This is a genomic window from Oerskovia enterophila (genome assembly GCF_001692445.1).
Taxonomy (GTDB): Bacteria; Actinomycetota; Actinomycetes; order Actinomycetales; family Cellulomonadaceae; genus Oerskovia; species Oerskovia enterophila.
Genome location: NZ_MAQA01000038.1, coordinates 1 through 47,291 on the forward strand (window position 1 = coordinate 1; position 47,291 = coordinate 47,291).

Sequence of the window (47,291 nt, forward strand, 5' to 3'; positions counted from 1 at the left end):
CACCCGCCCCGACCCGTTCGGCGTCGAGCTCCGGGACGTGACGCTGAGCTTCGGCAAGGGCGAGAAGCACCCGGCGCTCGACGGACTGAGCCTCCAGATCCGTCCCGGCACCATCACGGGACTTCTCGGCCGCAACGGCGCGGGCAAGACGACAGCCCTCTCGCTGATCGCCGCCATGCGCCGCCCCGACGCCGGGACCGTGCTGGTCGACGGCGAGGACCCGTTCGAGAACGCCTGGGCCATGGCCGGCACGCAGCTCGTCCGCGAGAGCGGCGACACGATCTCGGCGACCAAGGTCGCCGACAGCCTGGGGTACTACGCCGAGATGCGCGAGCACTGGGACGCGGACCTCGCGGCCCGTCTGGTCGACCTGTTCGAGGTCGACCTGCGCAAGAACCCCGAGGACCTCTCGCGCGGCAAGCGGTCGGCGCTCGGGGCGGTCATCGGGCTCGCGTCCCGCGCGCCGCTGACGATCTTCGACGAGGTGTACCTCGGCATGGACGCGCCCAGCCGGTACGCGTTCTACGACGCGCTCGTCGAGGACTACACCGAGCACCCGCGCACGATCGTCCTGTCGAGCCACCTGATCGACGAGGTCGAGCGGATCTTCGAGGACGTCGTGATCGTCGACCGGGGGCGCGTGCTCCTCGCGGAGAGCGTCGAGTCCGTCCGCAGCAGGGGAGTGAGCCTCACGGGCTCGGCGGCCGTGGTCGAGTCGTTCGTCGACGGCCGGCGCGTCCTGGCCCGGCAACGCCTGGGTGGCACGGCCCAGGTCACGCTGTTCGGCACGCTCGACGACGCCGAGCGCACCGCGGCGACCGAGGCGGGCCTCGAGCTCGGCGCGGTGCCGTTGCAGGACCTGTTCGTGCACCTGACGCGAGAGGAGCGGTCATGACCGAGAACCTGGTGGGCCCGGCAGCCCTCACCGACCGGGCCGTGCAACGTGCCGAGGTGCGCCGCACGGCCGAGAAGCGGTCGCTGCGCACCGCGACCTGGAACATGACCGCCGGATCCTGGACGGTCGGCGTCTGGTACTGGGCGATCGTCGTGGTCGTCGCCGCGGTCATCGGCTACCTCGGGGGCCAGACGAACACCTTCGAGGGCGAGCCGATCGAAGGCGTCGTCAACGGGTCGGTCAAGTTCTTCCTGTTCGTCCTGGGGATCATCTTCCCGATCGGGAGCATCGCCGTGCACGTCGCGGCGGGCGGCACGCGACGGTCGCTGATCCGCGCGGCGTGGCTCACGGCGGGCGTCGTCGGGGTCACGTTCGGTCTCGCGGCGGCTCTTCTCGGCTACGCCGAGTGGGCGGTCTTCCGTTCGCTCGGGTGGCTCCCGACCCTCGAGAGCAGCCAGCTCGACGTCGACGCCAGGGTCCTCGGGACAGTGTTCCTGTCGCAGGTCTTCTTCTGCGCCGTCTACTGGCTCGTGGGCGCGGCGATCGGCATGGGGTACTACCGGCTCCGCTTCCTGCGCGGGACGTTCGCGCTCCCTCTGCTCCTGGTTCCCGTGGCGCTCGTCGAGCTCGCGTTCCAGAGCGGCTACTTCGGCAAGCCGTTCGCCCAGGCGGTCGGCCTCGACGACCTCGAGGTCCTGATCGCGGCGGTCGGTGGGCTGGTCGCCCTGGCCGCAGCGGCGTTCGCGTTCCGCCTGGTCACGCGGTCGGTGGCCATCGCTCCCGTCACGACCTGACGGCCCTGGCGTCCCCGACGCCTTTCGCGCGGCGTGCCTCCGAACCGGGGACCGGCGCACCCACCACAGCGTTCATCCCGTCCGACGGACGGCGTCCGGTCCACCGGTGCGCCGCCCGGCGGGCGAGCACACCCTCAGGGAGGGCACCATGACCACCGCACATCCTGTCCCGTCCGTCCCGCCCGCGTCGTCGACCGCCCGGTCGCGCTCGGCGCGCACGCTGCCCGACGGCGCCGCACCGGCCATCGAGGTCATCGCCCTCCGCAAGGCGTACGGGAGCAACGTCGCCGTGCGCGACGTGAGCCTCGCCGTCGGGCCGGGGGAGATCTTCGGGATCCTCGGCCCCAACGGGGCCGGCAAGACCACGACCGTCGAGTGCCTCGCCGGGCTCCGGCAGGCCGACTCCGGGACCGTCCGGATCCTCGGCAGGGACCCGCAGAAGGACCCGGCCTCGGTGCGCGAGCTCCTGGGCGTCCAGCTCCAGGAGGCCGAGCTCAACGACCGCATGACCGTGGCCGAGGCGCTGCGGCTGTACGCGTCGTTCTACGAGTCGCCCGCCGACACGAGCGAGCTCCTGGACCTGCTCGACCTCACGCCGCACCGCGACCAGCAGTTCGCCAGGTTGTCGGGCGGCCAGAAGCAGCGGCTGTCGATCGCGCTCGCTCTCGTGGGGAACCCGCAGGTCGCGATCCTCGACGAGCTGACCACGGGCCTGGACCCGCAGGCCCGTCGCGCCACGTGGGAGCTCGTCGAGCGGGTGCGCGACCGCGGCGTGACGATCCTGCTCGTGACCCACTTCATGGACGAGGCCGAGCGCCTGTGCGACCGGCTCGTCATCATCGACCAGGGGGTCGTGGTGGCGGCCGGTTCGCCTGCCGAGCTCATCGAGTCGGTCGATGCCACGCGCGTGCTGCGCCTGCGGGTCGAGCCCCACGAGGAGGCCGACGTGCTCGAGATCCTCGCCGGGCTCGCGGACGTCCAGGACGTGGCGCGCGAGGGCCACGAGATCGAGGTGACCGGGACGCGGCGGGTGCTGCCCGCCGTCGTGCTGGCCCTCGCCGAGGTGGACGTGGTGCCCGACGTCCGGACCGTGACGCGCTCGCTCGAGGACGTGTTCGTGCACGTCACGGGCAGGACCTACGACCACACGGGGGCGACGGGCCTCACCCCGACCGACGACCGGTCCGACACCGAGGGAGCAGCGCGATGACCACGCAGACGGCAACACGCACGCAGGTGGCAGGACCCCGCCGCCGCAAGGTCGCTGGCACGGGCTGGCACGGCCTGCGGACACTGACACTGACCGAGGCCCGGCTGCTGCTCCGCGACCCGGGGACGGTCTTCTTCGCGCTCCTCTTCCCGACCGTGCTCCTCGTGGGCGTGGGCTTCGCGATCCCCGGCATGCGGGAGGTCATCACCGACGCCCCGCCGCCCTGGGGAGGGCTGACCGCCGTGGCGGTCTACGTGCCCGTGGCGCTCGCGACCGCGGTCGCGACGGTCGCGCTCACGACCATGCCCGTGTACTTCGCGACGTTCCGCGAGAAGGGCGTGCTGCGCAGGCTCTCGACCACGCCCATGAGGCCGCAGGGGCTCGTCGGCGCCCACCTGTTCATCAACCTGGTGACGGTCTGCGTCGCGGCGCTGCTCGCGGTGCTCGTCGGGAGCCTGGTGTTCGACCTCGCGGCGCCCGCGAACCCGGCCGTCGTCGGGGGGAGCTTCCTGCTGGGGATCCTGTCGATGTTCTCGCTCGGGATGCTCATCGCGTCGCGCGCCGGGAAGGCGAGCACCGCGTCGGCGATCGGGATGACGCTCTACTTCCCGATGCTCTTCCTCGCGGGCATGTGGACGCCCGGGCCGATCATGCCCGAGGTGCTCCGCACGATCGGTGGGTACACGCCGCTCGGCGCCGCGACGCAGGCCATGACGACGGGCTGGTTCGAGGATGGCGTGCCCCTCTCGCAGCTCGTGGTCATGGCCGTGTGGACCGTGGTGCTGCTGCCGCTCGCGGTGAAGCTGTTCCGCTGGTCGTGACGCGACCGCGACCCTCGCGCACACCGCGGGGCGCCCGGTGCGTGGGTCCTGCCGGGCGGCCCCGCACACCGGGCTACCGGACGAAGAACGGTCCCGCGGTCGGGTCCGCGAGGTAGCCCAGGGTGTGGCCGAGCCGCTCGCTCGTCGAGGCGGCGAGGTCGGCCGGCAGGTCGTCGGGGGCGAACCACGCGACCGCGAGGGACTCGTCGTCGGCCACGTGGGCCGCTGCCGCAGCGGCGGGGGAGACCGGGCGGCACAGGAAGCACAGGTCGAGGGACTGCGAGCGGTCACCGTTGGGGTACTCGACGGCCGGGGTCACCGTGACCCCGGTCAGGGCGTCGACCCGGACGGTCACGCCGGTCTCCTCGAGGACCTCGCGCGCGAGACCGACCGCGGGGTCCTCGCCCGGCTCGAGGATCCCGCTCACGATCGCCCACTGCCCGGTGTCGGCGCGCTGCCCCAGCAGGAGACGTCCGTCGTCGTCGATCACGACGCCCGAGACCCCCGGCATCCACAGGAGGTCGGTTCCGACGTGGGAGCGGAGCGCGGCGACGAACTCGGGGATCGGCATGGACCGAGCGTAGACGGCGCGTACCGACGGCGGGCTGACGGCGTACCGATGGCGCACTGACCGCGTGCCGGGCGCCTGCGGGGCCGGAGCGGTGCTTGGCCGGTGCGCGACACCGAGAAGTGAGCTGTTCCGGCGAGCACTCCCGACCGGAGTCTGAGACGGCCCTGCCGGTCCCCGAAACGGCTGTGCTACGGTCGTCGGGTGAACACGGTTCGTTGGTATTGGCGCTTTACGCTGGCTCCTGGAGGGGCCGAGCGGGCGTTCGCCTGACCAACCTTCCCCGGAGCCAGCACAGGGCCTTGGACGCAGACCGCGTCCGGGCCCTTCGTCATTCAGACGGGCCGACTCCGGACACAGAGCAGGCCGCACGGCTCCGTCTGAGTCACCTTCAGATCAGGAGCCCTCGCATGACCGCCACGACCTCGACCGCCGTCTCCGCGGAGACCGTCGACGAACGTCACCCCGAGACGGTCACCTCCGCCACCGGCGCAGGTGACACCATGGAACGCGTGACCTCTCACCCCGAGTACGAGCTGCAGGCGCCCACGAGCGACCTGCGCATCCGCGCCCTCGACCCGCTGCCCGCACCCGTCGACATGCTCGCCGAGCTTCCCCTCGGCACGGCCCGCGGTGACCTGGTCACCCAGTCGCGCCGCGAGATCCGCGACGTCCTGGCGGGGGACGACGACCGCCTGCTCGTGATCGTCGGCCCGTGCTCGGTCCACGACCCCGAGGCAGCGCTCGACTACGCGCACCGCCTGGCGGTCGTGGCCAAGGATCTGTCGGAGGACCTCGCGATCGTCATGCGCGTGTACTTCGAGAAGCCGCGCACGACGGTCGGCTGGAAGGGCCTCATCAACGACCCCGACCTCGACGGCACGCACGACGTCAACCGCGGCCTGCACCTGGCCCGCGAGGTCCTGCTCGGTGTCCTCGACGCGGGTGTCCCCGCGGCGACCGAGTTCCTCGAGCCCACGAGCCCGCAGTACATCGCCGACGCCGTCTCGTGGGGTGCGATCGGTGCGCGCAACGTCGAGAGCCAGGTGCACCGCCAGCTCGCGTCGGGCCTGTCGATGCCGGTCGGCTTCAAGAACGCGACCGACGGTGACATCCAGATCGCGGTCGACGGCTGCATCACCGCGGCGAGCGAGCACACGTTCTTCGGTACGGACGGGGCGGGCCGCGCGGCCGCGGTCGAGACCGCGGGCAACCCGGACTGCCACATCATCCTGCGCGGTGGCCGCAGCGGCCCCAACTACGGGCCCGACGACGTCGCGTCCGCCCTGCGCGTGGCCGCGTCCTCGGGTCTGGGCGGGGCCGTCGAGCACGGCCTGGTCATCGACGCGAGCCACGGCAACTCGGGCAAGGACCACGTGCGTCAGGCCGAGGTCGTGCGCGAGGTCGCGACGCGCATCGCCGAGGGCGAGGCCGGGATCACGGGCCTCATGATGGAGAGCTTCATCGTGGCCGGGGCGCAGGCGCCGGCTCCGCGCGGGCTCGTCTACGGCCAGTCCGTGACGGACAAGTGCATCGACTGGGACACCACGGCCGAGCTGCTCGGCGAGCTGGCCGAGTCGGTGCGGGCACGCCGGGCGCTCTGAGCCACAGGGCTCCTTGGCACGACCCGACGGCCGCTCTCCCCACGGGGAGGGCGGCCGTCGTGCGTGCTGAGTCGGTGCGACCGTGCGGTGGTGCGACCGAGCGGTGGTGCGACCGAGCCCGGGCGCGAGCGCGCCCCGACATCGCGGGTCAGGACGAGGAGCGGACCCAGTCGCCGACCACGATGCGCGCGCCCTCGAGGATGTCGACCCCGGACTCGGCGCCCGGGACGTCCGCCACGCGAAGGCGCGCCTCGTCGGCGCCCGGCACGGTCGTGACGAGGACGCTCGTCGTCTGGTCGGGGTCGTTGGCCGTCGACATGGCGCCCCACCGGAGCTGCGAGGTCGCGACACCTCCGGGCGGCACGACGATCCGGACCGGGCTCTGCCCGGGGATCTCCGGTTCGGACAGGACGTCCGGGACCGTCCCCGAGGCGCGCAGGAAGCTCAGCCCGGGGCGCCCGTCGAGCGCGCACGGTGCGTCGGTGACGTTCTCCGCGGTGACGGTGAGGAAGCGCGACCCGGCGGCGGCGTCGAACCCGGTCACCCCTGCTCGGAGGTCCTGCCCGGTGCAGGGCGGGACCCCGTCGGCTGCCGCGGCCGCGGCGTCGGCCTCGTCGTTCGCGGGGTCGGTGCTCACGAGCTCTCGGTCCGAGACGAAGCCGGACTCGGACGTCTGGCTGCCGTAGACCGTGAAGGCGATCGCGCTGCCCAGGAGGTCCGCCTGGCCCGAGGCGCGCAACCAGTCCGCGACGGGTGCCGGCGGGCCGTCGACGTAGACGGTGAGCAGCGGGACGGGGTTGCCCGTGGGGGACCTGACCTCGTAGACGGTCTGGGTCGTCTCGTCGCGCGACCCGGCCTCGGCGAGGAGCTGGACGGCGGGCAGCGGTGGCGGTACGGGGTCGACGCTCGAGGTGTACATCGCGCCGTAGCCGTCGGTCGAGAGGGAGTTCAGCGGCCGTGCGAGGGTGCCCGCGACCTCGGCCAGCCCGGGGAGCGCGGCCGGGTCGCGGCCGCTGACCGCCGCGTTGTCGGCCGTGAGGTGGACCGAGGTGGCTCCTGCGTCGAGGAACGCCACGGCGTCGTGGACGGCGGGGTCTCCCGGGCCTGCGGGTTCGAGCGTCAGCGTCGCCTTGGTGCCGGGCAGCGTGTCGACCACGGTGACCGTGGGCGGCCCGCTGAGCCCCGAGCCGGCGAGGATGCCGTAGACGGCGTCGACGGTCGCCTGGGTGTCCTCGGGGGTCCGGAAGCTCTCGAGGTCGATCGTCACCGCAGGGGAGGGCGGGGGCGCGTTCTCGAGCATCCCCTCCTCGAAGACCTGGATCGTGGCGGACTCGACACCCTCGATCGTCCCGAGATCCCGTTCGACGTCCGCGCGGATCCGGGCGTCCTCGGACGGGGCGGGATCGGCAGCAGCTTCGCGCTCGTCCCCCTGCTCACCGGCCCGGACGTCGCCCCGGGCCGTGGCCCAGAGCGCGAGCGCGACGAGCACCACGAAGAGCACTGTCACGGCGACGTAGAGGGGATGGAGCCGGGTGGGCTGCGGCGTCTCGGTCACCCCGTGAGGGTAGCGGCAGCCCCCGACCGACCGGCGACCCATCCGCAGGCCCGAGCGCGACGAACCTTGGGTGCCTCAGCCGTCGCGGATGCAGTGCACCTGCGGACGTCCCGCCCGTGCGCCGCGGCGGGGAGCCTGGGGCAGACTGGTCGGGTGCCACCCGTGAGGACGAGCGAGCCCGACGCTCTCGATGCCGCGCTCGCCGCGTGCGCCGAGGGTGATCCGGCTGCGTTCGCGCCGGTGTACGACGCCCTGGCGCCGGCCGTGTTCGGCACGGCGCTCGGCGTGCTGCGAGACCACGACCACGCGGCCGAGGTGACCCAGGAGGTGATGATCGAGGTGTGGCAGACGGCGGTGCGTTTCGACGCCTCCCGGGGTTCGGCCCGGACGTGGGTCGTCACGATGGCCCGACGGCGAGCGGTGGACCGGGTGCGGTCCGAGCAGTCCCGCCGGGTCCGGGACCAGAAGGACGTCGACGGCAGGTTCGCCGGGGGAGGGCACGACGTCGTGGCCGAGGAGGTCGAGCAGCTGCTCGAGTCGGCCGCGGTGCGCCGGTGCCTCGGGAGCCTCACCGAGACCCAGCGCGAGTCGGTCGTCCGGGCCTACTTCGGTGGGCTGACGTACCGCGAGGTCGCGCTCGAGCTGGGCGCGGCAGTGCCGACCGTGAAGTCACGGATCCGTGACGGGCTCGTGCGCCTGCGTGACTGCCTGGGGGTGAACCGTGGTTGACGACGACACCCGCGACACCGGCCAGACCGGCGACAGCCGCGACACCGGGTCGGGGCCCGGAGGACCGGACGCGGACGACCCGCGCGACCTCCTCGCGGCCTACGCGCTCGACGCGGTCGACGACCTGGACCGCCGTGTGGTCGACCGGCTGCTGACCACGGACCCCGACGCGCGCCGCGAGCTCGACGAGCACCGCGCGGTGGTCGCGGCGTTCACGGTCGACACGCCCCCGCCTGCTGGGCTCCGCGACCAGGTGCTCGAGCGCGTCGCGTCGACACCTCAGGTCGCGGCCGTCCAGGCTGGTCGGGCTGACCCACGCCCGGGCCGTTCGGCTCGGCCTCCCCGCCGGTGGGCCGTCGTCGCAGCGGTCGCCGCCGCGGTCGTGGCGGTCGCGGTCCCGACGACGCTCGCGGTCCAGGCCCGGCAGGAGCAGGTCCGGCTCCAGACGCAGGCCGACGCCGTCGCCTCGATGCTCGCCGACCCCGCTGCGGAGATCGTCCGTGGCGAGATGGTCGGGGGCGGGGACGCGAGCGCGCTCGTCTCGGGCGACCGCGTGCTGTTCTCCGTCTCGGACCTGCCGCAGGCGGGGGCAGCCGAGGACTACCAGCTCTGGCTCGTCGAAGGGGACCGCATGGTCTCGGCCGGGGTCTTCGACGCACGGGACGGCTCGGCCGCCCTGCTCGTCGAGGCCGCCGGGAGCGCGGGAGTCGCGGTGACGCTCGAGCCTGCCGGCGGGTCGCCGCAGCCGACGAGCGACCCCTTGGTCGTCCTCGAGACCTGATGCTCGATCTCGGATAATTCTCGACCCGAATTCCGGCCGCAATGCCCGCTCTCGGGTAATTCCTTGGTCCGATTCCGGATATATGCCGGGGTTTGTCAAAGCCTGGGTATTGGTGATGCAATACGACACGTTCCCACCCTGTGTCGTGCGTGCGACGCCGCATCTCGGCATCACCCCGGAAGGAATCCACCACCCGTGAAGAAGCTCCTGGCGAGCACGGCAGCCTCGCTGCTCGCCCTCGGCGGACTGGTCGCCACCGCGGCCCCCGCCTCCGCCCACACCCCGCAGGTCTCCGCGACCTGCACGGGCCTCGACGTCTCGCTCAAGGCCTACTCCGCCAAGGACAACTCCGTCACCGTGAAGGTCGACGGAAAGGTCGTCAAGAACGAGACCTTCCAGCGCTCGTACTCGACCTCCTACACCTTCCCCGACTCGTCGGTCGCCCACTCGTGGGAGATCGACGTGCGCGCCGCGGACGGCAAGAAGTACGACCACGCGCAGCAGGGCAAGACCACGCCATGTGCCTCCTCGCCCACGCCGGGCAACGAGGTGGGCATCTACGTCTACAAGAAGACCGATCCCGCGAAGCCCGCCGCGTGGGAGAACTCCGGCCCCCAGACGCTCGTCGACCACAAGCCGGGGACCGACTGGTACACCACCTTCCCGTCCGACCTGCCCCGGGAGGTCTGCGGCGACGGGTGGGCCGTCCAGCAGGACAGGATCCGCCAGGACGGGACGTTCGTCTGGCCAGAGATGATCACCCCGCCGAAGTCCGCGCTGGGCAAGGTGCTGACCGGGTCCAAGCACCACGACCTCGACGACCTCGTCGAGGTCCCAGAGTGCGCCGAGGAGACCCGGCCCCCGGTCGAGCCCGAGACACCTGCGGTCCCGGAGCCCGAGGAGCCGGCCCTGACGATCGTGCCCCCGGTCGCACCGACCATCCGCGAGGTCTGCGGCACCGACGACGAGCGCTTCGTCCTGCCCGAGAGCACCGACCAGATCAGCTACACGCGGACCGAGGGCGCGATCGTCGCGCACCCGGCCGACGGCTTCGCTCTCGGTGAGTCCGCGGGGTACGTGCTGGCCGAGGACGGTGCGAGCGCGTCCTTCGCGCTCGACCTGGAGGCCGCTGTCGAGGACTGCGCCCTGACCCCCGGTGACATCGGCGCGGTCTGCGAGGCCGACACGCCCTACCTCGGCTACGAGGTCTTCCTGCCCGAGGGGTACCAGGCCGACAGCGACCGCCCGCTGAGCATCACGTTCCTGAACCCCGGCGAGGGCGAGGACTACACGGTCGAGGGGCTGCCGCTCGACGGCAGGATCCTGTGGCCCGGCGCGTCCGCGGACGAGCCCCGCGCGTGGCCCGGCTGGGAGCGGCAGTCCGACGGCACCTACGTCGAGACCGACGGCAACTACGCCTGGACGCGGTCGGACGTCGAGGTCCTGTTCCAGGTCAACCCGGACTACTCCACGACGGTCCGCTACCCGGAGGGCACGGCGTCGTGCGCCAACCCGCCGGCCGCAGCAGCTCCTGGGCCCGTGAGTGCTGCCGCGCCGAGCGGTCCGTCGCTCGCCGCGACGGGCGCCACGGCCGGGGCTGCGGGCTTCCTCGCGCTGCTGCTCGTCGGTGGCGGCGCCGCGCTCGTGTGGGCGCGCCGCCGGGCGAACGGCTGATCGCCGACCCGCTGAGCCGCAGCACGCCTGCCCGCCCCTGAGGGGTCGGGCAGACGAGAGGAGCCGGTCGCTCGGGGCATCCCGTCCGGAGCGACCGGCTCCTCGTCCGTGTCCCCGTGCATCTCCTGGTGGGCCGGCCGCCGCGGCACGGGGACAACCGCGGCGGTCGGCGTCGGGGGTCACATGGTCGGCATGAGGACCGTGTCGATCAGGTAGACCGTGGCGTTCTGCGTCATGACGCCGCCACAGATCACGCTCGCGTCGTCGACCTTGAGGTCGTCCCCCGAGCCCGTGACGGTCACGGTCCCGCCCTCGACGGTCTCGTGCTCGCCGACGACCTGGTCCGGGGTCAGCTGTCCGGGGACCACGTGGTAGGTGAGGATCGAGGTGAGCGTGTCGGAGTCGGTCTTGAGGCTCTCGATGGTGGCCGGGTCGATCTTCGCGAAGGCGTCGTCGACCGGCGCGAACACCGTGAACTCGCCGCCGTTGAGGGTGTCGACCAGGTTCACGTCGGGGTTGAGCTGCCCGCTCACCGCGGCCGTGAGGGTCGTGAGCAGGGGGTTGTTGGACGCCGCGACCGCGACGGGGTCGGTGGACATGCCCGTGACGGAGCCGGCACCGTCCGGGACCTGCTCGGCGTAGGCGGCACAGCCGGGACCCACGAGGTTGGCTGCCGGGTCCACCTCGGGGGTCATGGCGTCCTCGGACATGTCGTCGCTGGGCATCGTCGTCTCGGCCGCGCTCGAGGTGTCGTCGCTCCCCGAGCCGGAGTCCGAGCTGCAGGCCGACAGGCCCAGGACCGCCAGGGTCGCGACGCCGACCACGGCGTACGAGGTACGGGTTCGAACGTTCATCGGTCTCTCCTCGTTGTCGTCGCCCCGTCAGGTGCGGGGCGTCTCGGAGGAGGTTCGGAGCCCGGGCGAGGGTGGATGGGTCCGGTCTTCTCGCCGTCGCCGCGCGGTGGTCCGACGGCCCCTCGACCCATCCCGCGGGGACGCGGCGCCGAACCCCGGCCATGGAAACCCTCGTCCTCATCGGTCTGCTCGGTGGCCTCATCACCGGCATCTCGCCGTGCATCCTCCCCATGCTGCCCGTGATCTTCTTCGCGGGCGGGGTGCAGGGTGCCCGCGGCGCCGCACCCGCAGCTTCCGCCGTGCCCGACGACGGAGCCACCACCGAGGTCCGGTCGCCCTCGGCGGAGGACGGGTCGGCAGCGCCGTCGGCCGCGCTCTTCGCGGGTGCTCCGGGCGCCGTGACGGTGGGTGCGCGCGGGCAGGTCGTCACGGCGGCCCCGCCGACCAGCGACCGTGGCGCCCCACGCGCCGAGGGCGAGCGGCACCGTCGGGCCGGGGGCGGCGCGGACGCCCGCGACGACGCCCACGCGGCCGCTCGTCGCTCGTGGCGCCCGTACCTCGTGATCGCAGGGCTCGTCGTGAGCTTCAGCGTCTTCACTCTGCTCGGCTCGTTGCTCCTCGGGGCGCTCGGCCTGCCGCAGGACCTCCTGCGCTGGGTGGGCCTGACGCTGCTCGCGGTGATCGGCGTGGGCATGATCGTGCCGCGGTTCGAGGAGGTGCTCGAACGACCGTTCCAGAGGATCGCGGCGCTCGGTGCGCGACGAGGGACGCGCAGCCAGGACCGCGGGGCGTTCGTGCTGGGTCTGGGGCTGGGGGTCCTGTACGTCCCGTGCGCGGGACCGGTCCTCGCGGCCATCACGGTCGCGGGCGCGACGGGGAACATCGGGCCGGAGACCATCGCGCTCACCGTGTCGTTCGCGGTGGGCGCGGCGATCCCGCTGCTGGTCTTCGCGCTCGCGGGCCGTCGGGTCGCGGAACGGGTCAAGGCCTTCCAGCGCCACGCACGGGGGATCCGCGTGGCGGGCGGCGTGGTCATGATCGCGCTCGCGGTCGGGCTCGCGTTCAACCTGCCCGCGTACCTCCAGCGCGCGCTGCCCGACTACACGGGCAGCCTCCAGGAGCGCGTCGACGCGTCCGGGACGGTGCGCGAGGCGCTCGACCTCGGTGGGATCGTCACGGACGAGAACCGCGAACTGTCGAACTGCTCGAACGGTGCGCCCGAGCTCGAGGACTGCGGTCCGGCTCCCGCGCTGCGCGGGATCGACACGTGGTTCAACACACCCGGCGACCAGCCGCTCGTGCTCGACGACCTGCGCGGCAAGGTGGTCCTGGTCGACTTCTGGGCCTACTCCTGCATCAACTGCCAGCGCGCGATCCCGCACGTGAACGCCTGGTACGAGCAGTACAAGGACGTGGGCGAGGGGTTCGAGGTGATCGGGGTGCACACGCCCGAGTTCGCGTTCGAGCGCGAGACGCGCAACGTCGTGGCGGGGGCCGACGACCTGGGCGTCACGTACCCGGTCGCGCAGGACAACTCCTACGCGACCTGGACCGCGTACCGGAACCGCTACTGGCCGGCGCAGTACCTGATCGACGCCGACGGGACCGTACGTCACATCCGGTTCGGAGAGGGCGGGTACGAGGACACCGAAGGGCTGATCCGCGAGCTCCTCGCGGACGCGAACCCGGGCGTCACGTTGCCGGCCGCGACCTCGGTCGAGGACGGGACACCCGACGGCGCGACGACCCCGGAGACGTACCTCTCGGTCGGCAAGGTCGGCAACTACGCGGGCGAGCCGCGCTACGCCGCGGGGGAGCAGGCGTTCACGCTCACCCAGGACCAGGCTTCCGACACGTTCTCGCTGGGCGGGACGTGGGACGTCGACTTCCAGGGGGCGACCGCGGTGTCCGACGACGCGCGCGTGCGCCTCGCGTATCGGGGCACCGACGTCTTCACCGTCCTGGGCGGTCAGGGAACCGTCGTGGCGATCGTCCGCGACACGGACGGGGAGGTCGTCGAGCGGCGGGACGTCGAGGTCTCGGGGAACCCGACGCTCTACCCGGTGATCGAGGGGGACGCGCCGAGCGAGGGGACGGTCGAGCTCGAGGTCCCGGCGGGGATGCAGGTCTTCACGTTCACGTTCGGGTAGGAAGCGTCCGGACTGAGACCGCCCGTTCCAACTGACGACCCTCCGGGGGCGCATAGATGGAACGGGCGCATCATCGAAGGGTGCTGACCCTCACCGAGAACCTGTCCGAGCAGTCCCGTGCAGCTCGCACCAAGGTCGAGGGCACCCGGCACCCCTGGCGCTACCTGGTGGCCGCGATGCTCGCGGGGGCCTACATCGGCGTGGGGGTGGTCCTCATGGTCGCCACGGCCGGGCCGTTCCTCGCGGCGGGGGCGCCGGCCGAGCGGCTCGTGGCCGGCGGAGTCTTCTCGGTCGCGCTGACCCTGGTCGTCTTCGCGGGGGCCGAGCTCAGCACGTCGGCCATGATGATCCTGACCCAGGGAGCGGTGACGCGGACGATCCCGGTGCGCTCCGCCGTCGGGACGCTGCTGTTCTGCTTCGGCGGGAACCTGCTCGGGTCCATGCTCTTCGGGTGGATGGTCGTGCAGTCGGGGATCCTGCACACCAACGCCGCCGCGGGCGAGATGATCGCGTCGATGCTCGCGGGCAAGTCGCACGAGACCGGCGGTCAGCTCTTCTTCCGCGGCGTCCTGTGCAACGTCCTGGTGTGCGCGGCGATCTGGGCGTGCGGTCGCCTCCGGTCGGAGGCCGGCAAGGCGATCGTCATCTTCTGGGCGATCTTCGCGTTCATCTCCTCGGGGTTCGAGCACGTGGTCGCCAACATGACCACGTTCAGCATCGGTCTCTTCAACCCCGAGGTGATGACGACGTGGGGCCAGTTCGGGCGGAACCTGCTGTTCGTCGGGCTCGGCAACCTGGTCGGGGGCGCGGTCGTCGTGGGCCTCGGCTACGCGGCCGTGGCCGGACGGCGCCAGGTCGCGACGCCGGACGCCGGTGCGGTCCCAGGACCGCTCCACGGGGTGGACGAGGCCGCGGAGACCGTGCCCGTGCCGATGGCCGAGGGGTCTGTCCGTCTCACGGAGCGGACACCCCGCGGGGTCTAGTTGCCCCGGAATTCCGGGGATCGCACCTCCTTGAGCACGGAGAAGATGCGCAGATGGGGAGAATCCGGTAGCGGATCCTCCGCGACGTGTCGGAATTCACTGCCGGACGTGGCATGATCCCCGGTCATGGGCATCAGGACGGTCTCGGATCTGACGCAGGTCGACGATCCTGCGTGGCCCACGCTCGCCCGGATGTTCCAGCGGCCCGGCGTCGAGGTCCTCGCGCCGCCGGAGTGGGCGCCCGAGGTCCTGTACCGCCTCCAGATCACGACGCGCTCGACGCTCGGGGCGCTGGCCCTCTACACCGGCGGCGTCCTGGTGGACCACGGCTGGCTCCGGCTCCTCGGCGGAGGCGCGTACGGACTCCCCGACCTCGCGACGATCAACGGCCTGGGCACCCCGGAGGAGGGGGCCGTCGCGCCCCAGAGGCTCGTCGTCGCGTTCGACGTGCTCGGCGGGACGTTCGCGGTCAACGGCGGCGGCCTGCCCGGCCCGCTCGGGGACGTGCACTACTTCGCCCCGGACACGCTCGAGTGGCACGTCCTGGGCTTCGGCCTCGGTGCCTTCGCGGAGTGGGCCGTGAGCGGCGGGCTCGCCGAGTACGTGGCCGACCTGCGCTGGCCGGGCTGGGTCGACGACCTGGAAGCGCTCCCGCCGAGCCAGGGACTCAGTGTCTATCCGCCGTTGTGGTCGGGCCAGGGGAACGGATCGACCAAGCGCAGCCCGGTCCCGCTCGACGGCCTCGCCGCATGGCACCAGGAGCTGGGAGAACGGATGACCCCGTTCGCCGACGCGGCAGCCGAGGGAGAGACGGGCCCGGGCGTCCGCTGACGGCGGCGGACGTCACGAGTGCGGAGGCACGTTGCACGGCCTGGCCCCGGAGGGGTGAGCGGTCCTCACAGCGGACCTCCGGACTCCGGCCTGCGAGAGCGCCGCGGTGGGATCTGGTCAGACGACGTCGACGTAGACGACCTCGATGGCGTTGTTGCCGTAGCCGAGCCGGTTCCACGGCGGCACGTCCGGTTGCACGTTCCCCGCTGCATCGGTCGCCCTCACGCGGAGCGTGTGGCGCCCGACCGCAGCATCCTCCCAGTCGAACGACCACTCCTGCCAGTGGTACGGGCCCGTCGGCGGAGCGAGGTGGGCCTCGCGCCACTCGCCGGCACCCGTGAGGCTCACCTCGACCCGTGCGATGGGGCCGGTCCCCGACCAGGCCTTTCCGCGCACCTCGACGGCGCCCGCGGGCACGGTCGATCCAGCAGCGGGAGCAGTGACGCGCGCCCTGACGCGCATGACGTCGACGGGCTCCGGGGCCCGGTCGGCCCACTCGTAGATGTAGTGCCCCGTCTGGAACTCGCCGACGTACGGCTCGGTCAAGACGTCGATGCGCTGGAGCCACTTGACCGACGCCACGGCATACCAGTGCGGCACGATGATCCGGAACGGCGCACCGTGGTCCTGGCCGAGGGGCTTGCCGTTCATCTCGTACGCGATGAGGATCTCGGAGGTCGGATCGGCGACGTGCTCCAGCGGCAGGGAGCGGACGAAGTGCATGTCCTCGGTGTCGGTCTCGGCGAGGACCGCGGCCAGGTGGTACGCGCCGTGGTCAGCGCCCTCGAACCGCACGTCGACGCCGTCGACGCGCGGCCGCGCCTGTGCCAGCACCTCGTGCAGCAGAGCGCCCTTCCAGCGGGCGGTCGAGACGGCGTAGTCGCCCCATGGCTCACCGGTGGGCAGTGGACGCATCTCGAGGCGCCCGTTGCCGGCGCACTCGAGCGTGACCGCGCGTTCGTGCGCAGGGAAGGCCCGGAGGTCCTCGAGCGTGAGGGTCAGCGGGTGCTCCACCGCGCCGCCGATCTCGAGCCTGCCGTCGTGCTCGGGCAGCGAGAAGTTGCTGCGCACGTAGTGGAGCTCGGTCGGGGTGATCTCCTCGGTGAGCGCCGCGGGCGGCGCCTCCGCGTTGTACGGCGCTGGGTTGATCATCTGCAGCGCGGCGCGCGCACGGATGACTTCCTCGGGAATCGTCATGGCTCTGCCTCCTCGTAGGCCGGGTTCAGTAGTCGGCGTCTCGGAAGACCGGGTCTCGGCCCTCGTTGAAGGCTCCGATGCCCTCGATGCGGTCGGGGTGCACGGCCGAGCGCCAGTGCGCGTCCATCATGATGGCGATCGCCTGCTCCACGGGCTGCCCCTCACCGAGCTGTACGGCCCGCTTGACGGCTTGGACCGCCGTCGGGGAGTTGCTGGCGATCTTCTCCGCGATCCGAGCGGACGCGGCCGCCAGGTCGTCCTGGTCGTGGACCTCGTTGACCATGCCGAGCCGGTGTGCTTCGGCCGCGGAGATCGGGTCGCCGGTCATGAGCATCTGCAGTGCCCTGCCCGGCCCGAGCAGGCGTGGCAGGAACACCGGGGAACCGCCACCGGCCGAGAGGCCGAGCATCGCCTCCGGCTGCCCGAACGTGGCGTTCTCGGAGGCGATGATGAAGTCGCAGCTCTGGGCGAGCTCGCACCCGCCGCCATAGGCGATGCCGTTCACGGCGGCGAAGAGCGGCTTGCGCAGCTGCCGCACGGTGTACAGCGTTCGATCGAAGGCCTGGCGCTGGCGAAGCCAGTCCTCCTTCGTCATGCTCCTGCGCTGTCGGAGGTCGCTGCCGACGGAGAACGCGCGCTCGCCGGCGCCCGTGAGCACGACGACGCGCACGGCGGTGCGCACGGCGATCGTCTCGACGATCTCGGTCAGTCGAGCACCCATCTCGGTCGTGATCGCGTTGTCGGCGTGCGGCCGGTTGAGCGTGACCACGGCGATCTGGTCGTCGTGCTGGTACTCGACGAGGACGGAGGACTCGGGTTCGGGGGCGTCTGCGGCCGGCGGGGCGAAATCGAGAGCCTCCCAGCGGTCGGTACCCTCGGGGGTCGTGCTCATGGCGTGCTCTCCTCGGTCGAGACGGAATGCGGCAGCTCAGCCAGCCAACGCATGGCCGAGAGGCTCGGGGCGAAGCAGTACTCGCCCCCACGCGTGATCACGAACGGCGGAAGGTCCTGCAGGCGGCGTCGGATCGGTCGCCGGGGGATCGTGAAGGTGCTCGCGTGGTGCGAGGAGCCGACGATCGGGTCCGCTTCGCCAGGGGCACCGATGAAGATCCCGTCGTTGAGCCACTGGGTCTTGACGAACTCGAACTGCCGCTTGATGTGGGCGCCGGCGAACACGAAGATGATGCCGCGGTCTGCTCCGTCGTCCTCCAGCTCGCCGTCGGGGAGCATCGGGCCGTAGCTCGTGCCGCGCCGGATCATGCGGTGCAGGCGCACGTCCGTGCTGCCGTCGTCGGCGAGCGCGTCGCGCGGGTTGGCGCGTCGTGCGTGGGCGCCGACCGGGCACTTGAAGCCACGAGGGTCGTCGCCGTAGAGAAAGACGTTGTTCCGCTGCGGATCGCTGCCGAGCTCGGGGTCGTCGACGTCGGGCGTCAGGGCCAGCGGGGCTCCGCTCTGCCAGCGTCCGACCATCTTCGCGCCGAGCAGCGCCTCCTCTTCACGGTTCGTCGCCCGCGCGCGGAGGTACTGCCGGTAGGCCGCCACCTTGGTGTGCAGCTTCCGGAAGACGACGTAGGTGCCGTTGCGGCCCAGGATGTCGGGGCTCGGCATCGGCGGCAGCCCGCCGGTCTCGTCGGGATAGCCGAGGATGATCTCGCCGGCCTTGAGCGGCGGTTCGTGCGGGTTCGACGGCGCCCTGCCGCTGCCCTCGACGGCCGGCTGGCCGATCCCGTCCTTGAAGCCGAACGAGGTGCGCCCGGTCGGGAGCTGGTAGCAGTCCTGCCGCCAGACGACCGAGATGCCCGCCAGCTCCTGGTGGGCGAGGCGAGCCTTCTCGGTGACGGCCTCGAGGCGGGCGACGTCGGGGGAGATCACCGCGATGGCGATGTGGACGTCGGGAGTGCCGAGCGGCTTCTCCCAGTTCTCAGGACTGCTCTCGCCGACGTCTCCCAGGTGCTCCGCCCGCGCGGCCATCCCTTCACGGAACTCCGGCGCGAAGCTGTCGAGGGAATCCTGAGGAACTCCGAGCGCCTTCAGCCCGTGGTAGGTGAACGCGACGGTGAACCAGGCGTCGTTGGCGGGATCGAGCGACTGCGTCCCCGAGCTCACGAGGGCTGTCAGCCGCCGGACGAGCTCACGGCCGTCGGCGCGGTCGTCGATGCGCAGCATCAGGTAGGCGCCGACATAGGGGGAGGGGCGCTCGTGCAGGGCGCCACTCTGGATGTCATCGAGCTCGAGCGTGACGCTCCCCGTCTCAGCCATGCTCAGTGGTGCTCCGGCTTCTCTGGCGGACGGGGGTTGGGAGCCGAGAGGTACGGGAAGGTCTGCGAGGCCGGCCGGGACGAGCCGTCCACCCCGTCGCGGATGATCGGTCCGTTGCCGGCGTTGATCAGCGTCGTGAAGAACACGTCCATCACGTCGTCGTTGATCGTGCGCCCCCCGCAGGTCGCGTGGGCTCGTCCCCTGCGAGAGGCGAGCTCGATCTCGAGGAACGAACCCTTCTCCTGGTAGGGCTTGGAGAGATCGATGACCAGGTAGTCGGCGAGCACGAGCTCGGTGAGCGGATGGACGCCGTCGTTCGTCGGCCAGTCGGTCTTGCCGTCGAGGCTGTCCCAGAACGCGAGGTTGGCGTCGAGCCGTGCCCGGTAGGCGCCTTCGTAGCCGTGCTGGATGTGGAACGCGTCCTCCATGTTGTAGAGGTCGCGGATCTCGAGGTCCTGGTTGATCCGGTCGAACTGCATCGGCCCGAGCATCAGGTTCTTCACCTCGGGTCGCCCGACGCGCTCGATCCGGACGTTGAACACGCCGCGCGTCAGTGTCTCGGCGACGACGCCGACCAACGTGGCGCCGCCCAGCAGCGCAGGGTCGATCTCGACGACCAGTCCCAGGACGTTCTTGCCGTCCATGTAGATCGAGCCGCGTTCCGCGAAGGCGAGCTCGCCGATCGCGACGGTCTTCAGGGCCGCGGGGGCATCGAGGATGAACGGGTCCCAGCGCGCACCGGCGAAGACCCGCACGCCGTGCGCGGAACCGCCGTCCTCGTCGTTGACGCGGAACGACACGGTCTCGCCGGAGGGGGTGGTGCAGGTGCCCTCCTGCTCGAACGGCTGGCCGTCGACGCTGGTCGGGGGAGAGAAGACGCAGTCGAACACGAACTCCTCGGCGCCGTGCTCCGGGCCGGCGGAGAACGGGGCGTGGTCGCCGGGCACGGCTGCCGTGAGGGGCCGCACCCGGAACCGGTAGATCAGGCCTTCCGAGAGGGCGTCGGAGATCTTGGCGAACGGCAGGGTGTTCATCACGAGAACGAGGTGCTGCGGCCGGTCGGGGCTCGGGAACGCGAAGACGTCGGTGATGTCGGCGATCGAGTTGGCCAACGCCCGCGGGCCCGAGATGTGATCCGACACCGGTGTCAGTCTCCGGCCTCGTCGAGGAGCGGCTGGAGTGCCGGATGCTGCAGCGCGGCCGCGGCGTCGGGGTGATCGAGCACCTTCTGGAAGGCCGCGTTCACGCGCTGCGCCTTCAGGATCTCCTTCACCGTGCCGGGGTAGTTGCGTGCGTAGGCGGCGGCACGCTCCTGCGCTCCGAGGATGAACGCCTTCTCGGTGGCGAGGTCCGGCAGGCCGTTGTAACCCTCGGTGTGCCTGAAGATGAGGTCGAAGAGCGCGAGCGTCGGGCCGGAGTTGAAGAAGTCGTCCATGTAGGCGTCCCAGGGACCGTCGAAGCTGGTGATGAAGGCGAGTCGCGTGTCGTCGTCGAAGAGCACGAATCGTGCCTCGTGAATCGTCTTGATCGCCATGCCGTAGTCGCCGGGAAGATACCCCGGGGTCTGTTGCAGGTCGTCGAGCGCTGCCCGGAGCGGCTCGCTCTGGCCGGGCTTGATGTGGAAGAACAGGCTGAACTCACTCGTGGGTCCGACGCTGCGGCCAGTAGCTGTACTCACCTTGAGCTCCTCCTTCGCTGAGACCTCTTCAGCGTTCCACGACTTCCTGGTGTCCACATCACGCAGATGGGGTGAGGCGACCTGAGGCCAGCGGGCGCCAGTGTTGTATACAAGTACGCAGGCGCTGTGGCACGATGGCCGCATGCCCAGCGCCCCGACGACGTCGTCCCCACCGCGCGACGAGCCCCTCGCCGCCGTCCGCCGACAGTCCGGCGCGCGCGCGGTCTACGACCTCCTGAGGGCCCGGATCATCGACGGCACCCTCGCTGCAGATGCACGTCTCACCGAGCCCGTGCTCTCCTCTCAGCTCGGGGTCAGCCGGACCCCCGTCCGCGAGGCCCTGCGTCTCCTCCAGGCCGAGGCGCTCGTCGTCGAGCAGCCCACGGGGGGAGTGCGCGTGGCACCGCTCGCGGTCACCGACCTCCACCGCGTCTACGACGTCCGCGCCCGTCTCGAAGGGCTGCTCGCGCGGGACGCGTGCGAACGCGCACGGCCTGCCGACGTCCAGCACCTCGCTCGCCTCGTCGACCTCATGGACGCCGTGCGCGACCACGAGGACGAGGTGCTGCGCATCGGCGCCCAGTTCCACGGCGAGATCGAGTCGCTCGCCGACAACCGCTGGTGCTCCGAGCTGCTGCGCCAGATCCGTGGGCACGTCGACCGCTACCGCTCGCTGTCCGCGCGCGAACGCGTCGGGACGACCGACCATGTCGACGAGCACCGCGCGGTCGCCCGCGCCATCGCGAGCGGTGACCCGGACGCGGCCGAGCGCTCCATGCGCGAGCACATCGAGCGCAGCGCGGCCATGGCCGCCAAGGCCCTGGGCGAGGCGCCGCCACCGCCACCCGGCTGACGACGCCGCGAGCCTCACCGGCCCCCGCCGACCGCACCCGCACCCTCAGCCCGCGCGGCGCCGTCGGGCAGGACACCCGCCCGACGCACCCCGACGCACCGCACCCGACCACCGGAGGCACCGATGCCCACGACCCACCACCTGCGGACCCACCGCTCCGCGGAGAACCTCGCCCGCACCGACCAGCTCGCGTGGAAGCTCGCCGAGCTCGCGACCGACCCGGTCGAGGTGCCGGACGAGGTCGTCGAGATGATCGTCAACCGCGTGATCGACAACGCGGCCGTCGCGGCCGCGAGCCTCACGCGCGCCCCCGCCGTCGCGGCCCGCGGGCAGGCCCTCGCGCACCCGTACGAGCCCGGTGCGACGGTCTTCGGGACCTCCCTCGCGACCCGCACGAGCCCTGAGTGGGCCGCCTGGGCCAACGGCGTCGCGGTCCGCGAGCTCGACTACCACGACACGTTCCTCGCGGCCGAGTACTCGCACCCGGGTGACAACATCCCGCCGATCCTCGCGGTCGCCCAGCACGCGGGCTGCGACGGGGCGGCGCTCGTGCGCGGCATCGCGACGGGCTACGAGATCCAGGTGGACCTGGTGCGGGCCGTCAGCCTGCACGCGCACAAGATCGACCACGTCGCGCACCTGGGCCCGTCGGCAGCGGCCGGGATCGGGACCATGCTCGGGCTCGACACCACGACGATCTTCCAGGCGATCGGTCAGGCCCTGCACACCACGACCGCGACGCGGCAGTCCCGGAAGGGGCAGATCTCGACGTGGAAGGCGTACGCGCCCGCCCTCGCGGGCAAGGTCGCGGTCGAGGCCGTGGACCGGGCGATGCGCGGGCAGACGTCGCCCGAGCCGATCTACGAGGGCGAGGACGGCGTCGTCGCGTGGCTGCTCGACGGCCCCGAGGGGCGCTACGACGTCGTGCTGCCGTCGCCCGGCGAGCCCAAGACCGCGATCCTCGACACGTACACCAAGGAGCACTCGGCGGAGTACCAGTCGCAGGCGCTCATCGACCTGGCGCGCGCGCTGCACGCCGAGCACCCGTGGCTCGCCGACCCGGACAACATCGCGCGCATCGTGATCCACACGAGCCACCACACGCACTACGTGATCGGGTCGGGCGCGAACGACCCGCAGAAGTACGACCCGACCGCCTCGCGCGAGACCCTCGACCACTCCATCCCGTACATCTTCGCGGTCGCGCTCCAGGACGGCGGGTGGCACCACGTCGACTCGTACACGCCCGAGCGCGCCGGCCGCGCCGACACGGTCGCGCTGTGGGGCAAGGTCACCACGGCCGAGGACCCCGAGTGGACGCGCCGCTACCACTCGGTCGACCCGGCCGAGAAGGCGTTCGGCGGTCGCGTCGAGATCGAGCTGGCCGACGGCGGGCGGATCGTCCGCGAGATCGCCGTCGCCGACGCGCACCCGCTCGGCGCGCGCCCGTTCGCCCGCGCGCAGTACGTCGCCAAGTTCCGGCTGCTCGCGGACGGCGTGCTCGAGCCCGCCGAGATCGAGCGCTTCCTCGACCTCGCGCAGCGCCTCCCGTCGCTCACGCCCACCGAGGTGCGCGAGCTCTCGATCGTCGCGCGGCCCGGGCTGCTGGACACGGTCCCGGTGCCCACGGGCGTCTTCGAGCTGGGTCGCCCCTCGCAGGGCGCCACAGGCGGCGAGCCCGACGGCGGAGCGCACCCAGGCGCGTCCGGCACCCCGGGAACGGGGCGCGCGGGCGGAGGGCCGGCCGGGAGCGGGCCCGGGGACGGCTCGGCCTCCTGGACCATGCGCGACGTGACCGACGAGGATCCCGGCACTGCCGGCTCTGCCGACGCTGCCGACGCTGCCGGCTCTGCCGACCCGACCACCGCAGGAGGCAACTGATGCTGTACTCGCACGTGACGCCGTCGGACAAGCGGGCCGCGCTGCGCGCCCGGCTCGCCGCCGGTGAGCTGCTCCAGCTCCCCGGTGCGTTCAACCCGCTCTCGGCGCGGCTGATCGAGGACAAGGGCTTCGACGGGGTGTACATCTCGGGGGCCGTGATCTCCGCGGACCTCGGGCTGCCGGACATCGGTCTCACGACCCTCACCGAGGTCGCGACGCGTGCGGGTCAGATCGCGCGCATGACGAACCTGCCCGCGATCGTCGACGCAGACACGGGGTTCGGCGAGCCCATGAACGTCGCGCGGACCATCCAGACGCTCGAGGACGCGGGCGTCGCGGGCTGCCACATCGAGGACCAGGTCAACCCCAAGCGGTGCGGCCACCTCGACGGCAAGGCGACCGTCGACCTCGAGACCGCGACCAAGCGGATCCGCGCGGCGGTCGACGCCCGGCGCGACCCGAACTTCCTCGTCATGGCGCGCACCGACGTCCGGGCGAGCCTCGACGGAGCAGCGGGCCTCGCGACTGCGATCGACCGGGCCAAGGCGCTCGTCGACGCGGGAGCCGACGCGATCTTCCCCGAGGCCATGCGCGACCTCGCCGAGTTCGAGGCCGTGGCCTCCGCGGTCGACGTGCCCGTGCTCGCCAACATGACCGAGTTCGGCAAGTCCGAGCTGTTCACGCGAGACCAGCTCGCGTCCGTCGGCGTGCAGATCGTCATCTATCCCGTGACCCTCCTGCGTAGCGCGATGGGGGCCGCGGAGCGCACGCTGGACGTGATCCGGGAGACCGGGACGCAGGACGGGGTGGTCGGCGAGATGCAGACGCGCGCGCGGCTGTACGAGCTGGTGGACTATGCCGGCTACAACCACTTCGACACCGAGATCTTCACCTACCGGCCGTAGGGCGGTCGGGGTGCCCGGGCCGGCGAGGACTGGGGTCCTCGCCGGCCCGGACGACCCGGTACTGCAGCACATGACCCCGCATCACGAAGGAGTGAGCACATGACCACCAGCACCCCCGCGCAGGTCCCCGACGGCGCCGAGGCCACCGCGACCGCCCCGGGCACGGCGTCACCGGCCCCGACCCCGGAGATCCGCAAGGGCCTCGCGGGCGTCGTCGTCGACACGACCGCCGTCTCCAAGGTCAACCCCGACACGAACTCGCTGCTGTACCGGGGCTACCCCGTCCAGGAGCTCGCGGCCCGCAAGAGCTTCGAGGAGGTCGCCTACCTCCTGTGGCACGGCGAGCTGCCGACGCCCGAGCAGCTTGCGGCGCAGACCGCCGTCGAACGGGAGAACCGGGCGCTGCCGGGCGAGGTCCGCAACGCGATCCTCGAGCTCCCCACGAGCTGCCACCCCATGGACGTGTGCCGCACCGCCGTCTCGGTCATGGGCGCGCACGACCCGAGCGCCGAGGACTCGTCCCCCGAGGCCGAGCACGCCAAGGCCCTGCGGCTGTGGGCCATGATGCCTGCGGTCGTGGCCCTCGACCAGCGACGCAGGCGCGGCCAGCAGATCGTCGACCCCGACGAGGACCTGGGCTACGCCGAGAACTTCCTCCACATGACGTTCGGCGAGGTGCCCGACGCGTGCGTCGTGCGTGCCTTCGAGGTCTCGATGGTCCTGTACGCCGAGCACTCGTTCAACGCCTCGACGTTCACGGCCCGTGTCATCACCTCGACCCTCTCGGACCTGCACTCTGCCGTCACGGGGGCGATCGGCGCGCTCAAGGGTCCCTTGCACGGTGGGGCCAACGAGGCCGTCATGGCGACGTTCGCCGAGATCGGGACCGCCGACCGAGCAGCCGCCTGGCTCGACGAGGCCCTGGCCGGCAAGCGGAGGATCATGGGGTTCGGTCACCGCGTCTACAAGAGCGGCGACTCGCGCGTGCCCACCATGAAGAAGACGCTCGACGACCTGGTCGCGCACCTCGGCACCGACGAGGCGACCGCGCTCGACGAGCTGTACGACGCGCTCGAGGCCGCGATGACCGAGCGCAAGGGCATCCTGCCGAACCTCGACTACCCGACGGGCCCCGCCTACCACCTCATGGGGTTCGACACCCCGACGTTCACGCCGCTGTTCGTCGCCGCGCGCGTCGTGGGCTGGACCGCCCACGTCGTCGAGCAGCGCGCCGCGAACGCCCTCATCCGGCCGCTCAGCCAGTACGTGGGGCAGGCGCAGCGCACGGTGCCGTAGGGGCGCCGGCTCACAGTCCCGGCAGCGCTGTGGCGCGGGTCCGGTGCGGCCGGGACGGGCGCCGCCGGGCGCGGGGCGCCTCGCGTGCCGGGTCGGTCAGGCGCGGAACGCCCTGAGCGCGTCCCGGTCGACAGGCCCCTCGGCCCGGACGAGCGCCTCGACCCGCTCCATCTGCTCCCAGGTGTTGACGGCCATCCCCGCCTGGACACGGTCGTCCGCGACCCAGAACGCGACGAGCTCGCTGTCCTCGAGCGACCCGCTCACGACGACCTCCGTCTCGGCCGGGTCCTCGACGAACCCCAGGTACTCCATGCCCACGTCGTACTGGTCGGAGAAGAAGTACGGGAGCTTGTCGTAGGGTTCGCGCGAACCCAGCACGGCGCGCGCCGCGTGGGGACCGGTCTCGAGGGCCACCGACCAGTGCTCGACGCGCAGCGGGCGCCCGTAGCGCTGCGAGGGGACGCTCGCGATGTCCCCCGCGGCCCACACGTCCGGGGCGGACGTGCGCAGGGTCGCGTCGACCGCGAGCCCGCCACCGAGCGACCGGTCCCGCAGCGCGATGCCCGCGGCCTCGGCGAACCCGACGTTGGGCGTCACGCCCACGCCGACCACGACGACGTCGGCCGCGACGTGCGTCCCGTCCTCGACGTCCACGCCCGTCACCCGCCCCTCGCTGCCGGTGATCCCCACGACCTGGGCGTTGCGGTGCAGGTGGACCCCGTGGTCTGCGTGGACCTTGCCGTACATCTCGCCGAGCAACGGGCCCAGGACCCTGCCGAGGGGATGCACCGATCGGCCGACGACCGTGACGTCGAGGCCCATGGTGCGGGCCGAGGCCGCGACCTCCATCCCGATCCAGCCGTCTCCCACGACCGCGAGCCGTCCCGCCCCCTCGCGGGCCGAGGCCTCGAGCGTCGCGGCCAGCAGGTCGGCGTGCTCGATCGTGCGCAGGTAGTGGACTCCCTGGAGGTCCGCACCGGGGACGGCGAACGAGCGGGGCGTCGAGCCCGTCGCGAGGAGCAGGCGCGAGTAGGGCAGGACGGTGCCGTCTATCAGCGTCAGCGCGTGGCCGGCGACGTCGATCGCCGCTGCCCGCGTGGCCGTCCTCAGGTCGACGTGGTGGTCGGTGTACCAGTCCTCGGGCAGCGGGAACAGGACGTCGCGCTCGGCCTCGCCGCGCAGGTAGTCCTTGGACAGCGGTGGCCGTTCGTAGGGCCGGTGGGGCTCGCTCGAGACGACCACGAGGTCGCCGTCGTACCCCTCGGCGCGCAGCGTCTCGGTGGCCTTCGCAGCGGCCAGCCCGCCTCCGACGACGACGATCGGCTCCTCGGCCATGACGACTCCTCCGGTGCGTGGTACGGGGACCCTCAGCGTGTTCGGCGCCCCGCCCAGGACGACGGTTCTTCGGACGAAGAGGGCGGGACCGTTTCATCGTGTCACCGGAGCGGGTCGGGCGCAGCGGAGCGAGGGCGACCGTCACCCTCGTGGGCGGGGACCTCCCCTTCGGCGCAGCGGGCGGTCACCGTCGGCGGGCGGGTTCGTCACCGTCAGCGGGCGGGTTCGTCACCGTCGGCGGGCGCCGAGGTGCGGGAACGACGAAGGCCCGGAGTCCAGTGGACTCCGGGCCTTCGTGCTGGTCGGGGTGACAGGATTCGAACCTGCGACCTCGTCGTCCCGAACGACGCGCGCTACCAAGCTGCGCCACACCCCGATTGCTCTCGTTGCGTCAGATCGGTCAGGGGTCCTCGAAAGGTCCCGCCAAACCTGCGCGCTGGAGCCTGCCTAGAATAGCGGACGTTTGCCCCTGGGACGAAACCGTTGCCTCAGCGTGCGGTCAGCGTCACGATCGTGGCCTCCGGGCGGCACGCGAACCGGAACGGTGCGTAGGGCGACGTGCCCGCTCCGGCCGAGACGTTGAGCCAGGTCGAGTCCTCACCACCGGGGGCGTCGGGGCGGCCTCCGGGCCAGCCGTGCAGGCCCTTGGCCCGCCCGCGGTCCAGGTCGCAGTTGGTCACGAGCGCCCCGTAGAAGGGGACGCAGAGCTGGCCGCCGTGCGTGTGGCCGGCCAGGACGACGTCGGCGCCGTCGTCGTGCATCTGGTCGAGCACACGCACGTAGGGCGCGTGCACCACGCCCATCCGCAGGCCCGACGGCGCAGCGGCCGTCCCGGCGCCGCCCCCCGCCCGCTCGGGTGCGGCAGGGAAGACGTCGCGGTCGAGGTGCGGGTCGTCGACGCCCACCAGGTCGATGTGCAGACCGCCGACGTCGACCGCGTCGCGACGGTTCGAGAGGTCGATCCAACCGGCCGCGGACATCGCGGCAGCAAGCTCAGCGGCAGGGAGCTTCGGAGGGTCGATCTTGTGGAAGATCCGCGCGTCCGGCAGGAGGTACCGCGCCGGGTTCTTGGGCGAGGGGGCGTAGTAGTCGTTCGACCCCATGACGAATGCCCCCGGCGCGCTGCTCAGGAGCGGCTCGAGCGCGTACAGGAGCGGCTCGAGCGCGTCGAGGTGCGCCATGTTGTCGCCCGTGTCGACCACGAAGTCGGGGCGCAGCGCGGCGAGCGACCGGACCCACTCGATCTTGCGCTCCTGGCTGGGTGTGAGATGCAGGTCCGAGAAGTGCAGGACCCGCAGGTCGGCGTGCCCCGGCGGGAGCACCGGGACCGTGACCTCACGCAGCGTGAAGAGCTTGGTCTCGACATGGGCGTAGGCGAGCCCCCCGGCACCGACCGCGGCGAGAGCGCCGAGACCGACCAGTGCGGGGTGCACGCGGGACCGGGTCAGTCCTGCTCCTCGGGAGGCGTGGCGCCGTCGCCGTCGCCGTTCCCACCGCCGTTGTTGCCCGAGCCGTTGCCACCGTTCCCGGACCCGTTGCCCTGGCCACCGCCGTTGTTGCCGGACCCGTTGCCGCCGGTGTTGCCGGAGCCGTTGTTGCCCGACCCGGTCCCGCCGTTTCCGGACCCGTTGCCCCCTCCGGTCGTGCCCCCGTCGGTCGCGGGCGGTGCCTGGACGCTGCCGAGGAGCTTGGGGTCCGGACCCGGGAACTCGACGACCGGCGCGCCGTCGAGCGCTGTCGTCATGTAGTTCTTCCACATGGGGGCGGCCAGGTCGGAGCCGAACCACCACTGCTTGCCCACGCCGTTGATGTAGAAGCGACCACGTCCGTTGCTGCGCATCTGGACGTCCGTCTCGGCGTTGCCGATCCAGACGGCCGTGGCGAGCTGCGGCGTGTAGCCCACGAACCAGTTGTGCGTGTTGAGCTGGGCGGTCCCGGTCTTGCCCGCGCTCGGACGGCCGGCGAGCTGGGAGTTCTTGCCCGAACCCTGCGTCATGACGCCCTGCAGCGCGTACGTGACGGTGTTGGCGACCGCCGGGTCCAGGGCGCTCGGGTTGCAGTTCGCCGAGGGGACCTCGATCTCCTTGCCCGACTGGTCGACGACGCTCGTGATCGCGACGGGCTCGCAGTAGGTGCCGCCGCTCGCGAAGGTCGCGAACGCGGCCGCCATCTGCAGCGGGGAGGAGTTCTGGGTACCGATGATCATGGAGGGACGGACCTCCACCTCGCCCTTGTCCTTCGTGAGCGACGGGGCGAAGCCCACGGACTTCGCGGTGCTCGCCACTGCGCAGAGGTCGAGCTTGCTCGCCATGTCGGCGTACGCGGTGTTGACCGAGTTGGCCGTCGCGGCCAGGACGGTCATGCTGCCCTTGCCCTGGCCGTCCGAGTTGTTGGGGTTCCACTTCTCGCCGACGTTGAGCTTGGTGCACGACGACGTGAAGTCACGACCCACGTTCCACTCGCGCCGGTTCGCATTGACCGTCTCGTTGAGGGTGTGCCCCGCGTTCAGCCACTCGGCGAGCAGGAAGGGCTTCCACGTCGAGCCGGGGGAGAAGCCGCGCGACGAGCCGTGCGCCTGGTCCGCGCTGTAGTTCTGGGCCGTGGTGCCCGGAGCGGCCTCGAGCGATGCGTCGTAGGGCCGGTTCTGGGCCATCGCGAGGATCTTCCCGGTGCCGGGCTCGACCGTCACGAGCGCGTTCTCGATGCCGCTGGGGTCGGACGCGGGGATCGCCGACGTGACCTCGGTCTCCGCGGCGGTCTGCAGGCGGGGGTCGAGCGTCGTGACGATGTCCAGGCCACCGCGGTAGAGCAGGGCCTGTCGCTCCTTGGGCGTCTCGCCGAAGATCGGGTCCGACGTGATGACCTTGGTGACGTAGTCGCAGAAGAAAGCGGCCCCGTTGGCGGACTGGCACCCGACCGTGACGGGCTGGACGTTGAGCGTGTCAGGCAGGGGGGTCGCGACGGCCTCGTCGTGCTCCTGCTGGGTGATGTAGTCCTGGTCGAGCATGCGGCCGAGCACGAGGTTGCGGCGCTTCTCGGAGTCGACCGGGTTGGACACGGGGTCGTACGCACCCGGCGCGTTCGTCACGCCCGCGATGGTCGCGGCCTCGACGATGCTGAGGTCCGCGGCGTGCTTGCCGAAGTAGTGCTGGGACGCGGTCTCGACGCCGTAGACCCGGATCCCGAACTGTGCGATGTTCAGGTAGCCCTGGAGGATCTCGTCCTTGGTCATGCGCTTCTCGAGCGAGATGGCGAGCTTGGCCTCGCGGGCCTTGCGCTCGATCGAGCTCTCCTTGACGGCCTCGACCGCGATGGGGTCCTCGTCGCGCACCGCCTGCTCGATCAGGACGTTCTTCACGTACTGCTGCGTCAGGCTCGAGCCACCCTGCTTGGCGCCGCCCGTGGCGTTGTTGATGGCAGCACGGGTGGTGCCCTCGATGTCGACCCCGCCGTGCTCGTAGAAGCGCTTGTCCTCGGTCGCGACCACGGCGTTGCGCATGTGCACCGAGACCTCCTCGAGCGGGACGACGATGCGGTTCTCCGTGTAGAAGGTCGCGAGGAGCGTGGTCCCGTCGTTCGCGTAGACGCTCGACTTCTCGGAGAGGGGTCCCGGCTCGAGCTCGTCAGGGAGCTCGTCGAAGATCTGGACGCTGCTGTCCGTGAGCTGGCTCGCGCCGGCCGCGAGCGGGATCAGCAGACCCGCCCCGAGGACTCCGCCGACCCCTGAGACGAGGACGAACGCCAGCAGCAGGGCGATGAGCTGATAGGCGTTGACTTGTCGACGGGGACGCGCAGGGGAGGCCATGGCCCAAGCCTACGGGAGGGCACCGACGCTTCCCGGGCGTTCTCACCCCTGCCCGGTGTGCGGGTTGTGTAAGCATCCGCGGGCCAGGATGCGGAGCATCCGTGACCGCGGGACGGGGCCTCTCCAGGCCTCGGCGCGCCTCCACGCGACCCGGGATCCTGGACCTCGACGAACGTCACGGCGCGCTGACCGGACCGGCGATCCCCGCTACGCTCGGTCGCATGGCAACCACCTGGGAGTACGCGACCATCCCCCTCATCATCCACAACACCAAGGCTGTCCTCGACCAGTGGGGCTCCGACGGCTGGGAGCTCGTCCAGGTCGTCACGGGCCCCGACGGCAACGGGCTCGTGGCCTATCTCAAGCGCCCGACCAGCGGGCAGTAGTGGCGACGAGCATCGCGGCGCGCCTCGCGGAGCTGGGCATCACCCTGCCCGACGTCGCCGCGCCCGTCGCCGCGTACGTCCCGGCCGTGCGCACGGGGCGGTACGTCTACACCTCGGGCCAGCTGCCGTTCGTCGACGGCGTGCTGCAGGTGACCGGCAAGGTCGGTGAGGGCGACGGCCTCGTCACCGCAGCCGACGCCGCGGTGCTCGCCCGCACCTGCGCGCTCAACGCGCTCGCGGCCGTGCACGCGCTCGTCGGCAACCTCGACCAGGTGACCAGGGTCGTCAAGGTCGTGGGATTCGTCGCGAGCGACCCGTCGTTCACGGGGCAGCCGGCCGTCGTCAACGGCGCGAGCCAGGTCCTCGGCGAGATCTTCGGCGAGGCGGGCGTGCACGCGCGCAGCGCGGTCGGCGTGGCGGTGCTCCCGCTGGACTCGCCGGTCGAGGTCGAGCTGGTCGTGGAGCTCGCGGACTGACCCGTCCTTCCGAGCACGCAGCACGGGTCGTTCCGCACGAACAGCAGCACGACGAGAGGCCGGTCGGCCCGACCCCGTGAGGGGTGGACCGACCGGCCTCCGGTCGTTGCAGGGGCGCGCTCAGCGGGCGCGACGCTCCAGGCGGTCCACGTCGAGGAGCACGACGGCACGGCCCTCACGACGGACCCACCCGCGGGTCGCGAAGTCGGCCAGGGCCTTGTTCACGGTCTCGCGGGAGGCGCCGACGAGCTGGGCGAGCTCCTCCTGGGTGAGGTCGTGCGCGACGCGCACGCCTTCCTCGGTCTCCTCGCCGAAGCGGGTCGAGAGGTCCAGGAGCGCCTTGGCGACACGGCCCGGGACGTCGGAGAAGACGAGGTCCGCGAGAGTCTCGTTGGTGCGGCGCAGGCGGCGGGCGAGCGCGTTGAGCAGGTGCTTCGCGACGCTCGGGTGCTTCTCGATCCACTCGATGAGCTGCTCGTGGCGGAGCTCGTAGAGGAGCGCGTCGGAGACGGAGCTCGCCGTGGCGGTGCGGGGGCCCGGGTCGAAGAGCGAGAGCTCACCGAACATCTCGCCCGGCCCGAGGATGGACAGGAGGTTCTCCCGGCCGTCGTTCGAGCGTCGGCCGAGCTTGATCTTGCCTTGTGCGATCACGTACAGCCTGTCGCCGGGCTCGCCCTCGCGGAACAGTACGTCCCCACGGGTGAGCTCGATCTGCTGCATCGAGTCGAACAGCGTCCGGGTCTCTTCGCGGTCCATGGTGGCGAAGAGGGGGGCGGAGAGCACTACGTCGTCGTCCACGCGATGTCCTTCGGGTGTTGAGCGGACTTTCCCGGCATGTGCCCGTCTGCATCGGCGGAGTTCGAGCGAACCGGTACTCGTGATTCCTCCCACAAGTCTGCCTCATGCGCGCAACTTGGGACGCCAACGCCTGGGACCGGCCTGCGTCGATCCTGTGGGAGGGGTGTGTGGGTGGGGCCGAGTAGGCTGCCCAACGTGACCTCTTCGGGTGGTACCTCGCGTCCTGCTCCCTCTCCTTCGCCCGCGCGACCGCAGGCTCCGGCGGGTCCTTCCGCCGAGTCACGCCTCGCGCTCGTCCGGCGTGCGCGGCGCACCAACCGCGAGCTGGCGGAGACGTACCCGGACGCACGCTGCGAGCTCGACTTCACCACGCCGCTCGAGCTCCTGATCGCGACGGTGCTCTCGGCGCAGACGACGGACAAGCGGGTCAACCTCACCACCCCCGAGCTCTTCTCGCGCTACCCGGACGCCGCCGCGTACGCCGCGGCCGACCGTCTCGACCTCGAGGACGTCCTGCGCCCGCTCGGATTCTTCCGGGCCAAGGCGCAGGCCGTCATCGGGATCGGTCAGGCGCTCGTCGAGCGCTACGGCGGACAGGTCCCCAAGAAGCTCGACGACCTGGTGACGTTGCCGGGCGTCGGGCGCAAGACGGCGAACGTCGTGCTGGGCAACGCGTTCGGCGTCCCCGGCCTGACGGTCGACACGCACTTCGGGCGTCTCGTGCGTCGCCTCGAGTGGACCTCGGAGGAGGACCCGGTCAAGGTCGAGACCGAGGTCGGCGAGCTGATCGAGAAGCGCGAGTGGACCATGCTCTCGCACCGCCTGATCTTCCACGGCCGCCGGGTCTGCTTCTCGCGCAGGCCCGCGTGCGGGGCGTGCACCATCTCGCACCTGTGCCCGTCGTTCGGCATCGGCGAGACGGATCCTGTGGTCGCGGCGACCCTGGTCAAGACCGACTGAGCGCAGCTCTCACGACGACGGCGGCCCGGTCGGCCGCAGCCGTCGTCGTCTCCTGCGCGACTCAGCCCTGCGTGGTGGGCAACCAGTCCAGCAGGAGGCGCGTGACGTCGTCGGGCGCCTCCTCGGGGAGGAAGTGCCCCGCCCCCTCGAGGACCTCGAAGCGCAGGCTGCGCGAGACCGCCGCGGCGTCCGCGTCGGTGAGCTCCCGACGCAGGAACCCGTCCGCCCCGCCGTGGACCTGGAGGGTCGGGACGTTGAGCGGGCGGCGCAGCGCGCTGCGGTAGCGACGCCCGTCGGGCCGGGGCGTGGAACGCACCGACCAGCGGATCGCCTCCATCGCGGAGTGCGCCGCGAACGGGATGCGCATGACGGTCGTGTAGGTCTCGACCGCCTCCGGGGAGAGCGGCGAGGCCGCACCGTCCGCGAGGACGCGCGCGACCAGGTCGTCGCGGGTCAGCGCGCGCTCGGGCAGCGTGGGCAGCTGCGCGAAGGCCAGGTGCCGCTGAGCGACGGGCGTGAGCAGGCGGCGACCCGAGGCGTGCACGTGCGAGGGGTGCGGCGCGGCGAAGGCCGCGACGCCCGAGGTCACGGCGGGCTGGAGCGCGGCCATGGCCCAGGCGAGCCCGCCTCCGCTCCCGTGCCCGACGACGACGGCCCGGTCAGCACCGAGCGACCGGACGACGCCCGCGACGTCGCGCGTGCGGGTCGGGGCGTCGTACCCGATCGGCGGCTTGTCGGAGGCACCCGTACCCCGCAGGTCCATGGCGGCCACGCGGTAGCCCGCCTCGCCGAGAGCCTCGAGCTGGTGGCGCCATGCCCACCAGAACTGCGGGAAGGAGTGCAGCAGCAGCACGAGCGGCGCGCTCGAACCCCCTCCGCGGGACTCCGGCCCCGCGAGGGCGACGTGGAAGCGTGCGCCGTTGGCAGGCACGAACTCGTGCCGCCAGGGGCCGTCGACGAGTGCTGCGGAGAAGTCGCTCGAGTCGGTCGTCACCCGGACGAACTTACCTGGTCCTCCGCGAGGGCGGCCGCGTCAGCGGGTTCGGCGGTGTCCGGCATCTCGGCAGGCTGGGCCCGCCGGTCCTTGGGCGGGTCGAACCGGTAGCCGACGTTGCGGACCGTGCCGATGAGCTGCTCGTGCTCGGGTCCCAGCTTGGCGCGCAGGCGCCGCACGTGGACGTCCACCGTGCGCGTGCCCCCGTAGTAGTCGTACCCCCAGACCTCCTGCAGCAGCTGGGCCCGCGTGAAGACGCGGCCCGGGTGCTGCACCAGGTACTTGAGGAGCTCGAACTCCTTGTAGGTCAGGTCGAGCGGGCGCCCGCGCAGCCTCGCGGTGTACCCGCCGGCGTCGATCGCGAGCTCGCCCGCCGAGATCTCCTGCGGTGCGTCCTCGGCCCGGCCGTGCGCCGAGCGCTCGACGACCAGGCGGAGCCTGGCCTCGACCTCGGCAGGGCCCGCCGACTCGAGCAGCAGGTCGTCGGCCCCCCACTCGGCCGTCACGACCGTCAGGCCGCCCTCGGTGAGGACGAGCACGAGCGGCACCGCGAGACCCGTGGCGCGCAGCAGGCGGCACGTGGTGCGCGCCGCGACGAGGTCCCGGCGCGCGTCGAGCAGCAGGACGTCCGAGTCCGGCGCGTCCACCAGAGCCGACGGCTCCATGGGCAGCACCCGTATGCGGTGCGACAACAGTCCCAGCGCAGGCAGGACCTCGACGGACCCACCTGTCGCCGGTGTCAGGATCAACAGCTCTGCCACCGACGCACCTCCTCCCAGTGACCTTCGAGAAGGCCGGAATCATTACCGTAGCGCGTTGAACAGACGTCAACGGGGTGACCAGGGCCTTTCTGCTGTTACAACCTTGTTTCGTGTTCGCCGCCGCGCGTCATCTGGGAGACTCATGTTCGTGCTCAGCCTTTCCGGACCCGGTGCCGCTCGCTCCCTGACGCAGGGAGAGTGCGCCTAGTGGGCCTCTCCTCACGCGCCGTCGCCACCGCGGTGGTGGCCGCCGCGGTCGCCGTCGCAGCCTTCTTCGGGCTCCTCCCGCTGACCCTCGCCTCCGCGGCGCTGGCCGTCCTCGTGGCGATCGGGTGGCCGTCGCTGCTCAACCAGCCCGCCCCCGGCGGGTCCGGCCTGGTCATCGGTCTGACCGGGGTCGGGGCTGTCGCCGCGGTCGCCGCGACGGAGGGCGAACCCTCGTTGCGCAACCTGCCGCTCGTGCTCGCGATGGGGGTCGTCCTGGCGTTCGTCGCCGAGATGCTCCGCCGCGACGGACGGCCACGCCTGGTCGAGTCCCTGCTGGGCACGGTCAGCGGGCTCGTGGTCGCCGTCTCCGCCGCCGGGTGGATCGCGACGGACCGCACCGATGCCGGCGCGGCCCTCGTCGTGACGTGCGCGGCGACGCTGGCCGTCGCCTCGGCGGTCTCTGCGCTGCCCGTGCCGGGCTGGTGGAACACGCTCCTGACGCTCGCGGCGTCGATCGCCGCGGGTGGTGCCCTGGCGTGGGCCCTCCCCGAGGTCGTGACCGTCAACGGGCTGTGGACCGGGGCGGTCTCGGGACTCCTCGTCGCAGCCCTGCACGCGCTGTTCGACCAGCTGCCGGCCCTCGAGCGCAGGGCTGCCGCGCTTGCTGCCATAGTGCTTCCGGTGACGGTCGGGGGCATCCTGGTCTTCGTGGTGGGTCGGGTCCTCGTGGGCTGACCTGCCCGGCTCCCTCCGGACGCACCGCAGACGGACGACGGGAAGGTCGAACCATGGTCTGGCGCATCGTGATCCTCCTCGCGCTGCTCGGCGCGAGCGTGCTCCTCGGCGTGTGGTGGCAGCGCCGGCAGGGTGTGGTCCGGCTCCGCGACGCACAGCCCGCCGCCGCGGTGGACTGGTCCGCCCGCGGGATCGTGCTGGGGGACCACCGGACGTTCGTCCAGTTCTCGTCCGAGTTCTGCTCGCCCTGTCGTCACACGGCCAGGGTGCTCGACGACGTCGTCGCGGCCCGCGCCGACGTGACACATCGTGAGATGGACGTCGACGAGCACCACGACCTCGTGCGAACGTTCGGCATACTGCGCACGCCGACGGTGCTCGTCCTGGACCCGTCCGGTCGCGAGGTCGCCCGCATGAGCGGCAGCGTGAGCAGGGCGCACGCTCTCGAGGCGCTCGACGTGCCAGCGGGTTCGGTCGCCTGAGCAGGCCGGGCAGCTCGATCGTCCTGCCGAGAACCCTGTTGAGAAGCCCGCCCGAGGCCCCGCTGACGGCCCGTCCCACCGAGGAGCCCGCATGTCGCACGAGTCCACCCCCGCAGTGAGCGCGCCGCAGGGCATCGACCCGCGAGGTCCCCGGGTCGGGGCAGGGATCACCGCGCTGCTGCTCGCGGTCACTCTTCTCCTGGGATCGTCGGAGGCTGCGCTGTGGGTCCTGACGGTCATCGCTCTGAGCTTCCTGCTCGGGACGCTGCGCGGGGCGCAGGGCACGTGGCAGGGATGGGTCTTCAAGACCTTCGTCCAGCCTCGCCTCGGCCCGACGGCGGAGCGCGAGGACCCGCGTCCCCCTCGCTTCGCGCAGGGGGTCGGGTTCGTCATCACCGGGGTCGGCGTGGTCCTGGGCTTCACGGTGTCCCTCGTGGCGGTGCCGATCGCCGCGGCTCTCGCTCTCGTCGCGGCGGTGCTCAACGCGGCGTTCGGGCTGTGCCTCGGGTGCGAGATGTACCTGCTGATCCGCCGGTTCGCGCCCGCTCGCTGACGCTCCGCGCCGCCTCGTCGCTCGTGCCGGTGGCGGGTCGGACGGGTGCCCGAGACGTCTCGGCGTGCCCGCACACGGAGCGTAGGGTCGAGCGGTGCCAGCCCAGCCCAGCCCCGTGACCACCGTCCCGCCCAGGATCAAGAGGCTGCGTGCCGGGGTCAGGACCCCGGGCGACGCTGCGGTCCTCGGGGCCGAGGAACGCCGCCACGACGAGCGGTTCGAGGGTGCGGACCTGTCCCACGCGGACCTCTCGGACATCACGTTCGAACGTTGTGACCTCGTCGGGCTCTCGCTCCACCAGGCCGACCTGCGCGCCGCGACGTTCAGCGAGTCGCGGCTCGAGAGGATCGACGCGCCCGTGCTCAGCGCACCGCGCTCGGTGTGGCACGACGTGGTCCTGGACGGTTCGCGGATCGGGTCGGCCGAGCTCTACGAGTCGGGGTGGCGGTCGGTCGAGCTCGTCGACTGCAAGCTCGGCTACGTCAACCTGCGGGGCGCGACGATCCGCGACCTGCGGCTCACGCGCTGCACGGTCGACGAGCTCGACCTGACGAACGCCCAGGCCACCCGGGTCGCGTTCGAGGACACGTCGGTCGACCACCTGGTCCTGGCGAGCGCCCGTCTGGTGCACGTCGACCTGCGCGGCGCGGTGCTGCGCCGGATCACGAGCATCGAGAGGCTTGCCGGGGCGACGGTGAGCCCGGCGCAGCTCGTGGACCTCGCTCCGCTGTTCGCGGCCGAGCTGGGGATCCGGGTCGAGGGCTGAGGGTTCGGGGGCTCGGTGAGCTGTCGCACCGCGGCTCGACGAGTTGTCAGAACGTGGCCGGGGTATCGCCCGGCTCAGTTCTGACGACTACGCCGTGGCCGGTGGGCCGGTGGGCCGGTGGGCCGGTGGGCCGGGGGTACGGGGGTACGGCGGTCGCCTGCGTGAGCGCCGCCAGGCCCCCGCACCCGCTGCCTCAGTAGACGAGCGCCTGCGCCCCCGGGCGCAGCGTCTCCTCGACGAACACCGCGGCCCCTGCGATCCGCACGCCGGGCATCAGGTCTGCCTCGGTGATGCCGCGCCGTGCCGCGCACTGCGTGCAGACCGTGACGGTCCCGGCCTCGAGGATTCCCGCGAGCAGGTCCGGCAGCGCCGCCGCGTGCTCGAGCTCGAGCTCGCTCGCACGCCCCGGCAGCCCGAACCACGCGGACTCCCCGGTCAGCCACACGCTCACCTCGACCCCCGCGGCGACGGCCGCGGCAGCGACCGTGAACGCCTGGTTGGTCGCCTCGGGGCGTTCGAGCCCCGAGGTCGTCTTGACGACCAGGGAGCGCTGGGAGGGGACGGTCGTGGGCTGCGGCAGGGTGGGCTCGGTGGTCACGTGCGCGAGCCTAGAGGCCGGAAGGTAGGATCGGCGACATGTCCACGCATGCACTCGAGCTCATCTTCCTGGGACTGCTGATCGCCGCGACCGTGACCATCACGTGGTTCGCCGGGTTCGTCGTCTACAAGCTGTACCAGGGTCAGCGCTGACCTGATCGTCACGCCGGGCCTCCGTCGCCCGGCGGGACCCAGGTCCCCTCTCCCTGTCGTCACCCACCGGTCCACGGGACCGGCACCGCCGGAGGTACCACCAGATGGCTTTCGCGTTCCCTGAGGGGCTCGCCCCCGAGGCCTACCCGCTCGCATGGCTCGTGGGTTCGTGGCGCGGCGAGGGGGTCATCGCCTACCCGGGCATCCCCGAGACACCGTTCGTCCAGGACGTGACGTTCGACCACGACGGCGGCCCCTACCTGCGCTACGAGTCGACGATCCGCGTCCTCGAGACCGAGGTCCCGGAGACCGTGCCAGAGTCCTGGACCGCGGACCAGCCTGCGGACCCCGAGGCCGACCCGTCGAGCGACTCGACCGAGCCGAGCACCGAGGGCCACCTCGCGCCCGGGCGGATCTGGTCCACCGAGACCGGGTACTGGCGCGTGTCCCCGGAGCGCCCCGAGGGCCTGCCCGAGGACAAGTCCGCGATCGAGGTCATGATCGCCGACCCGTCGGGCCGCATGACCCTGTACCTGGGCGTGGTCGGCAACGGCCGCGTGGACCTGTCGAGCGACGCCATGGTGCGCACCTCGACGTCCGCCGAGGTGTCGGCGTCCAACCGCCTGTACGGCAACGTGCAGGGCCAGCTCATGTGGGTCTGGGAATTGGCGGCCTTCGGTCAGTCGTTGCAGTCGTATGCGTCGGCGAAGCTGGACCGCCTGTAGCCCGTCCGACGTGTGAGGTACGGCCGTCGCCACCGCGCGGCCGGACGGACGTGCGCGCCCACCGCGGCGCCGAGGAGGTTGTTCGATCGTGACTGCTGGCACCGAAGACGCACCCCAGGCCGAGGCCCCCACCCGGACGAGCCCGCTGCTGGCCCGCCCCGGTGCGGTCGCGGGCTCGGGACCGGACGCGGGTGTCGCCTGGCACTACGGCGACCCCACGGGTGAGCAGCGTGCGCTCGAGGCGGGCGGCGCCGTCGTCGACCTCTCGCACCACGGCGTGGTACGCGTCAAGGGACCCGACCGCCTCACCTGGCTGAACTCGATCACGTCGCAGAACCTGCTGGGGCTCGCCCCCCGGACCTCGACCGAGCTGCTCGTCCTGAGCCCCCAGGGGCACGTCGAGCACTCCGCGGGCGTCGTGGACGACGGCGAGTCCACGTGGCTCGTGACCGAGGGGTCGCACGCCCCGACCCTCGCGGCCTGGCTCGACCGCATGAAGTTCGCGCTGCGCGTCGAGATCACTGACATGACGGACGAGATCGCGGTGCTGGGCGAGCCCCGTGACGCCGAGGGCGCCGAGGGCGAGCCCGTCACCTGGCGCGACCCCTGGCCGCGCACCGCTCCCGGAGGTACGCGTTACGGCCCGGCGGACGACGAGCACCCCGGCGCGCACCGTGCGTGGCGGCTCGTCCTGGTGCCTCGTGCCGAGCTGCCCGACGCCGTCGCGTCCCGCGAGGCGGCCGGCTGGCGGCTGGCAGGGACGTGGGCGAGCGAGGCCCTGCGCGTCGAGGCGTGGCGTCCTCGTCTCGCGACCGAGGTGGACCACCGCTCGATCCCGCACGAGCTCGACTGGCTCCGGACCGCGGTCCACCTGAACAAGGGCTGCTACCGCGGGCAGGAGACGATCGCGCGCGTGCACAACATGGGTCGGCCCCCGCGCCGCCTCGTGATGCTCCACCTCGACGGCTCGGGTCACCTGCTGCCCGTCGCGGGTGCCGAGGTCCGGCTGCCCGGCGGGGAACCCGGTCCGGACGGGGCCGCTCCCGTGGGGCGCCCGGTCGGCAACGTGACGTCGGTCGCGCGGCACCACGAGCTCGGTCCCATCGCGCTCGCGGTCCTCAAGCGCAGCGCCCCCGAGGACGTCGAGCTCGTGGTCGACTGCGACGGCGGCGCCGTGGCGGCCGCCCAGGAGGTCGTCGTCCCGGGCGAAGGGGTCTCGGTCGACCGTCCGGCCCCGCGCGGTCCTGTGGCGCGCGGGATCACTCCCCGCGGGCAGGACGCCCCCCGGAGCATGATCTGATGACCGCGTCGCGGCCTGCCACTACCACTGCATGGACTGACACCGGGTTCCGCCGGGTCGCCGGGACCCGGTGAGCAGGAGCACATGACGCAGTCGCGGGACGCCTCCGACGGGACGGCGCTGCCGGAGCCGGGGGCCGTCGAGGCGGCCCGCAAGGCGTTCCGGCGGCTGCTGCTCCGCGCCCGGCTCCGCCAGGGGCGCTCCCGGGTCCGGGCGGCGTTCTGGCCCATCATCCAGGCCTCGCTCGCGGCCGGGATCGCGTACGGGATCGCGCACTACGTGTTCGGTCACCCGTACCCGTTCTTCGCACCCGTCTCGGTGTGGGTGTGCCTCGGGTTCAGCCTGGACCGGCAGGTCCGCAAGGTGGGCGAGCTCGCGATCGGGGTCGCGGTGGGCGTGGGCCTGGGCGACCTGATCGTGCACTTCATCGGCTCGGGGTGGTGGCAGGTCGCGGTCGTGCTCGCGACCTCGGCCCTGGTCGCTCGCTTCATCGACCGCGGTGCGCTGCTGGCGACGCAGGCGGGAGTGCAGGCGATCGTCATCGTGGGACTGCCCGCCGCACAGACGGGCGGCCCCGGCGGGCGGCTCGTGGACGCCCTCGTGGGCGGGGCGATCGCCTTGCTCGCCGCGACGCTGACGCCGGGGGACCCACGCCGTCGACCCCGCATCCTGGGGGACGAGGCGACCACCGAGCTCGCCGAGACGCTCGAGCTGCTCGCGCGGGGGTTCCGCTCGGGCGACGTGGACGACCTGGACGCCGCGCTCGTGCGCGGCCGGGCGTCCGAGCCGGCGCTCGAGGAGTGGCAGGCCACCGCGACCAGCGCCCAGGAGCTGTCCCGCGTGAGCGCCGTGGGTCGCAAGCACCGCGCCGAGCTGGGCGACCTCGAGCGCAAGGCGGTCCTGGTCGACCGGGCGATGCGCAGCGTCCGGGTGCTCGCACGCCGTTCCCGCCCGGTCGCCGGACCCGAGCACGACCTCCTGCCCGTCGCGGCCATCGTCGACCGGTACGCGGCGGGGACCCGGGTGCTGGCCGAGGCCATCGGGGCGGGCAAGGACCCGGTCACGGCTCGCGAGATCCTCGCGGAGACGGCCGCCGCGGCGGACCCGAGGACCGTGGGCGCGGGCGACTGGCAGGTCCAGTCGCTCGTCATGCTCCTGCGTTCCCCGATCGTCGACACGCTCGAGGCCGCGGGGATGTCGCCGCGCGAGGCGCGCGAGGCGCTCACCGAGCTCTGAGCGGCGCCCCGAGGTCCGTGAGATCCGATCGCGTGGAGGTCTACGCAATCCGGGCACGTGCCGGTACCTTCAGGGGATGGAGGTTTCCGTCAGCGCCCTGCGGGCCGAGCTGAAGTCGTGGATCGAGCGGGCACGTGACGGAGAGGACGTGGTGATCACCGAGCGCGGCATCCCCGTGGCGCGGCTGAGCGCGGTGGGGAGCGCGGACCTCATCACGTCTCTGACCAGGGACGGGCTCCTGACACCGGCCACCGAGGAGCGCCCCGTCCACACGCCGCCGGCACGCCCGGCCGCGAAGCAGTCGGCGATGTCGGGCCTCGTGCGCCGCATCCGACGCTGACCGGCGGTCCCCGTGGCACTGGTCTACTTCGACGCGAGCGCGCTCGTGAAGCTGTGCGTGGCTGAGCCTGGCTCCGAGCTGGCCAGCGCGCTCTGGAACCGCGCGGACGTGGTCACCACGAGCCGGCTGTCCGACACCGAGGTCCGGGCGGCCCTCGCCGCGGGGGAGCGTTCGGGGGTCCTCGACGCGACCGAGCGGGCCGAGGCGCTCGCGACGTGGGACCTGCTGTGGCCCGCGCTGCACCTGGTCGAGGTCTCCCCGGGGGTCCTGGACCGCGCGAGCGCCCTCGCGGGTGCCGACCGTCACGCGCTGCGCGGGGCCGACGCCGTCCACCTGGCCTCGGCCCTGACCCTGCGGCACGACGACGCGATCTTCGCGGTGTGGGACGAGCGGGTGGCCGCGGCTGCCCGCGCGGAGTCGCTGCGCGTCCTGCCGTAGGCTCGGAGCGTGATCAGCTTCGGTGGAGCCCAGTGGCTCGTCCTCGTCGTCCTCGCGGTCGTGGTGTTCGTCGCCCAGGCGGTCGCGCTCATCGATGCGCTCCGGCGTCCCGCGAACGGGTTCACGGCCGAGGGAAAGCTCACCAAGCCGATCTGGTCGGCGATCCTGGGCGTCGCGGCGGCGATCGGGTTCCTCGGCCTGCCGCCGATGATGTGGACCAGCACGAGCTTCTTCAACCTCATCGCGCTCGTCCCCGCCTTCATCTACCTGGTCGACGTGCGCCCGCGCCTCAAGCCGTACGGGTTCGGGCGCGGCTCGGGAGGCTCCGGGGGGTCGCGCGGCGGCCGTCCGGGCGGGTGGTGACCCCCGTGCTGCGCTCGGCCGCTCCGCTCGCGGAGGTGGTCCGGGGCGACCTGGTCGAGTCCGTGCACCTGGGCCACCTGGTCACGCTCGATGCGTCGGGTGGTGTCGATCTCGCGGTGGGCGACCCGTCGACCGTGATCTGGCCCCGCTCGTCGGTCAAGCCGTTCCAGGCCGTCGCCATGCTCCGTCACGGGCTGTCGCTGCCGCCGCGCCTCCTGGCGCTGGCCGCCGCGAGCCACAACGCCGAGGACTTCCATCTCGCGGGCGCACGCGAGATCCTCGCGGGCGCGGGCCTCGACGAGTCGGCACTGCGCAACACGCCGGACATGCCCGTGTACCCGCCTGCCGCGTTCGCATGGCAGGAGCAGGGCAACGGGCCCGCGTCGATCACGCAGAACTGCTCGGGCAAGCACGCCGCGATGCTCGCGACGTGCGTCGCGGCGGGCTGGGACATCGAGACGTACCTCGATCCCGCGCACCCGCTGCAGGTCGCGATCCGCGAGACGCTGCTCGAGCTCACGGGCGACGACGCGTCTGGGCTCCACGTCACCGTGGACGGCTGCGGCGCGCCGTTGTTCTCGACGACGTTGCAGGGCATGGCCCGGGCCTTCGGCCGGCTGGCCGGTGCGCCCGTCGCCGATCCGGCATCGCCCGAGGCACTGGTCGCCCGCGCGATGTCCGCGTTCCCGGAGATGGTCGGTGGGACCGGTCGGGATGCGACCGACGTCATGCGGGCCGTCCCCGGGCTCGTGGCCAAGGACGGCGCGGACGGCGTGTACGGGGTCGGGCTGCCCGACGGTCGTGCGCTCGCGTTCAAGGTCCTCGACGGGTCGCCGCGCCCGCGGCCCGCGGTGCTCGTCGCCGCGCTCGCGGCGCTCGGTGCGGGCGATCTCCCCGGCGCCGACGCCGCCGCGCTCGACCGCGTGGGCCGCACCCCGGTCCTGGGCGGGGGAGCGCCCGTGGGCGAGGTGCGCGCCGCGTTCTCTGCGGGCCGCGCCTCATGAGGGCCCTCGTGCAGCGGGTCACGCGCGCGAGCGTGAGCGTGGGCGGGGAGGTCGTGGGGCGCGTGGACCGGCCCGGCCTGGTCGCGCTCGTGGGCGTGACGCACGACGACGGGCCCGCGCAGGTCGAGCTGGTCGCGCGCAAGCTCGCCGAGCTGCGGATCCTGCGCGACGAGCGGTCGGTGCTCGACGAGAGGGCCCCGGTCCTCGTGATCAGCCAGTTCACGCTCTATGCGGACACCAAGAAGGGCCGACGGCCGTCGTGGAACGGCGCGGCGAAGGGGGACGTCGCGGAGCCGCTCGTCGCCGCCGTGGTCGCCGAGCTGCGCGCCAAGGGGGTCGAGGTCGCGACGGGGGTGTTCGGCGCGGACATGCAGGTCGAGCTCGTCAACGACGGGCCCGTGACGATCCTGGTCGAGGCGTAGCGGCAGGCGTTCGAAAAGCTACCATTCGTACCGTTTCGAGGTCTTCGCATGGTTTCTACGGGAAATCCCTTATGTGACCGCTGTGAACCATGTGGAACACCCGTACATCTTTCGTGCGCGAGCCTGGTTAGGTTCGAGGAGCCCAGCATCTGGGGCTCCGGGACGGACCGGGGCCAGCAGCACGGAAGACGAAGAGGCCTCCCTTTGCACGCAACTCGAACCACTCCTTCCCCGGTGCGCCGCCGCGCGCTCGGCGCCGTGGTGTCCGCGACGACGCTCGCGCTCGTGGCGACCGGCCTGGTCGCGGCAGGCAGCGCGACGGCCGCTCCCGCTGCCCCTGCGGCAGCCAGCCCCAACGGCGAGAACGACATCAACGGCTACCGCAACGTCGGCTACTTCATGTCGTGGGCGCCCGAGAACTACGGCTACACGGTCAAGGACTTCCAGGAGTCCGGCCAGGCCGAGCAGATCACGCACATCAACTACGCGTTCGGGAACATCCACCCGACCGACCTCTCGTGCTTCATCTCCGACAAGGTGGGCACGCCCGAGGTGGGCGGCAACGACGGTGCGGGTGTCGCGGGCGCAGACTTCGTCGACGCGGTCAGTGCCGAGGACTCGATCGACGGGGTGGCGGACACGTCCGACCAGGCCCTCGCCGGGAACTTCAACCAGCTCCGCAAGCTCAAGGAGCAGAACCCCGACACCAAGGTGCTCGTGTCGATCGGTGGCTGGACCTGGTCCAAGTTCTTCTCGAAGGCTGCCGCGACTCCCGAGTCGCGCGAGAAGCTCGTGTCCTCGTGCATCGACCTGTACCTCAAGGGCAACTTGCCCGTGATCGACGGTCGCGGCGGCCCGGCTGCCGCCGCGGGCGTCTTCGACGGGATCGACATCGACTGGGAGTGGCCCGGAGCACCGGACTGGTCGCAGCACCCCGAGAACCACATCGACCCCGTCAACGACAAGGCGAGCTTCACGGCGCTGCTCGCCGAGTTCCGCAAGCAGCTCGACGAGTACGGCGCGTCGCAGGGCGAGGAGTACCTCCTCTCGGCGTACATCCCCGTGAACCCGACGGTCATCAACGCGGGCTGGGACGCCCCGGCGATCTTCGAGTCGCTCGACTACGGCAACATCCAGGGCTACGACCTGCACGGCGGATGGTCCCCGAACCTGGCAGGGCACCAGTCCAACCTGCACGACGACCCGACGTTCTCGGGGGACATCTCGGTCGAGCAGGGTGTCGACCTGTACCTGAGTCGTGGAGTCGACCCGCAGCAGATCACGGTGGGCATCCCGGCGTTCGGGCGCGGCTGGACCGGCGTCGAGGACGGCGGCACGAGCGGCGCGTGGCAGTACGCCACGGGCGTGGCCCCCGGCACGTTCGAGGCAGGCAACAAGCAGTACTTCGAGCTGCGTGACCTGGGCACCGAGTACTTCGACGAGGCGACCGGTTCGTCCTGGCGCTACGACGGCAACGAGTGGTGGTCGGTCGACACCCCGCGCGCGGTCGAGTTCAAGGCGAAGTGGGTCGCGGAGAAGGGTCTCGGCGGCTCGATGTGGTGGGACCTCGCGGGCGACTACGAGGACGAGCTGGTCGGCACCGCGGCGGACGTCTACCGTGCGTCGCCGAGAGGCCCGGTCGACTCCGGGGCCGCCGGCGGCTGCTTCCCCGCGTGGAGCGCGGCGGGCACCTACACCGCGGGCGACGTGACGTCGCACGAGGGCGTCAACTACCAGGCGAACTGGTGGGTCCACACCAACGCTCCGGGCACCGAGGCCTACTGGAGCCCGTGGCGCGTGGTCGGCACGTGCGGCTGACCTGAGGCGAGCCCTGCGCACCCGACGCCGTCGGGACCATGACCTGCCTGTCATGGTCCCGACGGCGTCGGCGCGTCCGGACGGGGGGAGGCCGACAGCCCGGGTCCGGTCCGTTCGGCCGCCAGGACTCCCTGCCGCACCGGGACCCGCGCGCGGCGTGCCCGCGCACTCGCCCGCCGCGCGAGCGGTCAGCGCAGCCAGCCTCGCCGCTTGATGTAGACGAGCGGGATCACGGCCGCGACGAGGGTGACGAGCACGATCCACGGGAAGCCGAGCTCCCACTCGAGCTCGGGCATGCGCGTGAAGTTCATGCCGTAGAACGACGTGATGAGCGTCGGGGGCAGGAACACGGCCGTGATGATCGTGAAGACCTTGACGATCTGGTTCTGCTTGACGTCGAGCGAGGTCATGATCGCCTGCTGCAGGTAGCGGACCTTGTCGTGCTCGAAGCTCGCGTGCTCCTTGACACCGTCGATGTCCGCGATGAGGGTCTCGACGAGCCCGGCGAGCACGGGGTCCGTGTCGGCGATCTCGCTGCGCAGGTGCCGTGCGGCGCGCGCGAGCGAGAGCTGCGACTCCTGCGTGCTGGAGACGATCTCCTCGGCCCGGTTCATGCGCGAGATGGTGCCCTGCATGTCGGTCACGCCGATCTCCCGGCCACGCCGGTCGTAGCCCAGCGTGGCCTCCTCGATCTGGTCCGACATCTCCTCGAGCAGGTCGCTCGCGTGGTGGATGACGCGCTCGGCGGCCTCGTTGAGCGCGTACACGAGGGCGTACATGACGCCGTAGGAGGACTGGACGAGCCGCGGTGTGCGTCGCATCCGCGCGATGGCCTTGTCGAAGATCGGGTAGTGCCTCGTGGGTTGCAGGGTCGCGACGCGGTCGGGGGACAGCGCGAACACGAGCGTCTCGCGGGCGATCCGTTCTCCCTGCCGGTACGTTGCGACGACGGGCAGGTACACGTGCTCGTCGGTCTCCCAGACGCGCCCGCCGGCGACCGCGAAGTCGACCCCCTCGTCGCAGGCGTGCTGGAGCGCGGCGGGGTCCTGGGACGCGACCTGGAGCCAGTGGCGGCGCAGCGTACGGGGGTCGAAACGCTGTCCCGGGGCGGGGGAGGGG

46 protein-coding genes, 1 tRNA gene and 1 pseudogene are annotated in these 47,291 nt (G+C 72.0%); 31 read left to right on the top strand and 17 right to left on the bottom strand.

The genetic code is table 11. The annotated features are described in order from the left end of the window. From OERS_RS14410 to OERS_RS14425, 4 genes are all read left to right on the top strand, one after another. The coding region (locus OERS_RS14410) for an ATP-binding cassette domain-containing protein (RefSeq protein ID WP_248948590.1) at positions 1–895 on the top strand (895 nt) is incomplete at its 5' end. Beyond that, entirely contained in the window at positions 892–1,689 is a 798-nt protein-coding gene (locus OERS_RS14415; RefSeq protein WP_056760757.1) for a hypothetical protein, read from the top strand. The genes OERS_RS14410 and OERS_RS14415, both read left to right, overlap by 4 nt. Positions 1,690–1,837: 148 nt before the next feature. Next, positions 1,838–2,899: an ABC transporter ATP-binding protein gene (locus tag OERS_RS14420; RefSeq protein WP_083201488.1), complete on the top strand. Its 1,062-nt coding sequence runs from the start codon at positions 1,838–1,840 to the stop codon at positions 2,897–2,899. Next, entirely contained in the window at positions 2,896–3,720 is an 825-nt protein-coding gene (locus OERS_RS14425; protein WP_068626475.1) for an ABC transporter permease, read from the top strand. Before OERS_RS14420 ends, OERS_RS14425 begins: the two co-directional genes overlap by 4 nt. A 73-nt stretch (positions 3,721–3,793) precedes the next feature. Here the strand turns inward: OERS_RS14425 and OERS_RS14430 are convergent, their stop codons facing one another. Further along, complete coding sequence (locus OERS_RS14430) at positions 3,794–4,291, bottom strand: NUDIX hydrolase (RefSeq protein ID WP_068626477.1); 498 nt, start codon at positions 4,289–4,291, stop codon at positions 3,794–3,796. Between the two features lie 500 nt (positions 4,292–4,791). Between OERS_RS14430 and OERS_RS14435 the strand changes: the two genes are divergently transcribed. Further along, positions 4,792–5,892, top strand: coding sequence for a 3-deoxy-7-phosphoheptulonate synthase (locus OERS_RS14435; protein ID WP_068626534.1), 1,101 nt, complete (start codon positions 4,792–4,794; stop codon positions 5,890–5,892). A gap of 148 nt (positions 5,893–6,040) precedes the next feature. On the opposite strand, the gene OERS_RS14440 is transcribed toward OERS_RS14435, so the two are convergent. After that, a complete protein-coding gene (locus OERS_RS14440) occupies positions 6,041–7,447 on the bottom strand; it encodes a DUF4232 domain-containing protein (protein WP_083201490.1) in 1,407 nt (468 codons plus the stop codon). Positions 7,448–7,600: 153 nt separating this feature from the next. Here OERS_RS14440 and sigK point away from each other — a divergent pair, with 153 nt between their 5' ends. From sigK to OERS_RS14455, 3 genes are all read left to right on the top strand, one after another. Then, positions 7,601–8,176 (top strand): ECF RNA polymerase sigma factor SigK, encoded by a 576-nt coding sequence (gene sigK, locus OERS_RS14445; protein ID WP_068626481.1) that lies wholly within the window; start codon positions 7,601–7,603, stop codon positions 8,174–8,176. Further along, positions 8,169–8,957 carry an anti-sigma factor gene (locus tag OERS_RS14450; RefSeq protein ID WP_068626482.1) on the top strand — a complete coding sequence of 263 codons (789 nt, stop codon included), beginning with the start codon at positions 8,169–8,171 and terminating at the stop codon, positions 8,955–8,957. Before sigK ends, OERS_RS14450 begins: the two co-directional genes overlap by 8 nt. Positions 8,958–9,152: 195 nt before the next feature. Beyond that, the gene (locus tag OERS_RS14455) at positions 9,153–10,631 is read left to right on the top strand and encodes a hypothetical protein (RefSeq protein ID WP_068626484.1); all 1,479 of its coding nucleotides are present in this window, start codon (positions 9,153–9,155) and stop codon (positions 10,629–10,631) included. A gap of 179 nt (positions 10,632–10,810) precedes the next feature. On the opposite strand, the gene OERS_RS14460 is transcribed toward OERS_RS14455, so the two are convergent. Then, a complete protein-coding gene (locus tag OERS_RS14460) occupies positions 10,811–11,485 on the bottom strand; it encodes a fasciclin domain-containing protein (protein ID WP_068626487.1) in 675 nt (224 codons plus the stop codon). Between the two features lie 161 nt (positions 11,486–11,646). On the opposite strand from OERS_RS14460, the gene OERS_RS14465 reads away from it, so the two are divergent. From OERS_RS14465 to OERS_RS14475, 3 genes are all read left to right on the top strand, one after another. Then, complete coding sequence (locus OERS_RS14465; RefSeq protein WP_068626489.1) at positions 11,647–13,635, top strand: cytochrome c biogenesis protein DipZ; 1,989 nt, start codon at positions 11,647–11,649, stop codon at positions 13,633–13,635. Positions 13,636–13,715: 80 nt separating this feature from the next. Further along, entirely contained in the window at positions 13,716–14,618 is a 903-nt protein-coding gene (locus OERS_RS14470) for a formate/nitrite transporter family protein (RefSeq protein ID WP_083201492.1), read from the top strand. A 126-nt stretch (positions 14,619–14,744) separates the two neighbouring features. Next, complete coding sequence (locus OERS_RS14475) at positions 14,745–15,449, top strand: DUF2625 family protein (RefSeq protein WP_068626493.1); 705 nt, start codon at positions 14,745–14,747, stop codon at positions 15,447–15,449. A gap of 117 nt (positions 15,450–15,566) precedes the next feature. Here the strand turns inward: OERS_RS14475 and OERS_RS14480 are convergent, their stop codons facing one another. Genes OERS_RS14480 through OERS_RS14500 form a run of 5 tightly spaced genes read right to left on the bottom strand, consistent with a single transcriptional unit; the run spans position 15,567 to position 20,583 of the window. After that, entirely contained in the window at positions 15,567–16,646 is a 1,080-nt protein-coding gene (locus tag OERS_RS14480; protein WP_068626495.1) for a sulfite oxidase, read from the bottom strand. 25 nt (positions 16,647–16,671) lie between these two features. Continuing rightward, positions 16,672–17,538 (bottom strand): enoyl-CoA hydratase/isomerase family protein, encoded by an 867-nt coding sequence (locus OERS_RS14485; protein WP_083201493.1) that lies wholly within the window; start codon positions 17,536–17,538, stop codon positions 16,672–16,674. Then, on the bottom strand, positions 17,535–18,905 hold the full coding sequence (locus OERS_RS14490) for a Dyp-type peroxidase (RefSeq protein WP_068626497.1): 1,371 nt from the start codon (positions 18,903–18,905) through the stop codon (positions 17,535–17,537). Before OERS_RS14490 ends, OERS_RS14485 begins: the two co-directional genes overlap by 4 nt. A gap of 2 nt (positions 18,906–18,907) precedes the next feature. After that, positions 18,908–20,047, bottom strand: a complete 1,140-nt coding sequence (locus OERS_RS14495; protein ID WP_068626499.1) for a DUF4331 family protein — start codon at positions 20,045–20,047, stop codon at positions 18,908–18,910. Between the two features lie 5 nt (positions 20,048–20,052). Continuing rightward, a complete protein-coding gene (locus tag OERS_RS14500; RefSeq protein ID WP_139107859.1) occupies positions 20,053–20,583 on the bottom strand; it encodes a hypothetical protein in 531 nt (176 codons plus the stop codon). A 142-nt stretch (positions 20,584–20,725) separates the two neighbouring features. Here OERS_RS14500 and OERS_RS14505 point away from each other — a divergent pair, with 142 nt between their 5' ends. The 4 genes and pseudogenes from OERS_RS14505 to OERS_RS14520 all read left to right on the top strand — a co-directional run bounded on the left by OERS_RS14505 (position 20,726) and on the right by OERS_RS14520 (position 25,518). After that, the gene (locus OERS_RS14505) at positions 20,726–21,436 is read left to right on the top strand and encodes a GntR family transcriptional regulator (protein ID WP_068626502.1); all 711 of its coding nucleotides are present in this window, start codon (positions 20,726–20,728) and stop codon (positions 21,434–21,436) included. A gap of 123 nt (positions 21,437–21,559) precedes the next feature. Then, a pseudogene (locus tag OERS_RS14510) lies at positions 21,560–23,074 on the top strand (MmgE/PrpD family protein); the annotation flags it as partial. Between the two features lie 242 nt (positions 23,075–23,316). Continuing rightward, positions 23,317–24,222: a methylisocitrate lyase gene (gene prpB / locus OERS_RS14515; RefSeq protein WP_056645098.1), complete on the top strand. Its 906-nt coding sequence runs from the start codon at positions 23,317–23,319 to the stop codon at positions 24,220–24,222. A 99-nt stretch (positions 24,223–24,321) separates the two neighbouring features. Continuing rightward, entirely contained in the window at positions 24,322–25,518 is a 1,197-nt protein-coding gene (locus OERS_RS14520; protein ID WP_083201494.1) for a bifunctional 2-methylcitrate synthase/citrate synthase, read from the top strand. Positions 25,519–25,614: 96 nt separating this feature from the next. Here the strand turns inward: OERS_RS14520 and OERS_RS14525 are convergent, their stop codons facing one another. From OERS_RS14525 to OERS_RS14540, 4 genes are all read right to left on the bottom strand, one after another. Then, positions 25,615–26,853, bottom strand: a complete 1,239-nt coding sequence (locus tag OERS_RS14525) for an NAD(P)/FAD-dependent oxidoreductase (protein WP_068626503.1) — start codon at positions 26,851–26,853, stop codon at positions 25,615–25,617. 299 nt (positions 26,854–27,152) lie between these two features. Continuing rightward, positions 27,153–27,229: transfer RNA gene (locus tag OERS_RS14530), tRNA-Pro, on the bottom strand. Positions 27,230–27,341: 112 nt separating this feature from the next. Next, complete coding sequence (locus OERS_RS14535; RefSeq protein ID WP_068626504.1) at positions 27,342–28,286, bottom strand: metallophosphoesterase; 945 nt, start codon at positions 28,284–28,286, stop codon at positions 27,342–27,344. An 11-nt stretch (positions 28,287–28,297) separates the two neighbouring features. After that, complete coding sequence (locus OERS_RS14540) at positions 28,298–30,658, bottom strand: transglycosylase domain-containing protein (protein WP_068626505.1); 2,361 nt, start codon at positions 30,656–30,658, stop codon at positions 28,298–28,300. Between the two features lie 221 nt (positions 30,659–30,879). Here OERS_RS14540 and OERS_RS21575 point away from each other — a divergent pair, with 221 nt between their 5' ends. Both OERS_RS21575 and OERS_RS14550 read left to right on the top strand, forming a co-directional pair. Continuing rightward, positions 30,880–31,044, top strand: coding sequence for a DUF4177 domain-containing protein (locus OERS_RS21575; protein ID WP_169834232.1), 165 nt, complete (start codon positions 30,880–30,882; stop codon positions 31,042–31,044). Then, entirely contained in the window at positions 31,044–31,520 is a 477-nt protein-coding gene (locus OERS_RS14550; protein WP_068626507.1) for a RidA family protein, read from the top strand. The genes OERS_RS21575 and OERS_RS14550 overlap by 1 nt, the downstream gene beginning before the upstream one ends. Before the next feature lie 120 nt (positions 31,521–31,640). Here the strand turns inward: OERS_RS14550 and OERS_RS14555 are convergent, their stop codons facing one another. Continuing rightward, complete coding sequence (locus tag OERS_RS14555; protein ID WP_056645111.1) at positions 31,641–32,318, bottom strand: Crp/Fnr family transcriptional regulator; 678 nt, start codon at positions 32,316–32,318, stop codon at positions 31,641–31,643. A gap of 195 nt (positions 32,319–32,513) precedes the next feature. On the opposite strand from OERS_RS14555, the gene nth reads away from it, so the two are divergent. Next, complete coding sequence (gene nth, locus OERS_RS14560; RefSeq protein WP_068626508.1) at positions 32,514–33,278, top strand: endonuclease III; 765 nt, start codon at positions 32,514–32,516, stop codon at positions 33,276–33,278. A gap of 61 nt (positions 33,279–33,339) precedes the next feature. On the opposite strand, the gene OERS_RS14565 is transcribed toward nth, so the two are convergent. Beyond that, on the bottom strand, positions 33,340–34,272 hold the full coding sequence (locus OERS_RS14565; RefSeq protein WP_068626509.1) for an alpha/beta fold hydrolase: 933 nt from the start codon (positions 34,270–34,272) through the stop codon (positions 33,340–33,342). Then, positions 34,269–35,033 (bottom strand): winged helix-turn-helix transcriptional regulator, encoded by a 765-nt coding sequence (locus tag OERS_RS14570; RefSeq protein WP_068626510.1) that lies wholly within the window; start codon positions 35,031–35,033, stop codon positions 34,269–34,271. Before OERS_RS14570 ends, OERS_RS14565 begins: the two co-directional genes overlap by 4 nt. 207 nt (positions 35,034–35,240) lie before the next feature. Here OERS_RS14570 and OERS_RS14575 point away from each other — a divergent pair, with 207 nt between their 5' ends. The 4 genes from OERS_RS14575 to OERS_RS14590 all read left to right on the top strand — a co-directional run bounded on the left by OERS_RS14575 (position 35,241) and on the right by OERS_RS14590 (position 37,776). After that, positions 35,241–35,975 (top strand): hypothetical protein, encoded by a 735-nt coding sequence (locus tag OERS_RS14575; protein ID WP_068626511.1) that lies wholly within the window; start codon positions 35,241–35,243, stop codon positions 35,973–35,975. Between the two features lie 53 nt (positions 35,976–36,028). Then, complete coding sequence (locus OERS_RS14580; RefSeq protein ID WP_068626512.1) at positions 36,029–36,457, top strand: thioredoxin family protein; 429 nt, start codon at positions 36,029–36,031, stop codon at positions 36,455–36,457. A gap of 91 nt (positions 36,458–36,548) precedes the next feature. Beyond that, positions 36,549–37,010 (top strand): DUF4395 domain-containing protein, encoded by a 462-nt coding sequence (locus OERS_RS14585; RefSeq protein WP_068626513.1) that lies wholly within the window; start codon positions 36,549–36,551, stop codon positions 37,008–37,010. A 94-nt stretch (positions 37,011–37,104) separates the two neighbouring features. After that, positions 37,105–37,776 carry a pentapeptide repeat-containing protein gene (locus tag OERS_RS14590; RefSeq protein WP_083201495.1) on the top strand — a complete coding sequence of 224 codons (672 nt, stop codon included), beginning with the start codon at positions 37,105–37,107 and terminating at the stop codon, positions 37,774–37,776. Between the two features lie 193 nt (positions 37,777–37,969). Here OERS_RS14590 and OERS_RS14595 read toward each other — a convergent pair whose 3' ends face one another. Beyond that, complete coding sequence (locus OERS_RS14595) at positions 37,970–38,374, bottom strand: DsrE family protein (RefSeq protein ID WP_248948592.1); 405 nt, start codon at positions 38,372–38,374, stop codon at positions 37,970–37,972. Positions 38,375–38,630: 256 nt separating this feature from the next. Here OERS_RS14595 and OERS_RS14600 point away from each other — a divergent pair, with 256 nt between their 5' ends. From OERS_RS14600 to OERS_RS14640, 9 genes are all read left to right on the top strand, one after another. Continuing rightward, the gene (locus OERS_RS14600) at positions 38,631–39,251 is read left to right on the top strand and encodes a heme-binding beta-barrel domain-containing protein (protein WP_056645126.1); all 621 of its coding nucleotides are present in this window, start codon (positions 38,631–38,633) and stop codon (positions 39,249–39,251) included. An 88-nt stretch (positions 39,252–39,339) separates the two neighbouring features. Then, positions 39,340–40,551, top strand: coding sequence for a CAF17-like 4Fe-4S cluster assembly/insertion protein YgfZ (ygfZ, locus tag OERS_RS14605; RefSeq protein ID WP_068626515.1), 1,212 nt, complete (start codon positions 39,340–39,342; stop codon positions 40,549–40,551). Positions 40,552–40,635: 84 nt separating this feature from the next. After that, complete coding sequence (locus OERS_RS14610; RefSeq protein ID WP_083201496.1) at positions 40,636–41,787, top strand: FUSC family protein; 1,152 nt, start codon at positions 40,636–40,638, stop codon at positions 41,785–41,787. Between the two features lie 76 nt (positions 41,788–41,863). Then, the gene (locus tag OERS_RS14615; protein ID WP_056645128.1) at positions 41,864–42,127 is read left to right on the top strand and encodes a type II toxin-antitoxin system Phd/YefM family antitoxin; all 264 of its coding nucleotides are present in this window, start codon (positions 41,864–41,866) and stop codon (positions 42,125–42,127) included. 12 nt (positions 42,128–42,139) lie between these two features. Beyond that, positions 42,140–42,565 carry a type II toxin-antitoxin system VapC family toxin gene (locus tag OERS_RS14620; RefSeq protein ID WP_056645129.1) on the top strand — a complete coding sequence of 142 codons (426 nt, stop codon included), beginning with the start codon at positions 42,140–42,142 and terminating at the stop codon, positions 42,563–42,565. A 9-nt stretch (positions 42,566–42,574) separates the two neighbouring features. Continuing rightward, complete coding sequence (locus OERS_RS14625; protein WP_068626518.1) at positions 42,575–42,928, top strand: DUF2516 family protein; 354 nt, start codon at positions 42,575–42,577, stop codon at positions 42,926–42,928. Continuing rightward, positions 42,925–43,932: an asparaginase gene (locus OERS_RS14630; RefSeq protein WP_056646531.1), complete on the top strand. Its 1,008-nt coding sequence runs from the start codon at positions 42,925–42,927 to the stop codon at positions 43,930–43,932. Before OERS_RS14625 ends, OERS_RS14630 begins: the two co-directional genes overlap by 4 nt. Further along, positions 43,929–44,354 carry a D-aminoacyl-tRNA deacylase gene (dtd, locus tag OERS_RS14635; protein WP_056645130.1) on the top strand — a complete coding sequence of 142 codons (426 nt, stop codon included), beginning with the start codon at positions 43,929–43,931 and terminating at the stop codon, positions 44,352–44,354. The genes OERS_RS14630 and dtd overlap by 4 nt, the downstream gene beginning before the upstream one ends. Positions 44,355–44,558: 204 nt before the next feature. Continuing rightward, positions 44,559–46,172, top strand: a complete 1,614-nt coding sequence (locus tag OERS_RS14640; RefSeq protein WP_169834233.1) for a glycosyl hydrolase family 18 protein — start codon at positions 44,559–44,561, stop codon at positions 46,170–46,172. Between the two features lie 188 nt (positions 46,173–46,360). Here OERS_RS14640 and OERS_RS14645 read toward each other — a convergent pair. Further along, positions 46,361–47,291 (bottom strand): CorA family divalent cation transporter (locus tag OERS_RS14645; protein ID WP_068626530.1); only part of this gene is annotated, 931 nt, incomplete at its 5' end.

What these genes read in the sequence shown, in the direction of transcription:
- OERS_RS14435 (WP_068626534.1), top strand. Translation starts at nt 4,792, where the DNA reads ATGGAACGCGTGACCTCTCACCCCGAGTACGAGCTGCAGGCGCCCACG.
- OERS_RS14580 (WP_068626512.1), top strand. Translation starts at nt 36,029, where the DNA reads ATGGTCTGGCGCATCGTGATCCTCCTCGCGCTGCTCGGCGCGAGCGTG.
- OERS_RS21575 (WP_169834232.1), top strand. Translation starts at nt 30,880, where the DNA reads ATGGCAACCACCTGGGAGTACGCGACCATCCCCCTCATCATCCACAAC.
- OERS_RS14415 (WP_056760757.1), top strand. Translation starts at nt 892, where the DNA reads ATGACCGAGAACCTGGTGGGCCCGGCAGCCCTCACCGACCGGGCCGTG.
- OERS_RS14465 (WP_068626489.1), top strand. Translation starts at nt 11,647, where the DNA reads ATGGAAACCCTCGTCCTCATCGGTCTGCTCGGTGGCCTCATCACCGGC.
- dtd (WP_056645130.1), top strand. Translation starts at nt 43,929, where the DNA reads ATGAGGGCCCTCGTGCAGCGGGTCACGCGCGCGAGCGTGAGCGTGGGC.
- OERS_RS14430 (WP_068626477.1), bottom strand. Translation starts at nt 4,291, where the DNA reads ATGCCGATCCCCGAGTTCGTCGCCGCGCTCCGCTCCCACGTCGGAACC.
- OERS_RS14425 (WP_068626475.1), top strand. Translation starts at nt 2,896, where the DNA reads ATGACCACGCAGACGGCAACACGCACGCAGGTGGCAGGACCCCGCCGC.
- OERS_RS14540 (WP_068626505.1), bottom strand. Translation starts at nt 30,658, where the DNA reads ATGGCCTCCCCTGCGCGTCCCCGTCGACAAGTCAACGCCTATCAGCTC.
- OERS_RS14520 (WP_083201494.1), top strand. Translation starts at nt 24,322, where the DNA reads ATGACCACCAGCACCCCCGCGCAGGTCCCCGACGGCGCCGAGGCCACC.
- OERS_RS14490 (WP_068626497.1), bottom strand. Translation starts at nt 18,905, where the DNA reads ATGGCTGAGACGGGGAGCGTCACGCTCGAGCTCGATGACATCCAGAGT.
- prpB (WP_056645098.1), top strand. Translation starts at nt 23,317, where the DNA reads ATGCTGTACTCGCACGTGACGCCGTCGGACAAGCGGGCCGCGCTGCGC.
- OERS_RS14485 (WP_083201493.1), bottom strand. Translation starts at nt 17,538, where the DNA reads ATGAGCACGACCCCCGAGGGTACCGACCGCTGGGAGGCTCTCGATTTC.
- OERS_RS14475 (WP_068626493.1), top strand. Translation starts at nt 14,745, where the DNA reads ATGGGCATCAGGACGGTCTCGGATCTGACGCAGGTCGACGATCCTGCG.
- OERS_RS14585 (WP_068626513.1), top strand. Translation starts at nt 36,549, where the DNA reads ATGTCGCACGAGTCCACCCCCGCAGTGAGCGCGCCGCAGGGCATCGAC.
- OERS_RS14505 (WP_068626502.1), top strand. Translation starts at nt 20,726, where the DNA reads ATGCCCAGCGCCCCGACGACGTCGTCCCCACCGCGCGACGAGCCCCTC.
- OERS_RS14600 (WP_056645126.1), top strand. Translation starts at nt 38,631, where the DNA reads ATGGCTTTCGCGTTCCCTGAGGGGCTCGCCCCCGAGGCCTACCCGCTC.
- OERS_RS14480 (WP_068626495.1), bottom strand. Translation starts at nt 16,646, where the DNA reads ATGACGATTCCCGAGGAAGTCATCCGTGCGCGCGCCGCGCTGCAGATG.
- OERS_RS14525 (WP_068626503.1), bottom strand. Translation starts at nt 26,853, where the DNA reads ATGGCCGAGGAGCCGATCGTCGTCGTCGGAGGCGGGCTGGCCGCTGCG.
- OERS_RS14460 (WP_068626487.1), bottom strand. Translation starts at nt 11,485, where the DNA reads ATGAACGTTCGAACCCGTACCTCGTACGCCGTGGTCGGCGTCGCGACC.
- OERS_RS14615 (WP_056645128.1), top strand. Translation starts at nt 41,864, where the DNA reads ATGGAGGTTTCCGTCAGCGCCCTGCGGGCCGAGCTGAAGTCGTGGATC.
- OERS_RS14420 (WP_083201488.1), top strand. Translation starts at nt 1,838, where the DNA reads ATGACCACCGCACATCCTGTCCCGTCCGTCCCGCCCGCGTCGTCGACC.
- OERS_RS14610 (WP_083201496.1), top strand. Translation starts at nt 40,636, where the DNA reads ATGACGCAGTCGCGGGACGCCTCCGACGGGACGGCGCTGCCGGAGCCG.